The following is a 45,793-nucleotide window of genomic DNA, read 5'->3' on the forward strand; positions in this document are numbered from 1 at the left end:
AGTATTTGTCCAACTCCGACCTTGGCTCCCCCCCCCCCCCCCCCCCCCCCACCCCCCCCCCCCCCCCCCGCCCCCCCCCACCCCCCCCCCCCCCCCCCCCCCCCCCCCATGCCCGGGGCAGGGCCGGTCACCCGGCCGCCGCCGAGGCCGCTACCGCTGCCGGTTCCCCGCGGCAGCCGTTGCCGATACGCGACTGCGAAGCCCCCCGTGCGGTGTCCTGTCCGGTCGCCGCCCGGTGCGTGCGAGGCCTCGTCGCGGCTGCCTCAGGGGCGGCCGCGCTGACCGCGCAGATGCTCCGCGATCGGCTTCAGGGACTTGTCGAGCTCGCCGAGCGCGTCCTCGGAGAGCAGGTCGATGAAGTGCCGGCGCACGGAGGAGACATGGTGCGGTGCGACCCGCTGCATGGTCTCCATGCCGTGCTCGGTGAGGACCGCGTACAGCCCGCGGCGGTCGGACTCGCAGTTCTCCCGGCGCACCAGATCGGCGTTCTCCATGCGCGTGATCTGGTGCGAGAGACGGCTCTTGGACTGGAGGGTGGCGGAGGCGAGGTCGCTCATCCGCATCCGGAGGTCCTCCGACTCGGAGAGGTTCACCAGGATCTCGTAGTCGTTCATCGTCAGGCCGAACGGCTGCAGGTCCTTTTCGAGCTGGTATGTCAACAGCCTGTTGACCTCCAGGTGGGTGCGCCAGGCGCACTGCTCCGCATCGGTCAGCCAGCGCGTGGCCGTTTCGGTCTCCATGAATGAAGTCTACCTAAGAAGTTGAAAGGCGTACTATCGGCGATGGTGTGACGGCGTGCACGCGTTCGATGTCACACTCCGCAGACTACCGCTCACAGCCCGAAGCGACGCTGGAGGTCTCCCAGCTGTCCGGGAAGGCGCGGTACGCCTTGGCCACCGGACGCCCCGCCGCCCGGTACTCCCGCCTGGTGCGGAACGGCCCCCGTCGCCTGCTCGGCCATCAGTGCCTCGGAGGACTGCAGCAGGACCGTGCCGGCCCCGACGAACTCGAACTGGTGCTCCTCCCCGGAGGCCCCGCCGAGACCCGTCAGCGCACGTAGACCGCCCATCACACCGGTCATATAGCCATGGTCGTAGTGATGGCACGGTGAGGGGCAGTCGGCCCAGCCGACGAGAGCCTGCGGATCCACCCGGATCGGGGGCTCCATGAACACCACCGGACCGTTAGATGCGGCGACGAACTTGCCGGTTCCGATCAGCGTCAGAAATCCCGGCACGATGGATTGCTTCAGTGCCAGAGTTGGCTGAAAAGCGAGCAGATTGCCGGAGCGAATGGTCAGGTTGCCGTTGTCAAGGTCATACGAATTGACATCGAAGGCCCGGTCGGCGAGCAGCATCCTGCCCGAGCCCTCGGCCACGACCCAGTCCGACGCGTGCAGAGGCGAATGGAACGACGTACGGACAAGCCGGTCCAAACGCCCGTGCCCGATGCCGTTGAACTCGATCGACCCGTAGTAGGCGATCATCTTTCCCTTCTGCATGAACCACTGGGAGCCCTTGAGCTCCACGCAGAAGGTGTACTTGTCGACGTTGTCGTCGATGGGCAGGGTCATCGGGTCGTACGCGACGGGACCCGCGCCGGGGTAGCCGGTCACAGTTTCTCCTCCGAGGCCTGGACGTACACCGTGCCGCTGCCGCTGAGCTCCAGCTGGAACGCCTCACCCGAGCCGCGGCCCACCATGTCGCGCCAGCCCAGCGCCGTCGACAGCTTGTTGCGCACGTCGCCGCTGTGGGCGACGTAGGCCTGCGGGTCGACGTGCACGGGCCGCTGCGGGGTGATCGGCACCTCGAACACGCCCCCGTGGGCCATCACCGCCACCGCCCCGTGCCCGCGCAGGGAGGTGGTGAACAGCCCCTGGCCGCTCACCTGGCCCCGCACCATGCCCATGACCCCGCCCTGGGAGCCGAGGAACACCGTCGACTGCTCCAGCGTGCCCTCGAAGGCGAGCAGCCGGTCCGCCTCCACATGCAGGGTGTCCCCGCCCAGCCGGATGATCTGCACATGGTGACCGCCGTGCCCGAAGAACACGGTGCCGCTGCCCTCGACGGTCATCAGCGGAGTGTCCTCGTTCGCCACCCGGCGCCCGATCATCGACATGATCCCGCCCTGGCCGCCGGCCGAGTTCGGGGTGAAGGTCACGTCCCCCTTGTACGCCAGCATCGCGCCGCGCTGACTGAACAGCCGCTGCCCCGGCACGACGGTGGCCTCCACCATTTTGGAGTTGATCTCGCGGAAGGCCATCAGACGTCCCCCGCGATCGTGTTGCGCTCGCTCGGCTGCACGTACACCAGGCCGTCCCCCTCGAACCGGATCTGGAACGCCTCGCCGCCACCCTCACCCAGAAGTGTGCGGAAGGTCACACCCGACTGGAAGGACTGCCGCAGATTCCCCTGGTGCGCGACATACGCCCCCGGGTCGACGGTCAGCGGGTACTGCGCGCTGACCCGCAGCACCACGGCCGGCCCGTGGGAGGTGATCGCGGCCTGCCCGTGTCCCTCGACGGTCGTGGTGAACAGCCCGTTGCCCTGGGAGGCGCCGCGCAGGCCGGTGAACGTCGTGCCGGTCCGCAGACCCGCGTCGGTGGCCAGCAGATTGCTGCTCTCCACGAACAGCTTGTCCCCCTGGAGGCTGACGAGATTGATCTCGGAAGCCCGGTCGGCGAACCAGCAGGTCCCCTGCCCACTCACCTCCATCACCGTCATCTGCTCACCGGTGAGCCGCCGGGTCACCATCCCGCGCAGCCCTTCCCCTCCACCACTCAGCTTCTTGAAGGCCATCTGCCCGTCGTACGCGACCATCGAGCCGTTCTTCGCCTTCACGGCGTCTCCGGTCACGTCGACGGCGAGGACCTTGCTTCCCTGAAGTCGGAACATCGCCACGCAGGGACGGTAGCCCGGGGCCGGGCGTCCCGGACAGAGCCCTGGGACGGAGACCGACCCTGACCGGACCCCGAGGGCGCCCCGCCGACGGGCCCCCCGCGTCGGGGCCGGGCCGGCGTTTGCCACAATGGCAGCGCGTTTGTGCACTCGTTCACAAACTGTCGATGACTCTCCCACCGAAGGTGAACCGTGGACATCAAGACCGCCTCCGCCCTGCGCCGGCTCCGCCTGGTCTCGACCCCCGAGGCCGTGTCCTTCCTGCTGCTGCTCGTGTGTTCGGTGCTCAAGCGCACGACGGACTTCAACGCGGTGCCGGTCATGGGTGCCGTCCACGGCCTCCTCTTCGTCCTCTACGTGCTCTTCTGGCTCGACGCCTGGAACCGCGCGAAGTGGTCCTTCCAGACGGCCGCCTTCTACTTCGCCCTCTCCGTCCTGCCCACCGGCGGCTTCTTCGCCGACCGCAGGCTCCGCCGTGAGTCCGAGGACGCGCTGATCGCCTCCCGCGCCCGCAAGGAAGGGGTTGTCGGCGCATGATCGTCGCCTTCTCCGTGACGCCGCTCGGTGTCGGCGAGGACGTGGGGGAGTACGTCGCCGACGCGGTCCGGGTCGTCCGGGAGTCGGGGCTGCCCAACCGGACGGACGCGATGTTCACGTCCGTGGAGGGGGAGTGGGACGAGGTCATGGACGTCGTGAAGCGAGCGGTGGCCGCGGTCGAGGCGCGGGCGCCTCGGGTCTCCCTCGTCCTCAAGGCGGACATCCGTCCGGGGGTGACGGACGGCCTCACGGCCAAGGTCGACAGGGTCGAGCGGTACCTCGCGGAGTAGCGAAGCGGGGCCGACCAGCGCCGCTGGGGGTGGCGGGGGCAGGGGCGTTGCGCGGCTCGGCGTCAGCGACGTACCGCCCGGCGGTTGCTGAGGGCGGGGCGCTGCGCAACTCGGCGCTACGAGGTGCCGCAGCGCCCACCCGTGCCGCCCTGGGGGTACCTCCCAGGCCCTTAAGCCACTGGGGGAGGCACGCATGCCCGCAGCGGCGGCGCGTACGGCGGGGAGGGGACGGGGTGGGGGGTGTCCGCCCGCAGCGGCCGCCGTCGAACACCAGAACCCCCGTGAGTGACTGGTCCGGCGGACCGAGGACGGATACCCCCCGGCCCGGCCCCGCACCACCCACCGGCCGTGGGCGGGCGGACGCGCCCACGTGAGGCGCACCGCTCACCGGCCGCGGGCGGGCGGACGCGCCCACGGGCAAGGGGCGGGCTCGGAAGACCGACGACGGATACGCCACCGGGCGACGGTGTGCCAGTTGTCGGTGGGGTGAGCCACACCAACGGGCCGCCGTAGGCACCCGCCTGGGCGCATCCCGTTCGACACGCCCTGTCATCTCCCTTTTTGTGTGAGTAGTTGAGCGGTCCGATCCAGACCGATCGCTCCTCACCGACGGGAGGGACGCCGTGCGACCGGAGGGCTACGACTACGACAGCCACAGCCGACTGGCCGGACCTCTGACCGAGCCCGGCCACGGCACCGCCTACCGGGTGCGGTACACCTCCCTCCTCTCCCGCGAGCCCCACCGAATACGAGCCGTCGCCCTGATGAGCCTCGCCCCGCTCGTCACCGGCCTCCTCCTCGTCTACCTCGTCTGGCCCACCCACTGGGTCGAGCGCGAGGCCGGCGAGCAGTGGATGGTGTGGCTCGACATCGTGATGCTGATAGCCATCGGGCTCATCGAGCTGTTCATGGTCGTCAACGTCGCCTCCGTCGCGCACGCGACCCTCGTGGCCCGCGACCCCGTCCCCGTCGTCCCCGAGCACGGCACCCGCGTCGCCTTCCTCACCACGTACGTCCCCGGCAAGGAACCCCTCGCCATGGTCCGCGCCACGCTGGAGGCCGCGGTCCGGGTCACCCACACCGGCCCCGTCGACGTCTGGCTCCTCGACGAGGGCGACGACGACGGCGCCAGGGAACTCTGCGCGGAACTCGGCGTGCACCACTTCACCCGCCACGGCGTCCCGGAGTGGAACCGCGACAGCGGCACCCACAAGGCCCGCACCAAGCACGGCAACTACAACGCCTGGCTCGCCCGGCACGGTCACGCGTACGAGTTCTTCGCCTCCGTGGACACCGACCACGTCCCGCTCCCGGAGTTCCTGGAGCGGATGATGGGCTACTTCCGCGACCCGGACGTCGCGTTCGTCGTCGGCCCGCAGGTGTACGGCAACTATCACAACCCTGTCACCAAGGCCGCCGAGTCCCAGCAGTTCCTCTTCCACGCGCTGATCCAGCGCGCAGGCAACCGCTACCGCGCCCCGATGTTCGTCGGCACGAACAACGTCGTCCGCGTCGAAGCCCTGCTCCAGATCGGCGGCCTCCAGGACAGCGTCACCGAGGACATGGCGACCGGCTTCGAACTGCACCGCCGCCGCAACCCCAGGACCGGCAACCACTGGCGCTCGGTCTACACCCCGGACGTGCTCGCCGTCGGCGAGGGCCCGGCCTCGTGGACGGACTTCTTCACCCAGCAGATGCGCTGGTCGAGGGGCACCTACGAGACCCTGTTCAAGCAGTACTGGAAGGCCCCGTTCACGATGCCGCCGGGCCGCCTCTTCTCGTACACGCTGATGCTCGTCTACTACCCGATGACGGCGGTCAACTGGCTCCTCGGCATCCTCAGCTGCGTGCTGTTCCTGTGGTTCGGCGCCTCCGGCACCCAGGTCGCCGCCTCGGTCTGGCTGATGCTCTACAGCGACGCGGCAGCGCTCCAGGTCGGCCTCTACCTCTGGAACCGCCGGCACAACGTCTCGCCGCACGAGCCGGAGGGCTCCGGCGGTCTCGCGGGCATGGCGATGTCGGCGCTGTCGGCGCCGATCTATCTCAAGTCGCTCGGCGAGGCCGTCGCGGGCCGCCCGAGCCGGTTCGTGGTCACGCCGAAGGGCGGCGACGCCAGCGCGGACCGGCTGCTGACCTTCCGTATCCATCTGGCGTGGGCGGCGCTGCTCGCCGTCTCCCTCGCCGCCTCCGTCGTCCTCGGCCACACGCACGTGGCGATGCGCACCTGGGCGGTCCTGGCGACGGCCATCTCCCTGGCCCCGGTGGTGGTCTGGCTGTCGACCCGGGCGGCGGCCCGCGCACCACACCGGCCCCGCACCCGTACGGCCGCGAACGCGCCCACGTCCGCCACCGCGACGGCCACGACCCCCCTCCGCCCCGACGGCACGGAACCCGCGCTCGCCGGCGGCGGCGCCCCCGCCCAGACGCCCGGTACGACGACAGGAGAGAACTAGGCCATGGCCTACCAACCTTCGCAGAGGACCAGGCGAACCGTACTGAGCATCGGCGGCATCGCGATCCTGGCGGGCCTGAACGCCCCGGCCGTGCTGGACTTCGCGGGCGAGAAGTACCACGCGTACAAGATCGCCCAGCCCGGGTACAAGGCGCGCTACGGCTCCTGGAGCCAGGTCTCCATCCCCGAGGAGTACCGGACGAACGCCATCCACGCGGCCCTGCTGCACACCGGGAAGGTGCTGATCGTCGCGGGCTCGGGCAACGAGCAGAGCAAGTTCGACAAGGGCGACTTCGACACCGTCCTGTGGGATCCGAAGGCCAACACGTTCAAGAAGATCCCCACCCCGGACGACTTCTTCTGCTCGGGTCACGCGCTGCTCCCCGACGGCCGGCTCCTGGTCGCGGGCGGCACGGCGCGCTACGAGCTGCTCGACGGCGAGGTGGACCGCGCGGGCGGCGGCATGCGGGTGAAGAACGAGAGCCCCGACAAGGCGGTGCACCTCAGGAAGGGCACCCGCTTCCGTTCCCCGGCGGGTGTCGAGTACGTCACCCGGTTCGACGTCACCGTGCCGAAGGCCGAGCGTGCCTTCGACATCACGTACGACGCGCGCGGGGTGATGCAGCCCTGGCGGACGAAGGTCACGGCGGGCGAGGCGCGGGTGTTCGTGGAGGCCGTGAAGAAGGGCCGGCGGTCCGTCACCGACAAGCAGGCGCAGTACTCGATCGTCGGCCTGAGCGGCAAGGACGCCGCCAACACCTACGGCCTGTCCGAGAAGATCACCCTCGACAAGCAGGACTTCCAGGGCATCCGCGCGGCCTACGAGTTCGACCCGGTCGCCGAGCGGTACATGCCCGTCGACCCGATGGACAAGGCCCGCTGGTACCCGACCCTGGTCGGCCTCGCCGACGGCCGGGTCCTCGCGGTCTCGGGCCTGAACGACGTGGGCGCGATCGACCCCGGCGACAACGAGATCTACGACCCGGTGACCAAGACCTGGACGCCGGGTCCCAAGCGGTACTTCCCGACGTACCCGGCGCTGTTCCTCACCCGGGGCGGCAAGCTGTTCTACTCGGCCTCCAACGCCGGTTACGGCCCGGCGGACAAGGGGCGCGAGCCCGGGATCTGGGACCTGGAGTCCAACACCTTCACCAAGGTCCCCGGTCTGCGCGACGCCGACGAGACCGAGACCTCCTCCTCGCTGCTGCTGCCCCCGGCGCAGGACCAGAAGGTGATGATCCTGGGCGGCGGAGGCGTGGGCGAGTCGAAGCGGTCGACCCCGCGCACGGCGGTCGTCGACCTCAAGAAGGACAACCCGGTCTTCGAGGCCGGCCCCGACCTGCCGCAGGGCACGCGCTATCTGAACAGCGTGATCATGCCGGACGACACCGTGTTCACCGCCAACGGCTCCGAGGACTACCGCGGCCGCAGCGCCAGCAACATCCTCAAGGCCCAGTTCTACGACCCGAGGACCAACGCCTTCCGTGCGGCGGCGGACCCCACCGTCGGACGCAACTACCACTCCGAGGCGCTGCTCCTGCCCGACGGGCGGGTCGCCACCTTCGGATCGGACCCGCTCTTCGACGACCAGCAGAACACCAAGCTGGGCCACTTCGAGCAGCGGATGGAGATCTTCACCCCGCCCGCGCTGCACCGCAACGCCGCCGGCCGGCCCGAACTGGCGGACGGCCCGCAGCAGCTGGACGCCGGGCGCACGGTGACGTACCGGACCGGCCATCCCGAGCGGATCGCCAAGGCCCGTCTGATGCGCCCGAGCGCGGTGACCCACACCACGGACGTCGAGCAGCGCTCGATCGAGCTGGGCATGACCAAGGCGGGCGACTCGGTGACCTTCACGGTGCCGGACGACCCCGCGCTGGTGCCGCCCGGCTGGTACATGCTGTTCGTGACGGACGCCGAGGGCACGCCGTCCGAGGCGAAGTGGCTCCAGGTCGGCTGAAGTCCTCCGCTATGAGGCGGAGTTGCGGGCCAGCGCCAGCGCGTACTCCGGCCACCACCGCCCGGCGGCCGGCCCGCCCTCGCAGGTGCCGTCGGACTCGCCGGGCCGCTTCACCCACAGATAGGCGTCCAGCACCGGCTCGCCGGTCTCGGTGGTGGGCGGTGTGCCCAGTGCCCGGCCGGGCGGGTTGCACCAGACGCCGTCCAGCGGGCCGTTGCCGTTGCGGCTGCTGTCGACGACGAAGTGCTTGCCGCCCAGTTCCTGGGAGAGCCGTAGCCCGTACGCCGTCGTGACGTCGTCCGGCTGGAAGTTGGAGACGTTCAGCGCGAAGCCGTCGGCGGCGTCGACGCCGGCCCGCCGCAGCGGTTCGACGAGCTTCGCGGGGTCCTGGATCCAGGACGGGTTGCCCGCGTCCAGGTACACCCGGGTGCCGGGCTGCTGCTTGAGCCGGGCGACGGCCTCGGCGAGCAGGCTCTCGCGTTCGGCGTGGTACTCGGCGGGTGTGCAGCCGTCCACGACATGGGCGACCGCGTCCGGCTCCAGGACCACCAGGGCCCGGGCGTCGCCGAGGGCGCCGGCGAGACTCCCGATCCAGGCGCGGTAGGTGTCGGCGTCCGCGGCCCCGCCCGCGGAGTGCTGACCGCAGTCCCGGTGGGGGATGTTGTAGGCGGCGAGGACCAGGGTCTGCCCGGTGCCTCGCGCCGCCGCGGCCGCGGCCCGCACGGCGGGGGCCGGGTCGGTCTCCCCGGTGGGCCACATCGCGGCGGGCCGGTCGGCGATGCGCCGCAGCACCTCGGCGTCGCCGGTGCGGCCCTCCCGCCGCCACCGCTCGATCTGCCGGGCGGCCGCGCTGTCCGGGTCGACCCAGAACGGCGAGGCGGGCGCGGTGCCCACCTTGCGGGAGGCGTCCCCGGCGACCGAGGCCTCGTCGAGGCCGGGCGCGGACGAACAGCCCGAGGTGAGGGCGAGGGCGGCGAGCGCGGCCAGGGCCGCGAGCGTGGAGGTCGGCCGGGACATGCTGCTCCCTGGACGGAGGTGACGTGCCGTCACCCATCGTCGCACAATCGGAACATATGTCACGTAAGAGGCAAGTCGGTCACTGCCGTATGGCCGAGTCGCCCCACGACAGGTCCGGCTCCGGCGGCAGTGCGCCGACCCCCACCGCCGTCGGCCCAGGTCACGCGCACCCGCCCGAAACGCGAGACGGAGCTGACCGCATAATGACCGGCCGGTAAGGTCTGTTGCCGTGCCCAAGCCGCTCAGTCTCCCCTTCGACCCCATCGCGCGCGCCGACGAGCTCTGGAAGCAGCGCTGGGGTGGCGTGCCGTCCATGGCCGCGATCACCTCGATCATGCGGGCCCACCAGATCCTGCTCGCCGAGGTCGACGCCGTGGTCAAGCCGTACGGGCTGACGTTCGCGCGCTACGAGGCGCTCGTGCTGCTCACCTTCTCCAAGGCCGGGGAGCTGCCGATGTCCAAGATCGGCGAGCGCCTCATGGTCCATCCCACGTCCGTCACCAACACGGTCGACCGTCTCGTGCGCTCCGGCCTGGTCGACAAGCGCCCCAACCCCAACGACGGCCGCGGCACCCTCGCCTCCGTCACCGAGAAGGGCCGCGAGGTCGTCGACGCCGCCACCCGCGACCTGATGTCCATGGACTTCGGCCTCGGCGTCTACGACGCGGAGGAATGCGCCGAGATCTTCGCGATGCTGAGACCACTGCGGATCTCGGCGGGGGACTTCGACGAGGAGTAGGACCACGGCGCCGGCCGGCCGCCGTCCCCGCCGCGCAAGTGTTCCGGCCCCCGGCGCGGAGCACGAGAAGCATCACAGGCTCCCCGCGTGAGCGACGGTTTTCCGGGCGGTTACGCTCATTGCCATGAAATCCAGCGTGCTGACCCGCTACCGCGTCATGGCGTATGTGACCGCCGTCATGCTGCTCGTTCTCTGTGCCTGCATGGTGGCCAAGTACGGCTTCGAGGTCGGCGAGGACGTGACCTTCGCGGTCTCCCAGGTGCACGGTGTGCTCTACATCATCTACCTGATCTTCGCCTTCGACCTGGGCTCCAAGGCGAGGTGGCCGTTCGGCAAGCTGCTGTGGGTGCTGGTGTCCGGCACGATCCCCTTCGCCGCCTTCTTCGTCGAGCGCAAGATCGCCGAAGAAACGCTTCCGCTGGTCAGCGGCGCACAGGCCGATCCTGTCAAGGTCTGACCGATACCGCCGTGAGTGACTCACGGCGGTTCCCGTCGACACTTACTTGGACGTCCTAGTAAATTCGATGGTATGGACGCTGACGCCATCGACGAGGGCCGCCGACGCTGGCAGGCCCGGTACGACGCCGCGCGCAAGCGTGAGAGTGACTTCACCACGCTCTCCGGGGATCCCGTCGAGCCGGTGTACGGGCCGCGGCCGGGGGACACGTACGACGGTTTCGACCGGATCGGCTGGCCGGGGGAGTATCCCTTCACCCGTGGTCTGCACTCCACCGGCTACCGGGGGCGGACCTGGACCATCCGGCAGTTCGCCGGGTTCGGCAACGCCGAGCAGACCAACCAGCGCTACAAGATGATCCTCGGCCACGGCGGTGGCGGGCTCTCCGTCGCCTTCGACATGCCGACGCTCATGGGCCGCGACTCCGACGACCCCCGCTCGCTGGGCGAGGTCGGACACTGCGGTGTGGCCGTCGACTCCGCCGCCGACATGGAGATCCTCTTCAGGGACATCCCGCTGGGCGACGTCACGACGTCCATGACGATCAGCGGCCCCGCCGTCCCCGTCTTCTGCATGTACCTGGTGGCCGCCGAGCGCCAGGGCGTGGACCCGTCCGTCCTCAACGGCACGCTCCAGACGGACATCTTCAAGGAGTACATCGCCCAGAAGGAGTGGCTCTTCCAGCCCGAGCCCCACCTCCGTCTCATCGGCGACCTCATGGAGCACTGCGCCGAGCGCATCCCCGCCTACAAGCCGCTCTCCGTCTCCGGCTACCACATCCGCGAGGCCGGGGCCACGGCCGCGCAGGAGCTCGCCTACACGCTCGCCGACGGCTTCGGCTACGTCGAGCTCGGCCTCAGCCGTGGCCTGGACATCGACGCGTTCGCGCCCGGGCTCTCCTTCTTCTTCGACGCGCACCTCGACTTCTTCGAGGAGATCGCCAAGTTCCGTGCCGCGCGCCGTATCTGGGCCCGCTGGATGCGGGACGTCTACGGCGCCGGGTCCGCCAAGTCGCAGTGGCTGCGCTTCCACACCCAGACCGCGGGTGTCTCCCTCACCGCCCAGCAGCCGTACAACAACGTCGTCCGCACTGCGGTGGAGGCCCTGGCCGCGGTCCTCGGCGGCACCAACTCCCTGCACACCAACGCCCTCGACGAGACCCTCGCCCTGCCGAGCGAGCGGGCTGCGGAGATCGCGCTGCGCACCCAGCAGGTCCTCATGGAGGAGACCGGCGTCGCCAACGTCGCCGATCCGCTGGGCGGTTCGTGGTACGTCGAGCAGCTCACGGACCGTATCGAGGCCGACGCCGAGAAGATCTTCGACCGGATCAAGGAACGGGGGCTGCGCGCCCACCCCGACGGACGGCACCCCATCGGGCCGATCACCTCCGGCATCCTGCGCGGCATCGAGGACGGCTGGTTCACCGGCGAGATCGCCGAGTCCGCGTTCCGCTACCAGCAGGCCCTGGAGAAGGGGGAGAAGCGGGTCGTCGGCGTCAACGTCAACACCGGTTCGGTGACGGGCGATCTGGAGATCCTGCGGGTCAGTCACGAGGTCGAGCGGGAGCAGGTGCGGGTGCTGGGGGACCGGCGCGCGGGCCGTGACGAGGCGGCGGTGCGGGCCGCGATCGGCGCGATGCTGGTCTCCGCGCGGGACGGGTCCAACATGATCGGCCCCATGCTGGACGCGGTTCGTGCGGAGGCGACGCTGGGCGAGATCTGCGAAGCGCTCCGCGAGGAGTGGGGCGTCTACACAGAACCCCCGGGCTTCTGAGTGCCCTCAGGGGCGCGGGGAACTGCGCGACCGGCCACCCACGGACCCGCACGGAACTCGGCGTCGGCAGGCGGGGCGGTGCGCAGCTCGGCGTCAGCGAGGGGCCTCCCCCGGAGGGGGGACCCCCAGCGCCCATCCGTGCCGCCCCTGGCGGCACGCCTGCCCGCGGCTGGGAGGGCATCGCCCTAGGGGCGCGGGGAACTGCGCGACCGGCCACCCACCACCCGCACCCGAATCCGCGGCGGCCCGGGGTTCAGGACGGGGTGGGCTGTTCCGCTCCGGGTAGGCCCAGGAGCAGGATTCGGGTGAAGCTTCGTACCCACTGCTCGTCCGCCGGCTCCGCGCTCACGAGCGTGCGATGGACCACCGCCCCGGCGACCATGTCGAAGATGAGGTCGGCGGTCCGGGCGGCCTCCTCCGCGGAGGCCTCCGCGGCCAACTCCCCCCGAGCCTGCGCCCGCTCACGCCCCTCGGTGACGAGACACTTCTGCCGTTCCACGATCGACGCCCGGATCCGCTCGCGCAGGGCATCGTCCCGCGTGGACTCGGCGACCACCGCCATCAGCCCGCTCTTGGCCTCCGGTCGAGCCAGGATCGCGGCGAACTGGAGCACCACGCCCTCGATGTCCGCCGCCAGCGACCCCCGGTCCGGCAGCCGCAGCTCGTCGAACAGCTCCGCGACCGCGTCGCACACGAGCTCGTTCTTGCCCGCCCAGCGGCGGTAGAGCGTCGTCTTCGCAACCCCCGCCCGCATCGCCACGTCTCCCAGGGTGAGCTTGGACCACCCCAGCTCCACCAGGGCCGCACGGGTCGCGGCGAGGATCGCCGTGTCCGCGGCTGCGCTGCGGGGACGGCCTCGGACGGCTGGGGTGCGGCTTTGCATCCCAAGACCATAGACCGCCGCCGCGCACACGGCGCCGCCCGCGGCAGTGAGGCAGATCACCGGGTTCAGGACCCCACGAGAGGCCCTACGCCATTACGCTACGACTCGTAGCGAAAGCTGGACGGCGACCCGTGCTGGACGTGCACGGGGCGACCTCCGTAGGGCGCGGGTGGGGACCCGGCGCCAGGGACGGAGGGGCGGGCCGGAGCCCGCTTTCGCGACGTTTTTTCACTGACGCGCGGGTACGGGGGAGGATAGACGCATGCAGCCACGGAACATGTCCATGAGCGGCGTCGTCGACCTCGCCGCGGTCAAGGCGGCCCAGGAGGCCAAGGCCAAGGCCGAGCAGACGCGCGCCGAAACCGCCCGGCAGGGCGGAGGCGGGGCCGTGTCCCCCGCCGACCTGGTCATCGACGTCGATGAGGCGGGCTTCGAGCAAGAAGTCCTCCAGCGCTCCGCCGAGGTCCCGGTCGTCATCGACTTCTGGGCCGAGTGGTGTCAGCCCTGCAAGCAGCTGAGCCCGGTCCTGGAGCGGCTGGCGGTCGAGTACGACGGGCGCTTCCTGCTCGCGAAGATCGACGTCGACGCCAACCAGATGCTGATGCAGCAGTTCGGGGTCCAGGGGATCCCGGCGGTCTTCGCGGTCGTCGCGGGACAGGCACTGCCGCTCTTCCAGGGGGCCGCGGGCGAGGCCCAGATCCGCCAGACCCTCGACCAGTTGGTGCAGGTCGCCGAGCAGCGCTTCGGTCTGACCGGCCTCGTCGTCGACCCGGACGCCGAACCGGGTGCGGCGGCCCCGCCCGCCGGGATCCCGGCCGGCCCCTACGACGCCCTGCTCAACGCCGCCGCGCAGGCGCTCGACGCGGGCGACCTGGGCGGCGCGGTGCAGGCGTACAAGAACGTGCTGGCCGACGACCCGGCCCACCCGGAGGCGAAGCTCGGTCTGTCGCAGGCCGAACTGCTCCAGCGGGTGCAGCACCTCGACCCGCAGCAGGTGCGCCGGGACGCCGCCGAGAAGCCGGCCGACGTCCAGGCACAGATCGCCGCCGCCGACCTGGATCTCGTCGGCGGACATGTGGAGGACGCCTTCGGGCGGCTCATCGACGCCGTCCGGCTCACGGTGGGTGACGACCGGGACACCGTACGGCTGCGGCTGCTGGAGCTGTTCGAGGTGGTCGGGGCGGAGGACCCGCGGGTCGCCGCGGCGCGCCGGGCTCTCGCACGGGCCTTGTTCTAAAGGGACTTACCGGGCTGGAACGGGCGGTTCCCCGAGCTCACGGCGCTGGTGCCGGAGTGGCTGAAGCTGCCCCTGAGGCTGGAAGGCGGCCGCGCTTTACCAAATCTTGGTAATCGCGGCCGCTGTTACTTCAAGTAAGTCCGAGCCGGTCATCTGTCTGGTTCCGTCCAGTAATCAATAGTTCTGTCCCGCCCCCATCTGACACCCTCCGTCGCCGACCGAGATCCGTGGGTCGTTGTTCGGTTATACGGCCGTTACTAGCGAGTAACGAACCCCCTTGTGCCGACGGCGAGAATGCACCACGATCGGCCACGCTCGGTCCGTTCCCCACCCCCGACAGCCGGTCGGGCCGCGGGAGTTCCTGGGTCCCCACCGAGCAGAGCCGGCAGCAGTGGAGCCGGCTCTTGGGCAGGGGGGTCTTCGCCGCTCGGCGAAGCCTGTCCAGCAAGGTTGTGCGTGATGCGTGTCAGGCGCGACCAGTGGTTGTCGCTCGGGGGTGATCGCCGGTGATTCAGGCGCGGTTCGCGCCGCTGAAAGCGGGCGCTCTCCTTCCCGAGGACGTAGCACTTCTCCCATCCCTGCCCGGCTGAGCCGCAGTCAATGTGGCAGTCAGGGCCGGAGATGTACGTCCGAGAAGGAGGAAATCATGGGTTCCAAGCCTCGTGGCGGGACCAGATGGAAGCGGTTCGCTGTGGTCATGGTGCCCAGCGTCGCCGCGGCCGCAGCGGTCGGTGTGGGTCTGGCGCAGGGTGCGCTCGCCGCGTCGTTCGCCGTCTCCGGCCAGAGCTTCAAGGTGCGCGCCGGTCACCTGGAGGGTACCGGTTTCGCCCAGTACGGCGGTGTCGATGAGGGTTACACCGACATCTCCGGCTCCAAGACCACCAAGCGCCCGGTCGCGATCTCGACGTTCAAGCACGCCGAGATCAACGACATGTGCCAGTCGCTGAAGACGGACATCCCGCTCCTGGGCACCGTCTACATGCGTCTGGACGCGGGTCGCAACGGCAAGGTCGTCGAGGCTGACAACCTCTACCTCGACATCGCCCAGCTCGACGCCGACGCCACGTTCAAGGGCATCGACATCGGTGTGGCCGTCAAGGACCAGAACAAGGGTCCGGCCGTCACGGACAAGGGCGTGCTGCCGGGCGGCTTCGCCCAGCAGGCCGACACGGCGATCCTCGACGACGCCAAGCAGGTCGCGTGGGCCACCACCGCCGGCACGTTCAAGCTGAGCGGTCTGAGCCTGCGGCTCGGCACCGACTCCAAGATGGAGTGCTTCTGAGCCTCCGTCGCGCGGGTACCCCCGGGTACTTGAGCTGACCGCCGGGCGGGGTGGCCCAGGCCTCCCCGCCCGGACCGGAACGATCCGCCCGGTGCGCCCGCACCGGGCATCGCTTCACGCGCGCCGACCTCGATCTCTCCCCGCCGGTACAGCCGGTACGTACTTCCCCCGGATCCAGGGAGCTGTTTTTCCATGAGTGCCGAGACTCCGGTCCAGAGCGTCGGGTCCTTCACCCGGACGCGTCTGCGGTTCCGCGCCTGGCGGGGCGACCGGCCTTTCTGGGCGGGTCTGTTCACCATGCTCGGCGGTGTACCGATCGCCTACTTCCCGTACGCCACCCTCAAGCTCGGCCATATGTCCATCACGATGGCGACGACGGCCGGCGCGGGCTCCCTGATCATCGGTGTCCTTCTGGTCACCCTCGGTCTCACCATGTGGTTCCAGCACGCGACCCGCATCTTCGCCGGTGTCGCCTCGATCGTGCTGGCCCTGGTGTCGCTGGTGGTGTCCAACATCGGCGGCTTCGTGATCGGCTTCCTGCTGGCCCTGGTCGGCGGCGCGCTCGCCGTCTCCTGGGTGCCCGGCGACGAGACCGACGACAAGGCCACCGCGAAGGCGAAGAAGCTGAAGGAGGCCGCGGTCCCGGCCGCACCGGCCACCGCGCCGCTGCCTCAGGCGGACGCCGACGCCGCGGCCGAGCCGCAGGCCGGACCGGAGACCGCCGAGGACGGTACGGGCGGTGTGCCCGCCCCGCGGGAGCACAGCGAGGACGTCGTGCCCGACAACGACAACGGGAGGCACCGTGCCGGCTGAGCCGCTGGGCCCGGAGGACTACGCGGCCGAGCCGTCCGTCCGCACCGGACCTCGCCATGCGGCCCCGAAGAAGCCGCTCCTGACCCGACTTCACATGCCCACCGGACGGGCCATCGCGCTGGCCGCGATGCCGACCGCCGTCCTGATGGGTGTCGGCATGGGCCCGCTCGCCCAGGCCGACGGCCAGGACCCCAAGCGCCTCTCGGCCGAGGAGTACAAGGCCTGCGTCGAGGCCCTAGAGGTCACCCAGGACGGCGCGGAGAAGACCGCCGAGCCGTCCACGACGCCGACCGCCACCCCGTCGGAGACCGCCACCGGCGACACCGGCGGATCGACCGACACCGGCTCCGGCGACACGGACACCGACACCCCGTCCCCCACGGCCACCCCCGAGGCACCCACCACCGCCCCGGAGGAGCCGGCCGGCTCCACGGACACCGAGCCCCAGTCCGCCGAGCCGTCCGCGACCCCCAGCCCGTCGGAGACCGAGACCAGCAACCCGCTCGACCCGCTGGGCATCGGAGAGGCGCTCGAGGACCTCATCACCGGCGGCGACGAGGCGGAGACCACCCCGGCCGCCACGCCCTCGCCCACGGAGACCCCGAAGGCCGCGGCCACGGAGGCCCCCGCCCCGACCGAGTCCGCCGAGGACAAGGCCGAGGACACGGGCAGGACCGTCGTCGAGGACGCCAGGGGCGCGATCGAGGACACCGCCGAGGAGGTCACCGGGGCCCCCACCGAGGTGCCGTCGGCGACCGCAACGGCCTCGCCCAGCCCGTCGGCCTCCGAGAGCGTCGACCCCGAGGACTGCCCGGCCGCCACCGACGCCGAGGGCGCGTACGCGAACGTCCCCGCGCTCCCGGACCGCCCCTGGCGCCTGGAAGCCAGCTCCCTGCTCCTGAAGGGCGCCGACTACCAGGGCATCGTCGAGGTGCGTACCGCGAGCGGCAAGGTCAAGCAGGTCCTGAAGTACGTCATCAGCGACGGCACCGACATCGGCGACCTGCACCAGCTCGTCCAGGACGAGGACGGCGGCAAGACCTACCACGTCCAGGCCGCCAAGGGGTCGACGTCGACCATCCGCAACGGCGACACGACCATGTACACGGAGTCGATCTCGGGCAAGCTGTTCGGCCTGATACCCGTGACGTTCAGCCCGGAGAACCCGCCGCCGCTGAACATCCCGCTGATCTACTTCACCGACGTGAAGGTCATCCAGGCCGGCCAGTTCGGCGGCGACCTGCACGTCCCCGGGCTGCACCAGTTCATCGACTGAGCCGTCCGGTCCCGAGCCGCTCCGGGAGCCGCGAGAACGCAGAGGGCGCCCCTTCCGCCGGGAAGGGGCGCCCTCTGCGTCGTGTCCGGACGCCGCGTCAGTCGCGGTCGCCGCCACCGAGGTGGTGGACGCGGACCATGTTCGTGGTGCCGGGGACGCCGGGCGGCGAACCGGCCGTGATGATCACGATGTCGTGCTCGTTGAAGCGGTTGAGCTTGACCATCTCCTGGTCGACCAGGTCGACCATCTCGTCGGTGCTGTTCACGAACGGCACGACGTGCGAGTCCACGCCCCAGCTGAGCGCCAGCTGGTTGCGGGTCGACTCGTCGGTGGTGAAGGCGATGATCGGCTGCGCCGCGCGGTAGCGGGACAGACGGCGGGCGGTGTCACCGGACTTGGTGAAGGCCACCAGGCCCTTGCCGCCGAGGAAGTCGGCGATCTCGCAGGCGGCACGGGCCACCGAACCGCCCTGCGTGCGCGGCTTCTTGCCGGGCACCAGCGGCTGGAGGCCCTTGGAGAGGAGCTCCTCCTCGGCCGCGGCGACGATCTTCGACATCGTCTTCACGGTCTCGATCGGGTACGCGCCCACGCTCGACTCGGCGGACAGCATGACCGCGTCGGCGCCGTCCAGGATCGCGTTGGCCACGTCGGAGGCCTCGGCGCGGGTCGGCCGGGAGTTGGTGATCATCGACTCCATCATCTGGGTCGCCACGATCACCGGCTTGGCGTTGCGGCGGCACAGCTCGATGAGGCGCTTCTGCACCATGGGGACCTTCTCGAGCGGGTACTCGACGGCCAGGTCGCCGCGGGCCACCATGACGGCGTCGAACGCCATCACGACGTCCTCCATGTTCTCCACCGCCTGCGGCTTCTCCACCTTGGCGATGACCGGGACCCGGCGGCCCTCCTCGTCCATCACGCGGTGGACGTCGGTGACGTCCTTGGCGTCCCGGACGAAGGACAGCGCGACCATGTCGCAGCCCATCCGGAGGGCGAAGCGCAGGTCCTCGATGTCCTTCTCGGACAGCGCGGGCACGTTGACGGCCGCGCCGGGCAGGTTGATGCCCTTGTGGTCGGAGATGACACCGCCCTCGATGACGATCGTCCGCACCTGCGGGCCCTCGACGTCCAGGACCTTCAGCTCGACGTTGCCGTCGTTGATCAGGACCTGGTCGCCGCGCGACACGTCGCCGGGCAGGCCCTTGTAGGTGGTGCCGCAGATGGTCCGGTCGCCGGGGACGTCCTCGGTGGTGATGGTGAACTCGTCACCCCGCACCAGCTCGACGGGACCCTCGGCGAAGGTCTCCAGACGGATCTTGGGGCCCTGGAGGTCGGCGAGGACACCGATGGCCCGGCCGGTCTCCTTGGCGGCGGCACGGACCCGGTCGTACCGGCCCTGGTGCTCGGCGTGGGAGCCGTGGCTGAAGTTGAAGCGGGCCACATTCATGCCGGCCTCGATCAGCGACACGAGCTGTTCGTGGGAGTCGACCGCGGGGCCGAGAGTACAGACGATTTTCGAACGGCGCATGAGGCGATCCTATCCGTTTGTTTCGCTCCGGAATATTCCGTCTGGTGGAAGATACAAATGAGTGCCCTTTTGCTCAGGTGGGCTCGGTCGCCACCCGGCGGAGCCGCAATTCGTTACCGTCCGACCAGTGCGTAGGTCTGCGTCGCGATCTCCAGTTCTTCGTCCGTCGGTACCACCGCGACGGCGACGCGAGCGTACTCGGGCGAAATCAGGCGCGGCTCGGCGCCGCGCACGGCGTTCAGTCCGGGGTCGACCAGGAGGCCCAGTTCCTCAAGGCCCGCCAGGGCCGCGGCCCGCACCTCGGCCGCGTTCTCACCGACGCCCGCGGTGAACGCGACCGCGTCCACCCTGCCGAGAACGGCGTAATAGGCACCGATGTACTTCTTCAACCGGTGAATGTAGATGTCGAAGGCGAGTGCCGCCTGTTCGTCGCCCTCGTAGATGCGCCGGCGGATCTCCCGCATGTCGTTGTCCCCGCACAACCCGATCAGCCCGCTCTTCTTGTTGAGAAGAGTGTCGATCTCGTCGGCGGACATTTCACCAACACGCATCAAATGGAAGATGACGGCCGGGTCCAGGTCACCGGACCGCGTCCCCATCACCAGCCCCTCCAGCGGGGTCAGCCCCATCGAGGTGTCCACGCACACCCCGCCGCGGACGGCGGAGGCGGACGCGCCGTTGCCCAGGTGCAGCACGATCACGTTCACCTCCTGCGGCGCCCGGCCCAGCAGCTTCGCCGTCGCGCGGGAGACATACGCGTGCGAGGTGCCGTGGAAGCCGTAGCGGCGGATGCGGTGGGCGTCGGCCGTCTCGGTGTCGATGGCGTAGCGGGCGGCCGACTCCGGCATCGTCGTGTGGAACGCGGTGTCGAAGACGGCGACCTGCGGCAGGTCCGGGCGCAGCGTCCGCGCGGTGCGGATGCCGGTGAGGTTCGCCGGGTTGTGCAGCGGGGCGACCGGGATCAGCCGCTCGATCTCGGCGAGTACGGTGTCGTCGACGACGGTCGGCCGGGTGAACTGCCGGCCGCCGTGCACCACGCGATGGCCGATGGCCGCGAGCTCGGGGGAGTCCAGGCCCAGCCCGTCCCTGGCGAGTTCGGCCGCCACCGCCTTCAGCGCCGCGTCGTGGTCGGCCACCGGGCCCGACCACTCCCGGGTCTCGCCGCCCGCCGGGGTGTGCACGAGCCGGGAGGTCTCCTCGCCGATGCGCTCGACGAGCCCCACCGCCAGCCGCGCGCTGTCGCGCATGTCGAGCAGCTGGTACTTCACCGACGAGGAGCCGGAGTTGAGGACGAGGACACGCGACGGGCTCACTGCTGGGGCGCCTTCTGGTCGGAGGACTGGGCCTGGATCGCCGTGATGGCGACGGTGTTGACGATGTCCTGCACGAGCGCGCCGCGGGACAGGTCGTTGACGGGCTTGCGCAGACCCTGGAGCACCGGTCCGACGGCGATGGCGCCGGCCGAACGCTGCACGGCCTTGTACGTGTTGTTGCCCGTGTTGAGGTCCGGGAAGATCAGAACCGTTGCCTGCCCGGCGACTTCGGACTCCGGCAGCTTGGTCGCCGCGACCGTCGGCTCCACGGCCGCGTCGTACTGGATGGGCCCCTCGATCTTCAGGTCGGGCCGCCGGGCGCGCACCAGCTCGGTCGCCTCGCGCACCTTGTCGACGTCTACGCCCGAACCGGAGGTGCCCGTCGAGTACGACAGCATCGCGATCCGCGGCTCCACCCCGAACCGGGCGGCGGTCGCGGCCGACTGCACGGCGATGTCGGCCAGTTGCTCGGCGTCCGGGTCCGGGTTGACCGCGCAGTCGCCGTAGACGAGGACCCGGTCGGCCAGGCACATGAAGAACACCGAGGACACGATCGCGGTGTCCGGCTTCGTCTTGATGATCTCGAAGGCCGGGCGGATGGTCGCCGCGGTGGAGTGCACCGAACCCGACACCATGCCGTCGGCCAGGCCCTCCTGCACCATCAGCGTGCCGAAGTAGTTGACGTCGGAGACCACGTCGTAGGCCAGCTCCACCGTGACGCCCCGGTGCGCGCGCAGCGCCGCGTACTTCTCGGCGAAGCCGTCGCGCAGCTCGCTGGTCGCCGGGTCGATCAGCCGGCAGTCGCCGAGGTCGATGCCGAGGTCCGCGGCCTTCTTGCGGATCTGCTCGACCGGGCCCAGCAGGGTCAGCTCGCACACGCCCCGGCGCAGCAGCACCTCGGCGGCGTGCAGCACACGCTCCTCGGTGCCCTCCGGCAGCACGACCCGGCGCAGGCCGGAGCGGGCCTGTTCGAGCAGCTGGTGCTCGAACATCATCGGGGTGACCCGGTCGCTGCTCGGCGCGGAGACCCGCTTGAGCAGGTCGGCGGTGTCGACGTACCGCTCGAACAGGCCGAGCGCGGTCTCGGCCTTGCGCGGGGTGGCCGCGTTGAGCTTGCCCTCCAGGGAGAACAGCTGCTCGGCGGTGGGGAAGCTGAGACCGGGCACCGACAGCACGGGCGTACCCGGGGCGAGCCGCTCGGCGAGGGTGAGGACCTCCGGGCCGGGCACCTCGTCGAGGGTGAGCACCACCCCCGCGATCGGCGGGGTGCCGGCGCTGTGCGCGGCGAGCGTGCCGATCAGCAGGTCGGCCCGGTCGCCGGGGGTGAGCACCATGCAGCCGGGCGTCAGGGCGGCGAGGAAGTTCGGCAGCATCGCGCCGCCGAAGACGAAGCCGAGGGCGTCGCGGGCGAGCCCGGAGTCGTCGCCGAGCACAACCTTCGCGCCGAGCGCCTGGGAGACCTGGGAGACGGTCGGCGCGGACAGGGCGGGCTCGTCGGGCACGACGTAGCAGGGCACCGGCAGCCGTGAGCCGAGCCGCTCGGCTATCAGGTCGCGGTCCTCGCGGGCCACCCGGTTGGTGATCATGGCCAGCACGTCGCAGCCGAGGGTGTCGTAGGCGCGGAAGGCGTTGCGGGTCTCGGCGCGCACCGACTCCGCGGTCTGGCCGCGGCCGCCGACCACCGGGATCACCGAGGCGCCGAACTCGTTCGCCAGGCGTGCGTTCAGCGCGAGCTCGTCCGGCAGCTGGGTGTGCGCGAAGTCGGTGCCGAGGACGAGGACGACGTCGTAGTCGCGGGTCACCGCGTGGAAGCGGTCGACCAGCACGGAGACCAGCTCGTCCGTGCCGCGCTCGGCCTGGAGCGCGGAGGCCTCGTGGTAGTCCAGGCCGTAGACGGTGGCCGGGTCCTGCGAGAGCCGGTAGCGTGCGCGCAGGAGTTCGTAGAGCCGGTCCGGGCGGTCGTGGACGAGCGGACGGAACACACCGACCCGGTCCACCTGCCGGGTCAGCAGCTCCATCACTCCCAGCTCGACGACCTGGCGGCCGTCGCCTCGGTCGATACCGGTCACGTACACGCTGCGGGTCACGCCAGCTCTCCGTTTCGTGGTGCCTTGGTTGTTCCGGGTGCTTTCCCTGCGCATCACCGGCCGTAAAGGCCCGGCCGCTGTCATAAAAATCGCCCACCGAGGTGAGCGGAACCCTCTTGACAGTACCCCTCTCCATAGATAAGGCGCCCGTCAAGTGGTGACGGCGACGACGCCCCAGGGGACGTGGAACAATCGGAACCGGGTCATCGGCATTCACACTGAGCGGGAGACAGAACACGATGCGTATCGGAGTTCTCACGGCGGGCGGCGACTGCCCCGGCCTGAACGCGGTGATCCGGTCGGTCGTACACCGAGCGGTCACCAACTACGGCGACGAGGTCATCGGCTTCGAGGACGGCTACGCCGGGCTCCTCGACGGCCGTTACCGGGCCCTCGACCTCAACGCGGTCAGCGGCATCCTCGCCCGCGGCGGCACCATCCTCGGCTCCTCCCGGCTGGAGCGCGACCGCTTCCGCGCGGCCTGCGACAACGCCAAGGAGCTGATCGAGCGCAGCGGCTTCGACGCCCTCATCCCGATCGGCGGCGAGGGCACCCTGACCGCCGCGCGCATGCTCTCGGACGCGGGCGTGCCCGTGGTCGGCGTACCGAAGACCATCGACAACGACATCTCCTCCACCGACCGCACCTTCGGCTTCGACACCGCGGTCGGCGTCGCCACCGAGGCGATGGACCGGCTGAAGACCACCGCCGAGTCCCACCAGCGGGTGATGGTCGTCGAGGTCATGGGCCGGCACGCCGGCTGGATCGCGCTGGAGTCCGGCATGGCGGCCGGCGCCCACGGCATCTGCCTGCCCGAGCGGCCCTTCGACCCGGTCGACCTGGTCAAGATGGTCGAGGAGCGCTTCTCGCGCGGCAAGAAGTTCGCCGTCATCTGCGTCGCCGAGGGCGCCCACCCCGCCGACGGCACCATGGACTACGGCAAGGGCGCCATCGACCAGTTCGGCCACGAGCGCTTCCAGGGCATCGGCACCGCCCTCGCCCACGAGCTGGAGCGCCGCCTCGGCAAGGAGGCCAGGCCCGTCATCCTCGGCCACGTCCAGCGCGGCGGCACCCCCACCGCCTACGACCGCGTCCTCGCCACCCGCTTCGGCTGGCACGCCGTCGAGGCCGCGCACCGGGGCGAGTTCGGCAACATGACCTCGCTGCGGGGCACCGACATCGAGATGGTGCCGCTCGCGCGTGCCGTCACCGAGCTGAAGACGGTCCCGAAGGACCGGATGGACGAGGCGGAGTCGGTCTTCTAGACGGTTCCGGGCCGCTGGACCATTGCGGACCGTCCGAGGTCGCCGACGCGAGGGCGCGGCGGCGGCCTCGTCACCGGTACGTCGACCCGCCCTCGACCGCCGCCCAGAAGTGCTCCACGATCCGCTCGAGGTAGTCGCGGCCGGCGTCCCGTGAGTCGTCGGCCGCGTTGCCGCCGCCCCAGCTGAGGGTGGCCACCATCTGCCCCTGGTACTCCTGGTGCAGCGTCTGGAGCGCGTGCTCCAGCCTGCCGCGGTCCAGGGGCACGATCTTGCCCAGCGGGCGGACCTGCCCCTGCCAGCGGGTGGCGACCGCGCTGCGCAGCAGTTCCGCGAGCCTGGCCTCGCGCCCGGTGACCGTCATCAGGTCGGGCAGCGCGAGCTCCAGCAGGTCCGCGAGCGCGGCGGCCTGCCGGTCGGAGCCGCGCCACTGCCCGGTGTCCTCCATCCGCAGATACGAGTCGAGGTCGTGCCCGACCGCCCGCGCGACGTCCTCGGGCGCAAGGCCCCGCGCGATCCGGTGCTCGCGCAACGTCCGCGGCCGCCCTATCAGTTCACCCGGCGAACACCACAACACCCCCGCGAGCGCGGTGAGTTCGGGGCTGGTCGGGGTGAGCGCCCCGCGCTCCCAGGCGATGACGAGGTCCGGCGTCACATAGGGGAGCCCGTACGAGGCACGCAGTCCGTAGGCGACGTGCTCCGGCCCCATCCCGAGCCCCGCTCTGAGCCTGCGGGCGGCGGGGGCGTTGAACGGCGGGCCGGGGTGGTTCGGCTGAGCTGTGGGTTGGTGCACGGGTCCACAACGTAGGGGTGCGCGGTCCGTGGTGACTACGGGCTGTTCGGACACAATCACGCATTGTAGGAACGTACGGTTTTGGTTGTACGGGGGGTTACTCGGTGGTTACCCCTTGACAGGGGGTCGGGGGTGTTCCGGGAGGGCGGCGGCTCGGGCGCGGGCATCTGCGGCTTCGGCGGGTGCGTTGGCTCGGGTGTAGGCGTCGGCGGCCTGGAGGTAGTGGCTTCGGGCCTCGGACGGGCGGTCGGCGCTGCCGTGGAGGAGGCCAAGGTTGTAGTGGGCGTGCGCCTCGCTGTAACCGTCCTCGAATTCTCGGCAGATCGCGATGGCCGTGGCGAACGCCGCGACCGCTTCGTCCACTCGGCCCGCCGTCCACAGCGCGGTGCCGAGGTTGAGCCACGCGGTGGCCGCACCGTGTTGGTCCCCTTCCGCCTGGAACAGGTCACGGGCGCGGGTGTGTGTGTCGACCGCCTCCTGTACCCGCTCTGCCTTGCGCAGGGCGAGCCCGAGGTTGTTCCAGGCGGTGGCTTCGCGATGGCGGTCCCCTGCCGTCTGGTAGAGGCCGCGGGCGCGGGTGTGGGCGTCGACCGCCTCCTGCACCCGCCCTGCGTCACGCAGGGCGAGGCCGAGGTTGTTCCATGCGAAAGCCTCGTGGTGGCGGTCCCTTTCCGTCTGGTAGAGGTCGCGGGCCCGGGTGTGGGCGTCGACCGCCTTGTCCACCCGGCCTGCCTCTCGTAGGGCAATACCGAGGTTGTTCCACGCGCCGGCCTCACCCAGCCGGTCCCCGATCCGGCAGGCCGCCTCCCGCGCAGCCTCCCCCGCAGCGATCCAGTCGTCGAAATACCGCCGCCACTCCAGATACCTGGCCAGACGCTCCGCCAGCCGCACCGCCGCCTCCGCGAGCCGCTTTTCTCGCCCCCACGCCACGACCGCCGCCACCAGACCCGCCCGCTCCCCGTCGAACCACGCCAACGCGGCGCCACGGTCTCCGAACAGGTCCGGCTCCGCCCTCCCCGGCAACCACCGCAACCGGTCATCTGCCGCATCCGCCGAGTGGAGATAGAACGCCAGCACCCGCTCCCGCGCCTCCACCCCCTTCTCTCGCAACCCGGCATCCCCCTCCACCACCCCCACCCCGAACCCCCGCACCAGGTCGTGCACCCGCCACCGCACCGAGGCGTCCGTCCCCACCGGCGTGACCAGATGCGTGGCGGCGAGGTCGTCCAGCAGGGACAGGACGGCCGACGCGTCGACGTCGGTCAGTGCGGCCACCACGTCCGTGCTGGTCTCGGAGGTGGGTGCGAGGGCCAGTAGGCGCAGCAGCCGGGCCTGTTCGGGCGGCAGTCGACGGTACGAGGTCTCCAGTACCGGCCGCAGGACGAGCGACCGCCCGTACAGATCCGTGCCCTTGCCGCCCCGGTCGAGGACGGCCACCGCGTCCCCGGTGTCCCTGATCTCGGCGACCAGCGAGGCGATGTCCCGGCGCCGGCGTCTGCGGAGCATGGCCGCGGCGATCTGGAGGGCGAGGGGCAAGTGGCCGCAGAGTTCGGTCAGTTCGCGCAGGGCGTCCGGCTCGCGGGCCGGTCGTTCGTCGCGTTCGTCGTAGTCGTGCAGGGCGCGGGTGATGAGCGCGGCCGACTCGTCCGGGGTGAGTTCCTCCAGGTCGATGAGGCGTACGGGGAGGGAGTCCGGGCGGTCCCGGGAGGTGATCAGGACGCGGTGCCGGTCCGTGCCCCGCAGCAGAGGCAGGAACTGGGACGGGTCGGAGGCGTTGTCGAGGATCAGCAGAGTGCGGTCCCGCCGCTCGGTGAGCTGCTCGCTGTAGGCGTCGTACTGCCGGGCCGTGGTCGGGGGCAGGTCCGCCCCGCGTACTCCCATGGCGTCCAGGAGAGCCAGGACCCCCTGGTCCGCCGTCACCGGGTCTTCGTCGTAGCCGCGCAGGTCCACGAACAGGAACCCGCCGGGGAACCAGCCCTCCGCGCGGGCCCGGTGCGCCGCCTCCGCCGCGAGCGCGGTCTTCCCGATGCCGCCCATGCCGGTGACGGCGGAGATCAGGAGTGGCGTGACCTCGTCGGAGGCGGGTGCGAGGAGGGGGAGCAGGCGGGTCAGTTCCCCCGCGCGGCCGGTGAAGCCGGGCGGGCGGGGCGGGAGGGCGGTGGTCGCGGCCGGGACCGGGCCGTGGACGGTGCCCCTACCGCTGCTCTCCCGTCCGGCTACCGGTCTGCTTTCCGGTGACGGGTCCGTGGAAGGTGCCGCCCCGGAAGTCGATGTGGTCACCCCTGTAGGTAACGCCGCCGCTCCTATGGGGCCCCTCCTCGGAGTCGGTGCCGCTGCCGCGCGGACGATGCTTGCGCAGTACTGCCACCGTGACCGAAGCCGCCTGCGCGGCCGCCCGCTGCTGCGAGCCCGCCGCGTCGGCCTCGTGCTTGTCCGCGTCGGCCCGGTCGCTGATGCCCCGGACGACGAGCGCGTGCAACTGGCCGTTGAGATGGGCCGCCTGGACCGCGCCCAGGCCCTCCATCTCGATCGCGGCGGCGTCGTTGTAGTGCTCGCGCAGATGCCGGGCGATCCTCGACTGGGAGTCGGCCAGGACCACGTCACCGGAGGCGATCGGCTTGGAGTGCGCCCGGACGTCGGGCATGTCCCGAACCGCCGAACGCGCCGCGCTGAGCAGGGCGTTCGAGACCGGGTACGCCTCGGGGCGGACCAGGAAGCCCTCCGGGGTCTGCTTGCCGCCGTGGATGCCGTACACCTTCGTGGCGACGACGACGTCCCCGATGCCGATGTCGTCCTTGAGGCTGCCGGCGACCCCCGCGAACAGCACCGCTTCCGGCTTCAGCCAGTCGATGAGCCTTGTCGTCAGCGCGGCCGCGGTCCTCGTGCCCTCGCCCAGCTCGGCGAGAGCGACCCGCCAGTCGGTGCCGGGCAGACGGCCGGCCTCGACGCGGGTTCCGTCGGCGTGGACCAGTTCCTCCCGCTCCGGGACGAGGGGGCGCACGGCGGCGTACTCCACCGGGAGCGCTGTGAGGAGGAGTGCGGTGCCAGTGGGGCCGGTCGCTGTCACCTGTCCAAGATACCCGCCAAGTGGTCTTTCCAGGACGGGCGTTGACCGGTGCGGAGGAGTGGGGACGGGCAACCTGCGATGAGATGCCGAGGGTGCCGTGTTCCTGCGGGTGGCTGATGGTCAGATCTTGATCACGGTGACGCGATTGCCGCACAGGGTGGCGAGGTCCTCTGGATCCGAGGTCAGGACAGTGACCGGTCCCGGGGCGGCGAGGGCGGTGGCCGCGAGCATGGCATCGATGGCGTACTTGTGGCCGTGCAGGCCGACGGCGGCGAGGAGGGCGGCGGCCTGGCGGGCGACCGGTTCGGTGATCGGTTCGATGACCAGGCGGGAGAGCGCCCACTCCAGGGCCGGGCGGTTGATGCGGGGGTGGACCACTTCGACGAGGGTGGCCGCCGAGGTGATCACGCGCAGGTCGTCGGCGCGAGCCAGGGCGAGCCAGCCGGTGACCGCACGGTCGCGCAGGACGGCTTTGGCCAGTCCTTCGCTGTCGAGGACGAGGGTTCCGCCGGGAACGGCGGGGGAGCGGGTCACGCGGCGTCCGCTCCGTGCCCGGTCTGGTCGCGTCGTGCCTGGGTGAGCTGATCACGCAGGGACTGGATCTCTTCGTCCGTGATGGGGCCGTGCTCGGCTTCGGCGACGCTGATGAGTTCGTTGAGGTTGTCCCGTTCGATCTGGCGGGCGACGGCCGCGGCCACGTAGGCGGACAGGCCGGAGGGGCCGCTGCGGGCCTTGGCGGCCTCGGCGATATCGCGCGGCATGGTGATCGAATACTTGCCGGTAGGCTCGCTCATGCTACCTATCCTACCAATCATCACCCTTCTGGTCGGCAACGTTCTGAGCGCCCTCTGACCATGGGCTGCTCGCCATTGCGACTCTGCTTGGCGCAAGGCGTCCGCGCCGACCGGGCCGTAGTCGCGTTCGTCGGCTTCGACGGCCTCGCGGAGTTCGGCTATGGCGAGCCACTGCTCCAGGGCCTCGGACGCGACAGCCGCGCACCCGGTGCAGGCGGAGATGCGGAGCGCTTTTCAGACTGCTCCTGCATGGGCGAAGTGTTGTGAGTGCTCATTCCGGAAAGCCTGGCACCGGCGGTAGGAGAATTCTGCTGGGGACCGCGGCAGGCGGTGATCGAAAGTGGGTGCTGCGGCTACCGTGGGGCGGCGTGCCTGGGTGCTGGGCGGCGTCGGGGGAGGGGATCATATGTCGGAACAGAGCGTCACCATAGGGCATTTGCTGCTCGCCGAGTACCAGACCGTCAAGGACGAGCAGAAGACGCGGATCGGGTTCCGGGACAACCTGCTGTACGTCACCCTCGCGGTCGTGGCCGCCGTCATCGCCGCCGCCGCGCAGGCCAAGGAGCCCGCGATGCTGCTCGCGCTGCCGCCGGTGTGCGTAGTGCTGGGGTGGACGTACCTCGTCAACGACGAGAAGATCTCGGCGATCGGGCTGTACGTGCGCGATGAGCTGGGGCCTCGGCTCGCTCAAGCCGCCGCGTCGGGCACCGACTTCTCCACCTTCGGCTGGGAGTCCTTCCACCGGCGCGACGCGCGGCGGCGCTCCCGCAAGGCCATCCAGTGCGTGGTGGACCTGGTCGCGTTCTGCGCGGTGCCGCTCGCCGCGCTCGTGGTGTTCTGGGTGAGCGGGGACGGCGGCGGGCTGATGCTCGGGCTGTCGGTGGTGGAGGCGCTGGCCGTGTGCGGTCTCGGGGCGCAGGTCGTGCTCTACACGAGACCTGCGGGCCCGGCCCTGACTCCGGCCTGACGCCGTACCGTTGGTGCGTATGAACGCGGCTTTACTTGCGGCCCTGGCCGAGGGCGCCGGCGGGGACACCGGGCGTCGCGCGGTCGGGGAACTGGCCCGGTTGCTGGGACTCGAAGCGGAGGGGTCCGCGCAGGTGCTCGCCGACGCGGCGGGCGGCGCGGAGCGGCGGGAGGCCGTGCGGGCCTGGGGTGACCGGGTGGCGGACCTGCTTGCCGGTGATCCTCAGGCCGCGGGTGCGGTGGCCGCCGCCATGGAGCGGTTCGCGCCCGGCAGTTCGGCGGCCTGGTACCGAGGCGACCACACCGACTTCCGGGGCGGAGTCTTCCTGCGCGAGGTAGTCGGCCTCCAAGTCGTCATCCAGCAGGGCAGGGCCGCCGTACCCGAGGCGCTGGCGGGGCTGCCGCCCAGGGCCGCCGGGTTCACCGGGCGGGCTGAGGAGACGGACGCCCTGCTGAGTGCGCTGGCGGCGAGCAATGGGGTGGCCTCGGGGACGTCGCCCGCCGTGCTGGTCACCGCTGTGTCCGGACTCGGCGGCATCGGCAAGACCGCCCTGGCTGTCGAGGCGGCGCACCTCGCCCGTGAGCGGGGTTTGTTCCCGGGCGGAGTCCTCTTCCTCGACCTGCACGGCTACGACGCCGAGCCCGTCCCCGCCGACCGCGCCCTTCAGGCTCTGCTTCGCGCCCTTGGTACGCCTCCGGAGCACATCCCCACGTCGGCCGACGAACGTGCCGCCCTCTACCGGTCGACTCTCGCCGCACGGGCCGAGGAGCGAGGTGCCGTGCTGGTCCTCGCCGACAACGCCTCCTCGCCCGAACAGGTTCGGCCTCTGCTGCCCGGTGATCCTCGGCTTCGAGTGCTGGTCACGTCCCGTGATCGGCTGGCCCAACTGGGCGCCCGTCTCGTGCCGCTGGACCAGCTCACGCCGGACGAGGCGTACGAACTTCTGGATCGTGCCCTGCGGATCGCCGACCCGTACGACACCCGGATCGCTGACGACCGGGATGCGGCCGAACGACTCGCCGCGCTCTGCGGGCATCTGCCGCTCGCCCTCCAGATCGCCGGCGCGTTGCTGGCCGAGGACCCGGGGCGGCCGGTGACCGAACTCGTCGGGGAACTCGCCGAGTCCCGCGATCGCCTGGACCACCTCTACGACGGTGAGCGCAGCGTGCGCGCCGCCTTCGACCTCTCCTACCGCCGACTGCCGCCCGAACAGGCCCGGTTGCTGCGCCTGCTGGCCCTTGCGCCGGGGCCGGAAGTGAGCGAGCAGGTCGCTGCGGCTCTGGTCGGGGCTGAGGCGCCTCCCGTGCGTGAGCTGCGGGCGCTGGCGCGTGCGCACCTCGTGGAGCGTGGCAGCGTGCGGGAGTGGTGGCGGCTGCACGACCTGGTAAGGGTCTTCGGGGTAGGTGTGGTGGAGGGGGACGCCGGGCTGCGCGGAGAGGGGGAGCAAACGCGGGAGCGGGTGCTGGACTTCTACGTGCGGCGTGCGTACGCGGCGAACCAGCGCTTGCGGTGGTTACCCGGGATGGCAGAGCCGGACTTGTTCGGGGACCGTGGGGCCGCATTGGCGTGGTTCGACGCGGAACGGGCGGGCCTCGTTGCCGCGGTGGAGTGGTGGCGTGACGAGCGGCTGGCGGGGGTGGCCGGGGGGCTGTCCACGTGCCTTGCGACGTATCTGGAGTGGCGGCGGTACCTCGACGACTGGATCGTGGTGGCGGAGGCCGGGCACCAGGCGGCCCTCAGGGTCGGAGGCCTGTCGGACCAGGCGGATGCGTTGAACGGCCTCGGCTACGCCCTGCGAGTGGCGGGCCGCGTAGTGGAGGCAGCCGACGCGTTCACGCGCGCCCGCAACCTCTACCACGAGGAACGGGACCGAAACGGCGAGGCCCGCGCTTGGAACAACCTCGGCCTCGCCCTGTGGGCCGCAGGACGGATGCGGGAGGCGATCGACGCCCATATCCGTGCCCGTGATCTGTACCGGGAGACAGGGGACCGACACCACGAGGCCAGCGCGTGGAACAACCTCGGCAACGCTCTCTGGAGTGCGGGCCGGGTGAAGGACGCGGTCGCCCCCCTCACCCGTGCGCGTGATCTGTTCCGGGCGGAAGGAGACCGACACCGCGAGGCCATGGTGTGGAACAACCTGGGTAGCGCATTGCGTATGGCAGGCCGACGTCAGGAAGCGACCGCGGCGTGCCTGACGGCCCTCCCCATTCTCCGAACGTTCGAGGACCACTTCAGTGAGGCCCAGGTCCTCTACAACCTGGGCCTGGTCGGCCGCGACAGCGGCCTCCCGGCCGACGCTCGCGCCCACTTCCTCCAGGCCGCCGACGCCTTCACCCGCGCCAACGCGCCCGCCGAAGCTGCGGACGCCCGAGACCAAGCCGCCGGCCTACCCCCGTCTACCGCCCCCGCCCCCACCGATAGACCAACTCCGGCCTCCCCACCTGCCCGTACAGCGGACTCCGCCCCGCCCGCCCCGCCTCCACCAAGTGCTCCAGATACCGCCGCGCGGTGATCCGGGAGATCCCCACCGACTCCGCGACCCCCGCGGCCGTGAGTCCCTCCCCGGCCTCCCGCAGCGCGGCCGTCACCCGTTCCAGCGTCGGGGCGCTCAGCCCCTTCGGGAGGGCCGCGGGGCCCGGTGCGCGCAGGGCGGCCAGAGCGCGGTCCACCTCGTCCTGGCCGCTGGCCTCCCCGGCGGCGCCCCGGAACTCGGCGTAGCGGACCAGGCGGTCGCGCAGGGTCGCGAAGGTGAACGGCTTCAGGACGTACTGCACGACCCCCAGCGACACCCCCTCCCGCACCACGGCCAGGTCCCGCGCCGAGGTCACCGCTATGACGTCGGCGTGGTACCCGGCCGCCCGCAGGGAGCGCGCCAGTTGCAGCCCGTGGACGTCCGGCAGGTGCAGGTCCAGCAGCAGCAGGTCGACGGGGGTGCGCTCCAGCGTCCGACGGGCCTCCGCGCCGGTGTGCGCCTTGCCGACGGCGACGAACCCCGGCACCCGCCCCACGTACAGCACATGCGCGTCGGCGGCGACCGGGTCGTCCTCCACGACCAGCACCCGAATGGGCTCGGGCCCGCTCATGACCGGCCCCCGTCCAGCGCCGCGGCCCGCAGTGGCAGCCGTACCTCGAAGGACGCGCCGCCGCCCACCGCTTCGGTGACGGTCAGCGTCCCCTCGTGGCGCTGCACGGCCTGCCGTACCAGCGCCAGCCCCAGGCCACGGCCGCCCGGCCCGGCCGGCTTGGTCGAGTAGCCGCGCTGGAAGAGGAGCTCGGAGTGCGCGGCGTCCACGCCCTCGCCCGTGTCCGTGACCCGCAGCACCAGCGCCGAGGAACCCTCCGTGCGGGCCGCCACCGTCACCCGCGCCCGCACACTGCCCTGCGCCGCGTCCACCGCGTTGTCGATCAGGTTGCCCAGGATCGTCACCAGGTCCCGCGCGGGCAGCGCCTCCGGCAGCAGACCGTCGTCCAGGCCGCCCTCCTGCGACACCACCAGCTCCACACCCCGCTCGTTGGCCTGCGCGGTCTTGCCCAGCAGCAACGCGGCCAGCACCGGCTCGCTCACCGCGGCGACCACCTGGTCGGTCAGCGCCTGGGCCAGCTCCAGCTCGGCCGTGGCGAACTCCACGGCCTCCTGCGCCCGGCCCAGTTCGATCAGCGACACCACCGTGTGCAGCCGGTTCGCGGCCTCGTGCGCCTGGGAGCGCAGCGCCTGGGTGAAGCCGCGCTCGGAGTCCAGTTCGCCCATCAGCGACTGGAGCTCGGTGACGTCCCGCAGCGTCACCACCGTGCCGCGGCGCTCACCGCCCGACACCGGGGAGGTGTTCACGACCAGCACCCGGTCGGCCGTCAGATGCACCTCGTCGACCCGGGGCTCCGAGGACAGCAGCGCCCCCGTCAGCGGCGCGGGCAGCCTGAGCTCGGCCACCGACCGGCCGACCACCTCCCCGGACACCCCGAGCAGCTCCCGCCCGCCGTCGTTGATCAGCGCGACCCGGTACTGCCCGTCCAGCATCAGCAGTCCCTCGCGGACCGCGTGCAGCGCGGCCTGGTGGTAGTCGTGCACATGGCTCAGCTCGGTGGCGTTCATGCCGTGGGTGTGGCGGCGCAGCCTGGCGTTGACGACGTACGTGCCGATCGCGCCCAGCGCCAGGGCCCCGGCCGCCACCCCGATCAGCGCGGTGAGCTGCTCGGACACCCGGCGGCTGATGGCGTCGACCTTGATGCCCGCGGAGACCAGGCCGACGACCCGGCCGCCGTCCATGACGGGGGCGACCGCGCGCACGGACGGGCCGAGCGTGCCGGTGTACGTCTCCGTGAAGGCCCGGCCCCGCTGGGCGGGCTCGATATGGCCGAGGAAGCGTTTGCCTATCTGCCGCTCGTCGGGGTGGGTCCAGCGGATGCCCCGCGGATTCATGATCGTGACGAAGTCGACGTCGGCGTCCCGCACCACGGCCAGCGCGTACGGCTGGAGCTGCGAGGTCGGGTCGGAGGTGCGGATCGCCGCGCGCACCGAGGGCGAGTCGGCCACCGACCCGGCCACCGCCATGGCCTGCCGGCCCGCGGCCTCCTCGGCCTGGCTGCGGTCGCTGACGTAGGTGAACAGGGCGTATCCCGCGACCACCACGGCGAGCAGCACGGCCTGGACGGCGAAGAGCTGTCCGGCCAGGCTGCGGGGTCGGGGCAGGCGGGGGCGCATGCCGTCAGTGTGCCTCGCCCCCCGAGGGCGCGGTAAATGCCCTCGCGCGTGAACTCAATGAACGGAAGGGTGACCGCCCTCACAGGCCGGGAGATAGTCACGGCATTCCCCCACCCCGGACGTGAGCCGCACGCCGGTGATGCCGACGAAGACGTCAAGGAGGGCAGCCGTGGCCGCCAGTACCCCCGTAACGGCACCCGAAGTGAAACGGGACCGCACGCACTACCTCTACATCGCGGTGATCGTCGCGGTCGCCCTCGGAATCACCGTGGGTCTGATCGCCCCCGACTTCGCGGTCGAGCTGAAGCCCATCGGCACCGGGTTCGTGAACCTGATCAAGATGATGATCGCGCCGATCATCTTCTGCACGATCGTGCTGGGCATCGGATCGGTCCGCAAGGCCGCCAAGGTCGGCGCGGTGGGCGGTATCGCCCTCGCCTACTTCCTCGCGATGTCGCTGGTGGCGCTCGCCATCGGCCTGCTGGTCGGCAACATCCTGGAGCCGGGCACCGGCCTCGCGGTCACCGACGCGGTCAAGGAGACCGGGCAGGCGCAGGTGTCCGCTGAGGCCAAGGACACCACCGAGTTCCTGCTCGGCATCATCCCCACCACGATCGTCTCCGCCTTCACCGAGGGCGAGGTGCTCCAGGCGCTGCTGATCGCGCTGCTCGTCGGCTTCGCGCTCCAGGCGATGGGCCCGGCCGGGCAGCCGATCCTGCGCGGGGTCGAGCACATCCAGCGTCTGGTCTTCCGGGTCCTCGCGATGGTGATGTGGGCCGCGCCCATCGGTGCCTTCGGCGCCATCGCGGCCGTCACCGGCTCGGCCGGACTGGACGCGCTCAAGAGTCTGGCCGTGCTGATGCTCGGCTTCTACGTCACCTGCTTCCTGTTCGTGTTCGTGGTGCTGGGCGCGCTGCTGCGGCTCGTCGCCGGGCTGAACATCCTCACCCTGTTCAAGTACCTGGGCCGTGAGTTCCTGCTGATCCTGTCGACCTCGTCCTCGGAGTCCGCGCTGCCGCGGCTCATCGCGAAGATGGAGCACCTCGGCGTCAGCAAGCCGGTGGTCGGCATCACCGTCCCGACCGGCTACTCCTTCAACCTCGACGGCACCATGATCTACATGACCATGGCCTCGCTGTTCATCGCCGACGCCATGGGCACGCCGATGTCCGTCGGCGAGCAGATCCCGCTGCTGCTCTTCCTGCTGGTGGCCTCCAAGGGCGCGGCGGGTGTCACCGGCGCGGGCCTGGCCACGCTGGCCGGCGGCCTCCAGTCCCACAAGCCCGCCCTGGTCGACGGCATCGGCCTGATCGTCGGCATCGACCGCTTCATGAGCGAGGCCCGCGCCCTGACCAACTTCGCGGGCAACGCCGTCGCCACGGTGCTGGTGGGCACCTGGACCAAGGAGATCGACAAGGAGCGGGTCGCCGAAGTGCTCGCGGGCCGGCTGCCGTTCGACGAGAAGACGCTGCTGGACGAGGACACGGCCGCCGCTCCCGCGACCGACGCCCTCCCCGACCCCCGCCCGGAACTGACCAAGGCCTGACCGGCGTGGCCGGCCCCGGCTTTTCCGTCCCGCGGCGTCCGGGCTGGTCGCGCAGTTCCCCGCGCCCCTGGGACGAGGCCGTACCCGGCGGTGGTGGGGATCGGCCTCGGTTCCCCAACCCCTCTGGCAGAGGCTGACGGGGGTGGCCGGCCCCGGCTTTCCGTCCCGCGGCGTCCGGGCTGGTCGCGCAGTTCCCCGCGCCCCTGCGGCGAGGCCGTACCCGGCGGTGGTGGGGATCGGCCTCGGTTCCCCAACCCCTCTGGCAGAGGCTGACGGGGGTGGCTGGCCCCGGCTTTCCGTCCCGCGGCGTCCGGGCTGGTCGCGCAGTTCCCCGCGCCCCTGCGGCGAGGCCGTACCCGGCGGTGGTGGGGGTCGCCCAGGTTCCCCGGGCTCTGTGACCGACGTGGGGGCAGCCACCTCAAGGGGCGCGGGGAACTGCGCGAACGGCCACGGCGCCGCCGCACCCGGCGACGGCGAAGCCGGATCTCGACGCGCCCCGCAAGCCGACCCCGCGGCCGCACGCCGCACGCCCGGCCCCGCCTGAACCGGGGCCGGGTGTCCGTGCGCACTGCCCGATCGAGCGGCCGCCGCCTCAGACCGACTCCGCCAGCCCCCGCGGCAGCGGCCCCGTGTGCAGCACGCCCAGCCGCTGCGTCGCCCGGGTCAGCGCCACGTACAGGTCGCTCGTGCCGTACAGCGCCGGCTCGACCACGAGCACCGAGTCGAACTCCAGGCCCTTCGCCTGGCGGGGGTCGAGCAGGACGACCGCCCGGGTGAGGTCGGGCTCGCCGCCGGCCGTGACGCCGTCCAGCCGGGCGGCCAGCCGGCGGTGCAGACTCCGCGGCGCGACGACCGCCAGGCGGCCCTCCGCCGGGGTCAGTTCGGCCACCGCCGCGGCCACCGCCGCCGGGAGGTCGTCCGTGGCGCGGATCCAGGGGCGGACCCCGGTGGAGCGCACCGAGCGCGGCGGCTCGAAGTCCGGCCGCTCGGCACGTACGACCGCCGCCGCCAGGTCCATGATCTCGGCGGGGGTACGGTAGTTGACGCCCAGCCGGGTGTGCTCCCAGCGGTCCTCCACGTACGGCCGCAGGATGTCCTGCCAGGAGCCGACACCGGCCGCCTCGGCGGTCTGGGCCGGGTCGCCCACCAGGGTCATCGAGCGGGTCGGGCTGCGCCGCATCAGCATCCGCCAGGCCATCGGCGACAGCTCCTGCGCCTCGTCGACGATGATGTGCCCGAACGCCCAGGTCCGGTCGGCCGCCGCGCGCTCGGCGGCGCTGCGGTGGTCGTCCTCCTCCTGCCGCTCGGCGAACCGCTCGGCGTCGATGATGTCGTGCGCCGACAGCACCTCGCTGTCCTCGTCGTCGAACTCGTACGTCCGCGAGGCGTACGACACGTCCAGCACGCCCTGCGCGTACGCGACCTGCGTCTCGCGCTCGCGTTCCGCCAGCGCCCGCGCGAACCGGGCGTCCTCGCCGAGGAGTTCGGCGGCCTCGTCCAGCAGCGGTACGTCCGAGACGGTCCACGCGCGGGTCACCGGGCGGCGGATCGCGTCGGCGTCCTCGTCGCCGACGTACCCTTCGGGGGCGGCGAGGAAGTCCGCGACGAGCCGCCGCGGGTTCAGCCGCGGCCACAACCGGTCGATCGCCGACCAGACTTCGGGGTTCTCGGCGAGTTCGTCCCGGATCTGGGTGACGTCGCTGGGGTCCAGCAGGCTGGAGCCGTCGTACGGGTCGGTGCCCACGCGCTCGGCGTACAGCTCGGTGAGGGTGTTCAGGATATGGCCCTCGAAGTGCTCGCGGGCCGCGTTGTGCGGGAGCCGCGCGGCCCGGGTCCGCTCGCGGGCGACCTTGACCAGGCCGTCGTCGAGCATCAGGATCTCCCGGTCGTGCGCGATCGCGACGACCGGGTCGGGCAGCGACTGCCGGTCGCGGACGACCTCGGCGAGGACGTCCGCCATGGCCGCGCGGCCCTTCACCGCCGCGGCCGCGCCGGTGTCGGCCGCGGTCGCCCGCACACCGGGGAACAGCTCGCCGACGGTCGCGAGCAGCACACCGGTCTCGCCGAGGGCGGGCAGCACCTCGCCGATGTAGCCGAGGAAGGCCGGGTTGGGGCCGACGATCAGCACGGCCCGGCGGGCGAGCAGCTCGCGGTGCTCGTAGAGGAGGAAGGCCGCCCGGTGCAGGGCGACCGCGGTCTTGCCGGTGCCGGGCCCGCCCTCGACCACGAGCACGCCCCGGTGCGGGGCGCGGATGATCTCGTCCTGCTCGGCCTGGATGGTCTGCACGATGTCGCTCATCCGGCCGGTGCGGGCGGAGTCGAGCGCGGCCAGCAGCACGGCGTCGCCGGCCGGGTCCTCGTGGCCGGTCCGCTCCCGGTCGCCCACGTCGAGGAACTCGTCGTGCAGGGCGGTCACCCGGCGGCCGTCGGTGGAGATGTGCCGCCGCCGGCGCAGCCCCATCGGGGTGTGCCCGGTGGCCAGGTAGAAGGGCCGGGCCACGTCCGCGCGCCAGTCGACCAGGACGGGCGTGCGCTCGGCGTCGTCGCGGCGCAGGCCGATCCGTCCGATGTGGTGGCTGTCGCCGGCCGCGAGGTCGATCCGGCCGAAGCACAGCGAGCCGTCCACGGCGTTCAGCGCGGCGAGCAGCCCCGAACGCTCGGCGACCAGGATGTCCCGCTCCAGGCGGGCCTGCATGGGCTTGTCGCCCTGCCCCAGCGCGTCGGCGACGGAGGTCTCGGCGTCGCCGCGCAGCGCGTCGACACGGGCGTACAGCCCGTCGATGAATTCCTGCTCAGCACGGATTTCCCTGCTGTTTCCGTCACTGTTCTCAACGCTGTTTGACAATTCCACTCCCGCGCCGATATACTGTGCTCACCGAACTTCACAGCGACTCAATTCCCTTGAAGTCGCGAACTCTTGAATATACGCAAAGAAATCCCCCGGACGCAATTGTCCGGGGGATTCTTCGTGAGGTCGCCCGTGTTCCGGGCGCGTCACGGCACTTCAGAGGACGTCGGCGAGTTCCTCCAGCAGCCGCCGCTTGGGGCGGGCGCCGACCATCGCCTTCACCGGCTCGCCCCCGCGGAAGACCATGAACGTCGGCATGGACAGCACCCGGTACGCGTTCGTCGTCTCCGGACTCGTGTCCACGTTCAGCTGGACCACCTTCAGCCGCTCGCGCGTCTCCTCGGCCAGCGCGCCGATCACCGGCCCCATCTGCCGGCACGGCGGACACCAGTCGGCGGTGAACTCCACCAGCACCGGCAGATCCGACCCGATCACCTCCGCCGCGAAGTCCGCGTCCGACACCTCCGCCACACCCGCTGCCCTGATCACAGCTCCTGCCCTCCCAGTTCGCACAGTGGTGGTTCCCCTCCGACGCCCGCGAGCCGCACTCCGATCTCGGCCCGGACCGCCTGCAACTCGCCGATCAGCGCGTCCAGTTCGTCCAGCTTGCGCCGGTAGACCGCGATCGACGCCGGGCAGGCGTCGCCCTCCGGGTGCCCGGCCCGCAGACACTCCACGAAGGGGCGGGTCTCCTCCAGGTCGAACCCGAAGTCCTGAAGCGTCCTGATCTGCCGGAGCAGCTTCAGATCGCTCTCGTCGTACGTCCGGTACCCGTTGCCGCCGCGTCGTGCGGGCAGCAGGCCCCGTGACTCGTAGTACCGCAGCGTCCGGGTCGTGGTCCCGGCCCGAGCGGCCAGCTCGCCGATGCGCATGGGTACGAACGTAAGCCCTGACGCCGACGTCAAGGCAACAGTGGTCTGCGTTCCACCGGAGAGGTCAGCACGATCGACGTGGTGGTGCGGCCCAGCGCGGAGACCGCCTCCAGCACCTCCTCCAGGTGGACGGTGTCGCGCACGGCGACCTTGAGGATCCAGCAGTCCTCACCGACCACGTGATGGACCTCGGTGATCTCGGGGCGCTCGATCAGTTCCAGGGTCCTCGGGTGTCTGAGGGTGTAGCCGCCGTGCGGGTTGACCCGGACGAAGGCCTGGATGCCGTAGCCGAGCCGGGCGGGGGCGACCCGGGCGCCGTACCCGGTGATCACGCCCGCCGCCTCGAGGCGCCGCACGCGTTCGGTGACCGCGGCCGGGCTCAGCCGCACCCGCCGGCCCAGCTCGCTGAGCTTGATCCGACCGTCGCTCTGCAGCAGACCGAGGATCTGCCGGTCCAGCGCGTCGAAGGCCACCGAGGTTTCGGTGGCGCCGGGGCGCGGGCGCCGGGGTTCTTTCGGTGCGGACGCCGGATTTCCCATCTTCTCCCCTTCAGGACCGGGTGTACGGCCGGGAGAATTATGGGCATGGCAAAGGGGTGTGAGGAAATGCCGGAGGAAGGCGACGCCGCGGTGACGCCGCGCGAGATATTGGTCATCGGCGGCAATCGGTACTTCGGAAAGCGGCTCATCGAAAGGCTGCTGGCCGCGGGCGACCGGGTCACCGTCCTCAACCGCGGTTCGGCACCGCCCCCGCCCGGGGCCGCGCATCTCGTCGCCGACCGCGACGACGAGGCCGCGCTGCGCGCCGCGCTCGGCTCGCGGACCTTCGACGCCGTCGTCGACCAGGTCTGCTACACCCCGCGCCAGGCCGCCGCCGCCCGCCGCGTCCTCACCGGCCGCACCCGCCGCTACGTCATGACCTCCACGGTCGAGGTCTACGAGTACGAGGACACCCTCGGCCTGGTGCGCGAGTCGGACCTCGACCCGCGCACGGTCCTGGTGGATCACGAACTCCCGTGGGACGACCCGGAGTTCCGTGAGTCCGCGTACGGCGAGGGCAAGCGGCAGGCGGAGGCCGTGCTCGCGGCCGGGCCCGCCTTCCCGTACACGGCCGTCCGGGTGGCCCATGTCCTGGGCGGCGCCGACGACTTCACGGGCCGTCTCGCCCACTACGCCGACCGCATCCGCGCCGGCGAGCCCATCGCCGTACCCGCCGAGAACCGCCCGGCGACCTACATCCACGTCGAGGAGATCGCCGACTTCCTCCGGTGGACGGTCGGCCAGGACTTCACCGGCCCGGTCAACGCCGCCTCGCACGGCACCCTCGTCACCGCCGACCTGTGCGCGGCCGTCGCCGCCCGGCTCCCAGGCAACGAGGTCCGCTACCAGGAGGTCGAGGTGGGCGAGATCTCCCCGCTGTCCTTCCGCCGCGCGTACGGCATGGACAACTCCCGTGCCACCGAACTCGGTTACCGATTCGGCAACGCCCGCCAGTGGCTCCCGCGAGCCGTCGCCGAGACCCTCGGGACCGGCCGGAGCACCTGAACGGCAGGGCTCCGACCGGACCGGACCAGGTCAGGCCGGGCGCAGCCAGACCGTGGCCAGCGGCGGCAGGGTCAGCCGGACGCTCGCCGGGCGGCCGTGCGCGGGCTGGGGCTCCGGCTTGAGAGGGTCGGGATGAGTGAGGCCGGAGCCGCCGTAGCGGGCGGCGTCGGTGGAGAGGACCTCCTGCCAGCCGAGGGCGTCGTCGGGGACGCCGAGACGGTAGTCGTGGCGGACCACCGGGGAGAAGTTGCTGACCGACAGCAGCGGGGTGCCCTCGGCGTCCAGCCGGAGGAAGGCCAGGACGTTGTCGTCGGCGGCGTCCGAGGTGATCCACTGGAAGCCGGCCGGGTCGGTGTCCCGCTGCCACAGCGCCGGGGCCGCCCGGTAGGTGTGGTTCAGGTCGCGGACCAGGTCGCGCACCCCGCGGTGGTCCGGCTCGGCCCCGTAGGCCGGGTCCAGCAGCCACCAGTCGGGGCCGTGCGCCTCGGACCACTCCGCGCCCTGGGCGAACTCCTGTCCCATGAAGAGGAGTTGCTTGCCCGGGTGGGCCCACATGAAGGCCAGGTAGGCCCGGTGGTCGGCACGCTGCTGCCACCAGTCGCCCGGCATCTTCGACACCAGCGACCGCTTGCCGTGCACGACCTCGTCGTGGGAGATGGGCAGGACGTAGTTCTCGCTGTACGCGTACACCATCGAGAACGTCATGTCGTGGTGGTGGTACTTGCGGTGCACCGGCTCCTTGCCCATGTACTGCAAGGAGTCGTGCATCCAGCCCATGTTCCACTTGAGGCCGAAGCCGAGTCCGCCGAAGCCGCTCGGGCCCTTGTGGTGGGTGGCGCGGGTGACGCCGTCCCAGGCCGTCGACTCCTCCGCGATCGTCACCACGCCCGGCGTCCTGCGGTACACGGTGGCGTTCATCTCCTGGAGGAACGCCACCGCGTCCAGGTTCTCCCGGCCGCCGTGCTCGTTCGGCACCCACTGCCCGGGCTCGCGCGAATAGTCCAGGTAGAGCATCGAGGCGACCGCGTCCACCCGCAGGCCGTCGATGTGGAACTCCTCGCACCAGTACACGGCGTTGGCGACCAGGAAGTTGCGCACCTCCCGGCGGCCGTAGTCGAACTCCAGCGTGCCCCAGTCGGGGTGCGCGGACTTCAGCGGGTCCTCGTGCTCGTAGAGGGGGCGGCCGTCGAACTCCGCCAGTGCCCAGTCGTCGCGCGGGAAGTGGGCCGGCACCCAGTCCATCAGGACGCCGATCCCCGCCTGGTGCAGCTTGTCCACCAGGTACTTGAAGTCGTCGGGCGTGCCGAGCCGGGCCGTGGGCGCGTAGAAGCCGGTGACCTGGTAGCCCCACGAGCCGCCGAAGGGATGCTCGGCGATCGGCATCAGCTCCACATGCGTGAAGCCGAGGTCCTTCACGTACGCCGGGAGGTGCTCCGCGAGCTGGCGGTACGTCAGTCCCGGCCGCCAGGAGGGGAGGTGGACCTCGTAGACCGAGAACGGCGACTCGGTGACGGGGACCTCGCCGCGGCGTGCCAGCCAGTCGGCGTCCTGCCATTCGTGGCGCGAGGTGTGCACGATCGACGAGGTGTTCGGCGGCGCCTCGGTCCGGCGGGCCAGCGGGTCCGCGCGCAGCGAGCGGGAGCCGTCGGGGCGGGTGATCTCGAACTTGTACAGCTCGCCCTCGCCGATCTCCGGCACGAACAGCTCCCAGACACCGGCGCCGCCCAGCGAGCGCATCGGGTATCCGGTGCCGTCCCAGTAGTTGAAGCCGCCCGCCACCCGCACGCCCCGCGCGTTCGGCGCCCACACCGAGAACCGGGTGCCCGTCACCCCCTGGTGCGTCATCGGCTCGGCGCCCAGGGCCTTCCACAGCTCCTCGTGGCGGCCCTCGCCGATCAGATGCAGATCCAGCTCACCGAGCGCGGGCAGGAACCGGTAGGCGTCCTCCACCTCCCGCACGGCCTGGTCGTACGTCACCCGCAGCCGGTACTCGGGAACCTCCCGCAGCGGCAGCAGGCCCGAGAACAGGCCGTCCCCGTCGTCGTGCAGGTCGGCCCGCAGATCGCCGGAGACGACGGTGACCGACAGGGCGAACGGCCGCAGGGCGCGGAAGACTACGCCCTCCGGGTGCAGATGCGCGCCGAGGACCGCGTGGGGGTCGTGATGCGTGCCGGCGAGCAGACGCTCACGGTCGGCCGCGTCCAGCGCGATCGAGGGGGCGGGGCGGGCCTGCGGGCCGCCCTGCCCGACGACGGCCGGGGCCTTCCCCGGGGCGCTCTTCCGTGCGGCGGCCGCGGGCTTCCCGGCGGCGGGGGACTTCTTGGCCGCCGCCTTCGCCGTCTTCGCCGTCTTCTTCGCGGCCGGGGCCGCCGTCTTCTTCGCCGCGGCCGTCGGCTTCCCGGTGGTGGCTGTGGTGGCGGCGGTCTTCTTCGCGGCCGACGCCTTCTTCGAGGCCGACGCCTTCTTCGAGGCCGGTGCCTTCTTCGCGGCCGGCACCTTCTTGGCCGCCGCCTTCTTCCCGGCGGCGGCCGCCGCGGGCTTCTTCGCCGCGGACGTCGCCGCCTTCTTGGCCGCCGGGACCTTCTTGGCCGCGGCCTTCCTGGGGGGCGCCGCCTTCTCGGCCGGTGCCGCCTTCTTCACGGGCGCCGCCTTCTGCGCCGGGATCTTCTCCTCGGCCGTCTGCTCGGCCGTGTCGTTCGGGAGCGGGCCGCTGGACGGGGAGCTGGGGGTCACGGACGGAGCCTCCTAGGCGAGGGTCTCGGGGGGTGGGCGGGGGTCAGGACGGGTCGGGGGACGCGAGCCGGCGCACCGCGGAGAGCGGGACCGGAAGCCAGTCGGGGCGGTGCCGGGCCTCGTAGACCACTTCATAAACCGCCTTGTCCGTCTCATAGGCACGCAGAAGCACCGATTCACCCCGAGGATCTGACCCGGATGCCTCCGCGTACCCGGCGCAGTAGGCGTCCCGGCAGGCCTGTGCCCAGTCCGGCGCGGGCGGGCTCGCGGAGTGGGCGGCGTAGTCGAAGGAGCGCAGCATGCCCGCGACGTCCCGCACGGTCGGCTGCGGCATCCGCCGCTCGGCCAGCGGCTTCGCGGGCTCGCCCTCGAAGTCGATCAGCGACCACCGGCCCGACGCCGAACGCAGACACTGCCCGAGATGCAGATCGCCGTGGATGCGCTGGGCGGTCCAGGGGTGGCCCGCGGCGGACCGGACGGTCAGCGCGTCGAACGCCGAACGCAGCCCGGGGACGTAAGGGCGCAGCGCCGGCACCGCCTGGGCGGCGGCGTCCAGGTGCTCCCGCATGGAGGTGACCAGCGGTTCCAGCTGGGCGCGGCCCAGGGTGACCGTGGGCAGCGCGCGGGCGAGCGCCGTGTGGACCTCGGCCGTGGCCCTGCCCAGCGCATGTGCCTCGGCGGTGAAGTCCTCACCCTTGGCCAGCCGGCTCAGCGCCAGCTCCCAGCCGTCGGCCGCGCCCTGCACGAACGGCTGGAGCACGCCCAGGACATACGCCTCGTCGCCCAGCTCGGCCCGGACCCACGCCGTCGGCGCGGGCACCCGCGCGCAGCCCTCCCGGGACAGTGCCAGCGGCAGTTCCAGATCGGGGTTGACCCCGGGCACGACCCGGCGCAACACCTTCAGGATGAACGTATCTCCGTAGACGACCGAGGAGTTGGACTGTTCGGACGTCACCAGCCGCGGTACCAGTCCGGACCGGATCTCCTGCCCGGGGTCGCCCTCGAAGCGCAGCACGCCGACCCGGGCCCGGGTACGCAGCGCCTCCAGCAGGACGTCCGCGGGGCGGGGGTCGTACAGCGCGTCGTACACCGTGCGGCCCGCCAGCGGGCCGGTCGGCACATGGCCGATCAGCGCGGGCGCGAGCCGCGGCGGCAGCGCCTCGCGCGCTCCTATCAGGAACTGGTAGCAGTCCCCGGGGTGGGGCCGCTCGCCCGGCAGCCCGCTCTGATGGACGCGCACGATCAGGTGATAGAGGCCCAGCGGACCTTCGGGGGGCAGCAGTTCGGTGGCCGCCACCAGGGAGAGGCCGGTGACCGGGCGGCCCTTGCCCGCGAACCAGCGCTGTCTGGGCAGCCAGGCGCGCAGCAGGGGGTCGAGCGAGGCGAGCAGGCCGGCGCTGGCGGTCGCGGGGCGGGTGACGGCTTCCGACATGGCGTGCGTCCTTTCCCCATGTGCGGTGCGCCTCGAGGGAGCTCCGGCCCTCTCGGCTCACGCGATGGGCGGGGTGTTACTGATGCGTGCCCCGGGCGGGACGGGAGAAACCGCCCCGCCCCGGGCTGTGGGACCCGGTGTCCGGATCAGGCCTGGCCGGCGTCCTTGCGGAGCCGGAACCAGTAGAAGCCGTGGCCCGCCAGGGTCAGCAGATACGGCAGTTCACCGATGGCCGGGAACCGCACCCCGCCGATCAGTTCGACGGGATGGCGTCCGCTGAACCTCCGCAGGTCCAGCTCGGTCGGCTGGGGGAAGCGGGAGAAGTTGTGGACGCACAGCACCAGGTCGTCGCCGAACTCGCGCAGGAACGCGAGCACCGCCGGATTCGTGGACTGGAGCTCGGTGTACGAGCCCAGCCCGAACGCGGGGTTCTGCTTGCGGATCTCGATCATGCGGCGGGTCCAGTGCAGCAGCGAGGAGGGCGACGACATCGACGCCTCCACGTTGGTGACCTGGAACCCGTAGACCGGGTCCATGATGGTCGGCAGATACAGCCGCCCGGGGTCGCAGGAGGAAAAACCTGCGTTGCGATCCGGTGTCCACTGCATCGGGGTGCGGACGGCGTCGCGGTCGCCGAGCCAGATGTTGTCGCCCATGCCGATCTCGTCGCCGTAGTAGAGGATCGGCGAGCC

General features: G+C 71.4%; 39 protein-coding genes. 16 read left to right on the top strand and 23 right to left on the bottom strand.

Annotated features, from left to right (window positions below; genetic code table 11):
• Nucleotides 1-263: 263 nt before the first annotated feature.
• From ACZ6SQ_RS35970 to ACZ6SQ_RS35985, 4 genes are all read right to left on the bottom strand, one after another.
• Nucleotides 264-740 carry a MarR family winged helix-turn-helix transcriptional regulator gene (locus tag ACZ6SQ_RS35970; protein WP_386380999.1) on the bottom strand — a complete coding sequence of 159 codons (477 nt, stop codon included), beginning with the start codon at nucleotides 738-740 and terminating at the stop codon, nucleotides 264-266.
• Between the two features lie 92 nt (nucleotides 741-832).
• A complete protein-coding gene (locus ACZ6SQ_RS35975; RefSeq protein WP_469569798.1) occupies nucleotides 833-1,615 on the bottom strand; it encodes an AIM24 family protein in 783 nt (260 codons plus the stop codon).
• Complete coding sequence (locus ACZ6SQ_RS35980; RefSeq protein WP_386381001.1) at nucleotides 1,612-2,262, bottom strand: AIM24 family protein; 651 nt, start codon at nucleotides 2,260-2,262, stop codon at nucleotides 1,612-1,614. Before ACZ6SQ_RS35980 ends, ACZ6SQ_RS35975 begins: the two co-directional genes overlap by 4 nt.
• Nucleotides 2,262-2,894, bottom strand: coding sequence for an AIM24 family protein (locus tag ACZ6SQ_RS35985; protein WP_386381030.1), 633 nt, complete (start codon nucleotides 2,892-2,894; stop codon nucleotides 2,262-2,264). The genes ACZ6SQ_RS35980 and ACZ6SQ_RS35985 overlap by 1 nt, the downstream gene beginning before the upstream one ends.
• 195 nt (nucleotides 2,895-3,089) lie before the next feature.
• Between ACZ6SQ_RS35985 and ACZ6SQ_RS35990 the strand changes: the two genes are divergently transcribed.
• The 4 genes from ACZ6SQ_RS35990 (at nucleotide 3,090) to glxA (ending at nucleotide 8,136) form a co-directional block, all read left to right on the top strand.
• On the top strand, nucleotides 3,090-3,434 hold the full coding sequence (locus ACZ6SQ_RS35990; RefSeq protein ID WP_469569800.1) for a DUF3817 domain-containing protein: 345 nt from the start codon (nucleotides 3,090-3,092) through the stop codon (nucleotides 3,432-3,434).
• Entirely contained in the window at nucleotides 3,431-3,724 is a 294-nt protein-coding gene (locus ACZ6SQ_RS35995; protein WP_386381003.1) for an MTH1187 family thiamine-binding protein, read from the top strand. Before ACZ6SQ_RS35990 ends, ACZ6SQ_RS35995 begins: the two co-directional genes overlap by 4 nt.
• A 623-nt stretch (nucleotides 3,725-4,347) precedes the next feature.
• Nucleotides 4,348-6,177, top strand: a complete 1,830-nt coding sequence (locus tag ACZ6SQ_RS36000) for a glycosyltransferase family 2 protein (protein ID WP_469569802.1) — start codon at nucleotides 4,348-4,350, stop codon at nucleotides 6,175-6,177.
• Nucleotides 6,178-6,180: 3 nt separating this feature from the next.
• On the top strand, nucleotides 6,181-8,136 hold the full coding sequence (gene glxA / locus ACZ6SQ_RS36005) for a radical copper oxidase GlxA (RefSeq protein ID WP_469569804.1): 1,956 nt from the start codon (nucleotides 6,181-6,183) through the stop codon (nucleotides 8,134-8,136).
• Between the two features lie 9 nt (nucleotides 8,137-8,145).
• Here the strand turns inward: glxA and ACZ6SQ_RS36010 are convergent, their stop codons facing one another.
• Nucleotides 8,146-9,153, bottom strand: a complete 1,008-nt coding sequence (locus ACZ6SQ_RS36010; protein ID WP_469569807.1) for a glycoside hydrolase family 6 protein — start codon at nucleotides 9,151-9,153, stop codon at nucleotides 8,146-8,148.
• Nucleotides 9,154-9,382: 229 nt separating this feature from the next.
• On the opposite strand from ACZ6SQ_RS36010, the gene ACZ6SQ_RS36015 reads away from it, so the two are divergent.
• The 3 genes from ACZ6SQ_RS36015 to ACZ6SQ_RS36025 all read left to right on the top strand — a co-directional run bounded on the left by ACZ6SQ_RS36015 (nucleotide 9,383) and on the right by ACZ6SQ_RS36025 (nucleotide 12,122).
• The gene (locus ACZ6SQ_RS36015; RefSeq protein WP_386381007.1) at nucleotides 9,383-9,892 is read left to right on the top strand and encodes a MarR family winged helix-turn-helix transcriptional regulator; all 510 of its coding nucleotides are present in this window, start codon (nucleotides 9,383-9,385) and stop codon (nucleotides 9,890-9,892) included.
• Between the two features lie 124 nt (nucleotides 9,893-10,016).
• On the top strand, nucleotides 10,017-10,349 hold the full coding sequence (locus ACZ6SQ_RS36020; protein WP_389334481.1) for a DUF3817 domain-containing protein: 333 nt from the start codon (nucleotides 10,017-10,019) through the stop codon (nucleotides 10,347-10,349).
• A gap of 72 nt (nucleotides 10,350-10,421) precedes the next feature.
• Complete coding sequence (locus ACZ6SQ_RS36025; RefSeq protein WP_469569808.1) at nucleotides 10,422-12,122, top strand: acyl-CoA mutase large subunit family protein; 1,701 nt, start codon at nucleotides 10,422-10,424, stop codon at nucleotides 12,120-12,122.
• A gap of 253 nt (nucleotides 12,123-12,375) precedes the next feature.
• Here ACZ6SQ_RS36025 and ACZ6SQ_RS36030 read toward each other — a convergent pair whose 3' ends face one another.
• On the bottom strand, nucleotides 12,376-13,005 hold the full coding sequence (locus tag ACZ6SQ_RS36030) for a TetR/AcrR family transcriptional regulator (protein WP_386381010.1): 630 nt from the start codon (nucleotides 13,003-13,005) through the stop codon (nucleotides 12,376-12,378).
• Nucleotides 13,006-13,267: 262 nt separating this feature from the next.
• On the opposite strand from ACZ6SQ_RS36030, the gene ACZ6SQ_RS36035 reads away from it, so the two are divergent.
• From ACZ6SQ_RS36035 to ACZ6SQ_RS36050, 4 genes are all read left to right on the top strand, one after another.
• Nucleotides 13,268-14,242, top strand: coding sequence for a tetratricopeptide repeat protein (locus ACZ6SQ_RS36035; RefSeq protein WP_469569811.1), 975 nt, complete (start codon nucleotides 13,268-13,270; stop codon nucleotides 14,240-14,242).
• 646 nt (nucleotides 14,243-14,888) lie between these two features.
• Nucleotides 14,889-15,524 carry a DUF6230 family protein gene (locus ACZ6SQ_RS36040; RefSeq protein ID WP_469569814.1) on the top strand — a complete coding sequence of 212 codons (636 nt, stop codon included), beginning with the start codon at nucleotides 14,889-14,891 and terminating at the stop codon, nucleotides 15,522-15,524.
• A gap of 192 nt (nucleotides 15,525-15,716) precedes the next feature.
• Nucleotides 15,717-16,337 carry a DUF6114 domain-containing protein gene (locus ACZ6SQ_RS36045; protein WP_469569816.1) on the top strand — a complete coding sequence of 207 codons (621 nt, stop codon included), beginning with the start codon at nucleotides 15,717-15,719 and terminating at the stop codon, nucleotides 16,335-16,337.
• Nucleotides 16,327-17,613, top strand: a complete 1,287-nt coding sequence (locus ACZ6SQ_RS36050; protein WP_469569817.1) for a hypothetical protein — start codon at nucleotides 16,327-16,329, stop codon at nucleotides 17,611-17,613. Before ACZ6SQ_RS36045 ends, ACZ6SQ_RS36050 begins: the two co-directional genes overlap by 11 nt.
• A 97-nt stretch (nucleotides 17,614-17,710) precedes the next feature.
• On the opposite strand, the gene pyk is transcribed toward ACZ6SQ_RS36050, so the two are convergent.
• The 3 genes from pyk to pta all read right to left on the bottom strand — a co-directional run bounded on the left by pyk (nucleotide 17,711) and on the right by pta (nucleotide 22,541).
• On the bottom strand, nucleotides 17,711-19,141 hold the full coding sequence (pyk, locus tag ACZ6SQ_RS36055) for a pyruvate kinase (protein ID WP_469569821.1): 1,431 nt from the start codon (nucleotides 19,139-19,141) through the stop codon (nucleotides 17,711-17,713).
• Nucleotides 19,142-19,254: 113 nt separating this feature from the next.
• The gene (locus ACZ6SQ_RS36060; RefSeq protein ID WP_469569823.1) at nucleotides 19,255-20,454 is read right to left on the bottom strand and encodes an acetate kinase; all 1,200 of its coding nucleotides are present in this window, start codon (nucleotides 20,452-20,454) and stop codon (nucleotides 19,255-19,257) included.
• Nucleotides 20,451-22,541: a phosphate acetyltransferase gene (gene pta, locus ACZ6SQ_RS36065; protein WP_469569825.1), complete on the bottom strand. Its 2,091-nt coding sequence runs from the start codon at nucleotides 22,539-22,541 to the stop codon at nucleotides 20,451-20,453. The genes ACZ6SQ_RS36060 and pta overlap by 4 nt, the downstream gene beginning before the upstream one ends.
• Nucleotides 22,542-22,780: 239 nt before the next feature.
• Here pta and ACZ6SQ_RS36070 point away from each other — a divergent pair, with 239 nt between their 5' ends.
• Nucleotides 22,781-23,806, top strand: coding sequence for a 6-phosphofructokinase (locus tag ACZ6SQ_RS36070; RefSeq protein WP_469569827.1), 1,026 nt, complete (start codon nucleotides 22,781-22,783; stop codon nucleotides 23,804-23,806).
• 70 nt (nucleotides 23,807-23,876) lie between these two features.
• Here ACZ6SQ_RS36070 and ACZ6SQ_RS36075 read toward each other — a convergent pair whose 3' ends face one another.
• From ACZ6SQ_RS36075 to ACZ6SQ_RS36095, 5 genes are all read right to left on the bottom strand, one after another.
• Entirely contained in the window at nucleotides 23,877-24,596 is a 720-nt protein-coding gene (locus ACZ6SQ_RS36075; protein WP_469569829.1) for a helix-turn-helix domain-containing protein, read from the bottom strand.
• A 108-nt stretch (nucleotides 24,597-24,704) separates the two neighbouring features.
• Nucleotides 24,705-26,633: a tetratricopeptide repeat protein gene (locus ACZ6SQ_RS36080; protein ID WP_469569861.1), complete on the bottom strand. Its 1,929-nt coding sequence runs from the start codon at nucleotides 26,631-26,633 to the stop codon at nucleotides 24,705-24,707.
• Between the two features lie 157 nt (nucleotides 26,634-26,790).
• Nucleotides 26,791-27,663, bottom strand: a complete 873-nt coding sequence (locus tag ACZ6SQ_RS36085; RefSeq protein WP_469569831.1) for a 5'-methylthioadenosine/S-adenosylhomocysteine nucleosidase — start codon at nucleotides 27,661-27,663, stop codon at nucleotides 26,791-26,793.
• A gap of 120 nt (nucleotides 27,664-27,783) precedes the next feature.
• On the bottom strand, nucleotides 27,784-28,197 hold the full coding sequence (locus ACZ6SQ_RS36090) for a PIN domain-containing protein (protein WP_469569833.1): 414 nt from the start codon (nucleotides 28,195-28,197) through the stop codon (nucleotides 27,784-27,786).
• Nucleotides 28,194-28,457: a CopG family transcriptional regulator gene (locus ACZ6SQ_RS36095; protein WP_469569835.1), complete on the bottom strand. Its 264-nt coding sequence runs from the start codon at nucleotides 28,455-28,457 to the stop codon at nucleotides 28,194-28,196. Before ACZ6SQ_RS36095 ends, ACZ6SQ_RS36090 begins: the two co-directional genes overlap by 4 nt.
• A 406-nt stretch (nucleotides 28,458-28,863) precedes the next feature.
• On the opposite strand from ACZ6SQ_RS36095, the gene ACZ6SQ_RS36100 reads away from it, so the two are divergent.
• Both ACZ6SQ_RS36100 and ACZ6SQ_RS36105 read left to right on the top strand, forming a co-directional pair.
• Nucleotides 28,864-29,424, top strand: coding sequence for a hypothetical protein (locus ACZ6SQ_RS36100; protein ID WP_469569837.1), 561 nt, complete (start codon nucleotides 28,864-28,866; stop codon nucleotides 29,422-29,424).
• 19 nt (nucleotides 29,425-29,443) lie between these two features.
• A complete protein-coding gene (locus ACZ6SQ_RS36105; RefSeq protein ID WP_469569839.1) occupies nucleotides 29,444-31,939 on the top strand; it encodes an ATP-binding protein in 2,496 nt (831 codons plus the stop codon).
• On the opposite strand, the gene ACZ6SQ_RS36110 is transcribed toward ACZ6SQ_RS36105, so the two are convergent.
• Together ACZ6SQ_RS36110 and ACZ6SQ_RS36115 are read right to left on the bottom strand one after the other, a co-directional pair.
• Nucleotides 31,824-32,510, bottom strand: coding sequence for a response regulator (locus ACZ6SQ_RS36110; RefSeq protein ID WP_469569842.1), 687 nt, complete (start codon nucleotides 32,508-32,510; stop codon nucleotides 31,824-31,826). The two genes, ACZ6SQ_RS36105 and ACZ6SQ_RS36110, sit on opposite strands and share 116 nt — an antisense overlap.
• Nucleotides 32,507-34,126, bottom strand: a complete 1,620-nt coding sequence (locus ACZ6SQ_RS36115; protein ID WP_469569844.1) for a sensor histidine kinase — start codon at nucleotides 34,124-34,126, stop codon at nucleotides 32,507-32,509. Before ACZ6SQ_RS36115 ends, ACZ6SQ_RS36110 begins: the two co-directional genes overlap by 4 nt.
• A gap of 139 nt (nucleotides 34,127-34,265) precedes the next feature.
• Here ACZ6SQ_RS36115 and ACZ6SQ_RS36120 point away from each other — a divergent pair, with 139 nt between their 5' ends.
• Entirely contained in the window at nucleotides 34,266-35,672 is a 1,407-nt protein-coding gene (locus tag ACZ6SQ_RS36120; protein ID WP_469569863.1) for a cation:dicarboxylate symporter family transporter, read from the top strand.
• 592 nt (nucleotides 35,673-36,264) lie between these two features.
• Here ACZ6SQ_RS36120 and ACZ6SQ_RS36125 read toward each other — a convergent pair.
• From ACZ6SQ_RS36125 to ACZ6SQ_RS36140, 4 genes are all read right to left on the bottom strand, one after another.
• Nucleotides 36,265-38,475, bottom strand: a complete 2,211-nt coding sequence (locus tag ACZ6SQ_RS36125) for a HelD family protein (protein WP_469569865.1) — start codon at nucleotides 38,473-38,475, stop codon at nucleotides 36,265-36,267.
• Between the two features lie 201 nt (nucleotides 38,476-38,676).
• Complete coding sequence (locus ACZ6SQ_RS36130) at nucleotides 38,677-39,009, bottom strand: thioredoxin family protein (RefSeq protein ID WP_469569847.1); 333 nt, start codon at nucleotides 39,007-39,009, stop codon at nucleotides 38,677-38,679.
• Entirely contained in the window at nucleotides 39,006-39,392 is a 387-nt protein-coding gene (locus tag ACZ6SQ_RS36135; protein ID WP_469569849.1) for a MerR family transcriptional regulator, read from the bottom strand. The genes ACZ6SQ_RS36130 and ACZ6SQ_RS36135 overlap by 4 nt, the downstream gene beginning before the upstream one ends.
• 29 nt (nucleotides 39,393-39,421) lie before the next feature.
• A complete protein-coding gene (locus tag ACZ6SQ_RS36140; RefSeq protein ID WP_386387582.1) occupies nucleotides 39,422-39,931 on the bottom strand; it encodes an Lrp/AsnC family transcriptional regulator in 510 nt (169 codons plus the stop codon).
• A gap of 66 nt (nucleotides 39,932-39,997) precedes the next feature.
• Here ACZ6SQ_RS36140 and ACZ6SQ_RS36145 point away from each other — a divergent pair, with 66 nt between their 5' ends.
• Nucleotides 39,998-40,936: an NAD-dependent epimerase/dehydratase family protein gene (locus ACZ6SQ_RS36145; protein ID WP_469569852.1), complete on the top strand. Its 939-nt coding sequence runs from the start codon at nucleotides 39,998-40,000 to the stop codon at nucleotides 40,934-40,936.
• A 30-nt stretch (nucleotides 40,937-40,966) separates the two neighbouring features.
• Here the strand turns inward: ACZ6SQ_RS36145 and glgB are convergent, their stop codons facing one another.
• The 3 genes from glgB to ACZ6SQ_RS36160 all read right to left on the bottom strand — a co-directional run.
• Nucleotides 40,967-43,669 (bottom strand): 1,4-alpha-glucan branching enzyme, encoded by a 2,703-nt coding sequence (gene glgB, locus ACZ6SQ_RS36150; RefSeq protein ID WP_469569855.1) that lies wholly within the window; start codon nucleotides 43,667-43,669, stop codon nucleotides 40,967-40,969.
• A gap of 43 nt (nucleotides 43,670-43,712) precedes the next feature.
• Nucleotides 43,713-45,101 carry a maltokinase N-terminal cap-like domain-containing protein gene (locus ACZ6SQ_RS36155; RefSeq protein WP_469569857.1) on the bottom strand — a complete coding sequence of 463 codons (1,389 nt, stop codon included), beginning with the start codon at nucleotides 45,099-45,101 and terminating at the stop codon, nucleotides 43,713-43,715.
• A gap of 146 nt (nucleotides 45,102-45,247) precedes the next feature.
• On the bottom strand, nucleotides 45,248-45,793 hold a 546-nt coding region (locus ACZ6SQ_RS36160; protein ID WP_469569859.1), incomplete at its 5' end, for an alpha-glucosidase C-terminal domain-containing protein.

This window comes from Streptomyces sp. NPDC048600 (assembly GCF_055587025.1).

What these genes read in the sequence shown, in the direction of transcription:
- ACZ6SQ_RS35970 (WP_386380999.1), bottom strand. Translation starts at nt 740, where the DNA reads ATGGAGACCGAAACGGCCACGCGCTGGCTGACCGATGCGGAGCAGTGC.
- ACZ6SQ_RS35980 (WP_386381001.1), bottom strand. Translation starts at nt 2,262, where the DNA reads ATGGCCTTCCGCGAGATCAACTCCAAAATGGTGGAGGCCACCGTCGTG.
- ACZ6SQ_RS35985 (WP_386381030.1), bottom strand. Translation starts at nt 2,894, where the DNA reads ATGTTCCGACTTCAGGGAAGCAAGGTCCTCGCCGTCGACGTGACCGGA.
- ACZ6SQ_RS35995 (WP_386381003.1), top strand. Translation starts at nt 3,431, where the DNA reads ATGATCGTCGCCTTCTCCGTGACGCCGCTCGGTGTCGGCGAGGACGTG.
- glxA (WP_469569804.1), top strand. Translation starts at nt 6,181, where the DNA reads ATGGCCTACCAACCTTCGCAGAGGACCAGGCGAACCGTACTGAGCATC.
- ACZ6SQ_RS36010 (WP_469569807.1), bottom strand. Translation starts at nt 9,153, where the DNA reads ATGTCCCGGCCGACCTCCACGCTCGCGGCCCTGGCCGCGCTCGCCGCC.
- ACZ6SQ_RS36020 (WP_389334481.1), top strand. Translation starts at nt 10,017, where the DNA reads ATGAAATCCAGCGTGCTGACCCGCTACCGCGTCATGGCGTATGTGACC.
- ACZ6SQ_RS36025 (WP_469569808.1), top strand. Translation starts at nt 10,422, where the DNA reads ATGGACGCTGACGCCATCGACGAGGGCCGCCGACGCTGGCAGGCCCGG.
- ACZ6SQ_RS36030 (WP_386381010.1), bottom strand. Translation starts at nt 13,005, where the DNA reads ATGCAAAGCCGCACCCCAGCCGTCCGAGGCCGTCCCCGCAGCGCAGCC.
- ACZ6SQ_RS36035 (WP_469569811.1), top strand. Translation starts at nt 13,268, where the DNA reads ATGCAGCCACGGAACATGTCCATGAGCGGCGTCGTCGACCTCGCCGCG.
- ACZ6SQ_RS36040 (WP_469569814.1), top strand. Translation starts at nt 14,889, where the DNA reads ATGGGTTCCAAGCCTCGTGGCGGGACCAGATGGAAGCGGTTCGCTGTG.
- ACZ6SQ_RS36045 (WP_469569816.1), top strand. Translation starts at nt 15,717, where the DNA reads ATGAGTGCCGAGACTCCGGTCCAGAGCGTCGGGTCCTTCACCCGGACG.
- pyk (WP_469569821.1), bottom strand. Translation starts at nt 19,141, where the DNA reads ATGCGCCGTTCGAAAATCGTCTGTACTCTCGGCCCCGCGGTCGACTCC.
- ACZ6SQ_RS36070 (WP_469569827.1), top strand. Translation starts at nt 22,781, where the DNA reads ATGCGTATCGGAGTTCTCACGGCGGGCGGCGACTGCCCCGGCCTGAAC.
- ACZ6SQ_RS36080 (WP_469569861.1), bottom strand. Translation starts at nt 26,633, where the DNA reads ATGGGCGGCATCGGGAAGACCGCGCTCGCGGCGGAGGCGGCGCACCGG.
- ACZ6SQ_RS36095 (WP_469569835.1), bottom strand. Translation starts at nt 28,457, where the DNA reads ATGAGCGAGCCTACCGGCAAGTATTCGATCACCATGCCGCGCGATATC.
- ACZ6SQ_RS36100 (WP_469569837.1), top strand. Translation starts at nt 28,864, where the DNA reads ATGTCGGAACAGAGCGTCACCATAGGGCATTTGCTGCTCGCCGAGTAC.
- ACZ6SQ_RS36105 (WP_469569839.1), top strand. Translation starts at nt 29,444, where the DNA reads ATGAACGCGGCTTTACTTGCGGCCCTGGCCGAGGGCGCCGGCGGGGAC.
- ACZ6SQ_RS36110 (WP_469569842.1), bottom strand. Translation starts at nt 32,510, where the DNA reads ATGAGCGGGCCCGAGCCCATTCGGGTGCTGGTCGTGGAGGACGACCCG.
- ACZ6SQ_RS36115 (WP_469569844.1), bottom strand. Translation starts at nt 34,126, where the DNA reads ATGCGCCCCCGCCTGCCCCGACCCCGCAGCCTGGCCGGACAGCTCTTC.
- ACZ6SQ_RS36120 (WP_469569863.1), top strand. Translation starts at nt 34,266, where the DNA reads ATGCCGACGAAGACGTCAAGGAGGGCAGCCGTGGCCGCCAGTACCCCC.
- ACZ6SQ_RS36135 (WP_469569849.1), bottom strand. Translation starts at nt 39,392, where the DNA reads ATGCGCATCGGCGAGCTGGCCGCTCGGGCCGGGACCACGACCCGGACG.
- ACZ6SQ_RS36140 (WP_386387582.1), bottom strand. Translation starts at nt 39,931, where the DNA reads ATGGGAAATCCGGCGTCCGCACCGAAAGAACCCCGGCGCCCGCGCCCC.
- ACZ6SQ_RS36145 (WP_469569852.1), top strand. Translation starts at nt 39,998, where the DNA reads ATGCCGGAGGAAGGCGACGCCGCGGTGACGCCGCGCGAGATATTGGTC.
- ACZ6SQ_RS36155 (WP_469569857.1), bottom strand. Translation starts at nt 45,101, where the DNA reads ATGTCGGAAGCCGTCACCCGCCCCGCGACCGCCAGCGCCGGCCTGCTC.